The organism is Gemmiger formicilis (genome assembly GCF_900167555.1).
In the GTDB taxonomy this organism is placed as follows: Bacteria; Bacillota; Clostridia; order Oscillospirales; family Ruminococcaceae; genus Gemmiger; species Gemmiger formicilis.
The window spans coordinates 57,672-115,342 of the sequence record NZ_FUYF01000004.1; the positions used below are offsets into that span (position 1 = coordinate 57,672).

Annotated in this window: 47 protein-coding genes, 1 tRNA gene and 1 pseudogene (2 of these 49 cut by a window edge); 28 read left to right on the plus strand and 21 right to left on the minus strand. The window is 59.9% G+C overall.

Features of this window, described 5'->3' with window-relative positions:
* A protein-coding gene (locus tag B5D32_RS04875) for a peptidoglycan DD-metalloendopeptidase family protein (RefSeq protein WP_078783982.1) crosses the window boundary here: on the minus strand, positions 1-403 show its start. It extends 1,526 nt beyond the left edge of the window; 403 of the gene's 1,929 nt are visible here — the first part of the coding sequence; its start codon is at positions 401-403; its stop codon lies off the left edge, out of view.
* Positions 404-405: 2 nt separating this feature from the next.
* The gene (locus B5D32_RS04880) at positions 406-783 is read right to left on the minus strand and encodes a BlaI/MecI/CopY family transcriptional regulator (RefSeq protein ID WP_078783983.1); all 378 of its coding nucleotides are present in this window, start codon (positions 781-783) and stop codon (positions 406-408) included.
* A 251-nt stretch (positions 784-1,034) separates the two neighbouring features.
* Between B5D32_RS04880 and B5D32_RS04885 the strand changes: the two genes are divergently transcribed.
* Positions 1,035-3,647: a family 78 glycoside hydrolase catalytic domain gene (locus B5D32_RS04885; RefSeq protein WP_078783984.1), complete on the plus strand. Its 2,613-nt coding sequence runs from the start codon at positions 1,035-1,037 to the stop codon at positions 3,645-3,647.
* Positions 3,648-3,713: 66 nt separating this feature from the next.
* Here the strand turns inward: B5D32_RS04885 and B5D32_RS04890 are convergent, their stop codons facing one another.
* The 5 genes from B5D32_RS04890 to B5D32_RS04910 all read right to left on the minus strand — a co-directional run bounded on the left by B5D32_RS04890 (position 3,714) and on the right by B5D32_RS04910 (position 10,588).
* Positions 3,714-4,049, minus strand: coding sequence for a DUF3784 domain-containing protein (locus tag B5D32_RS04890; RefSeq protein WP_078783985.1), 336 nt, complete (start codon positions 4,047-4,049; stop codon positions 3,714-3,716).
* A gap of 115 nt (positions 4,050-4,164) precedes the next feature.
* Entirely contained in the window at positions 4,165-5,013 is an 849-nt protein-coding gene (locus tag B5D32_RS04895; protein WP_078783986.1) for a sugar phosphate isomerase/epimerase family protein, read from the minus strand.
* Positions 5,014-5,016: 3 nt separating this feature from the next.
* Positions 5,017-6,828 carry a family 43 glycosylhydrolase gene (locus tag B5D32_RS04900; RefSeq protein WP_078783987.1) on the minus strand — a complete coding sequence of 604 codons (1,812 nt, stop codon included), beginning with the start codon at positions 6,826-6,828 and terminating at the stop codon, positions 5,017-5,019.
* Between the two features lie 4 nt (positions 6,829-6,832).
* The gene (locus tag B5D32_RS04905) at positions 6,833-9,022 is read right to left on the minus strand and encodes a glycoside hydrolase family 2 protein (RefSeq protein ID WP_078783988.1); all 2,190 of its coding nucleotides are present in this window, start codon (positions 9,020-9,022) and stop codon (positions 6,833-6,835) included.
* Between the two features lie 78 nt (positions 9,023-9,100).
* Positions 9,101-10,588, minus strand: coding sequence for an MFS transporter (locus B5D32_RS04910; RefSeq protein WP_078783989.1), 1,488 nt, complete (start codon positions 10,586-10,588; stop codon positions 9,101-9,103).
* A gap of 413 nt (positions 10,589-11,001) precedes the next feature.
* Here B5D32_RS04910 and B5D32_RS04915 point away from each other — a divergent pair, with 413 nt between their 5' ends.
* Both B5D32_RS04915 and B5D32_RS04920 read left to right on the plus strand, forming a co-directional pair.
* Entirely contained in the window at positions 11,002-12,303 is a 1,302-nt protein-coding gene (locus tag B5D32_RS04915; protein ID WP_078783990.1) for a glycoside hydrolase family 1 protein, read from the plus strand.
* A 309-nt stretch (positions 12,304-12,612) separates the two neighbouring features.
* Entirely contained in the window at positions 12,613-13,812 is a 1,200-nt protein-coding gene (locus tag B5D32_RS04920; protein WP_078783991.1) for a helix-turn-helix domain-containing protein, read from the plus strand.
* A gap of 59 nt (positions 13,813-13,871) precedes the next feature.
* Here the strand turns inward: B5D32_RS04920 and B5D32_RS04925 are convergent, their stop codons facing one another.
* Together B5D32_RS04925 and B5D32_RS04930 are read right to left on the minus strand one after the other, a co-directional pair.
* Positions 13,872-16,313, minus strand: coding sequence for a glycoside hydrolase family 3 protein (locus tag B5D32_RS04925; RefSeq protein ID WP_242943403.1), 2,442 nt, complete (start codon positions 16,311-16,313; stop codon positions 13,872-13,874).
* Between the two features lie 240 nt (positions 16,314-16,553).
* Positions 16,554-16,645 (minus strand) — tRNA-Ser (locus tag B5D32_RS04930).
* 234 nt (positions 16,646-16,879) lie between these two features.
* Here B5D32_RS04930 and B5D32_RS04935 point away from each other — a divergent pair.
* The gene (locus B5D32_RS04935) at positions 16,880-18,076 is read left to right on the plus strand and encodes a cation:proton antiporter (protein WP_078783992.1); all 1,197 of its coding nucleotides are present in this window, start codon (positions 16,880-16,882) and stop codon (positions 18,074-18,076) included.
* 112 nt (positions 18,077-18,188) lie between these two features.
* Here the strand turns inward: B5D32_RS04935 and udk are convergent, their stop codons facing one another.
* The 5 genes from udk to B5D32_RS04960 all read right to left on the minus strand — a co-directional run bounded on the left by udk (position 18,189) and on the right by B5D32_RS04960 (position 22,609).
* Positions 18,189-18,818, minus strand: coding sequence for a uridine kinase (udk, locus tag B5D32_RS04940; protein WP_078783993.1), 630 nt, complete (start codon positions 18,816-18,818; stop codon positions 18,189-18,191).
* Between the two features lie 12 nt (positions 18,819-18,830).
* Complete coding sequence (locus B5D32_RS04945; protein ID WP_078783994.1) at positions 18,831-19,310, minus strand: deoxycytidylate deaminase; 480 nt, start codon at positions 19,308-19,310, stop codon at positions 18,831-18,833.
* A gap of 30 nt (positions 19,311-19,340) precedes the next feature.
* Entirely contained in the window at positions 19,341-19,616 is a 276-nt protein-coding gene (locus B5D32_RS04950; protein WP_078783995.1) for a sporulation transcriptional regulator SpoIIID, read from the minus strand.
* Positions 19,617-19,677: 61 nt separating this feature from the next.
* Positions 19,678-21,552 carry a hypothetical protein gene (locus tag B5D32_RS04955; protein ID WP_078783996.1) on the minus strand — a complete coding sequence of 625 codons (1,875 nt, stop codon included), beginning with the start codon at positions 21,550-21,552 and terminating at the stop codon, positions 19,678-19,680.
* A 142-nt stretch (positions 21,553-21,694) separates the two neighbouring features.
* On the minus strand, positions 21,695-22,609 hold the full coding sequence (locus tag B5D32_RS04960) for a radical SAM protein (protein WP_078783997.1): 915 nt from the start codon (positions 22,607-22,609) through the stop codon (positions 21,695-21,697).
* A 106-nt stretch (positions 22,610-22,715) separates the two neighbouring features.
* On the opposite strand from B5D32_RS04960, the gene deoD reads away from it, so the two are divergent.
* From deoD to B5D32_RS05000, 8 genes and pseudogenes are all read left to right on the plus strand, one after another.
* The gene (gene deoD / locus B5D32_RS04965) at positions 22,716-23,447 is read left to right on the plus strand and encodes a purine-nucleoside phosphorylase (protein WP_078783998.1); all 732 of its coding nucleotides are present in this window, start codon (positions 22,716-22,718) and stop codon (positions 23,445-23,447) included.
* A 2-nt stretch (positions 23,448-23,449) separates the two neighbouring features.
* Positions 23,450-23,869 carry a cytidine deaminase gene (locus B5D32_RS04970; protein ID WP_078783999.1) on the plus strand — a complete coding sequence of 140 codons (420 nt, stop codon included), beginning with the start codon at positions 23,450-23,452 and terminating at the stop codon, positions 23,867-23,869.
* A gap of 344 nt (positions 23,870-24,213) precedes the next feature.
* Positions 24,214-25,377, plus strand: coding sequence for a BMP family ABC transporter substrate-binding protein (locus B5D32_RS04975; RefSeq protein WP_078784000.1), 1,164 nt, complete (start codon positions 24,214-24,216; stop codon positions 25,375-25,377).
* Between the two features lie 212 nt (positions 25,378-25,589).
* Positions 25,590-26,720: a BMP family lipoprotein gene (locus B5D32_RS04980; protein WP_078784001.1), complete on the plus strand. Its 1,131-nt coding sequence runs from the start codon at positions 25,590-25,592 to the stop codon at positions 26,718-26,720.
* 207 nt (positions 26,721-26,927) lie between these two features.
* Positions 26,928-28,441 (plus strand): annotated as a pseudogene (locus tag B5D32_RS04985) (ABC transporter ATP-binding protein).
* Positions 28,438-29,553, plus strand: a complete 1,116-nt coding sequence (locus tag B5D32_RS04990; RefSeq protein WP_078784002.1) for an ABC transporter permease — start codon at positions 28,438-28,440, stop codon at positions 29,551-29,553. The pseudogene B5D32_RS04985 and the gene B5D32_RS04990 overlap by 4 nt, the downstream one beginning before the upstream one ends.
* Positions 29,550-30,542 (plus strand): ABC transporter permease, encoded by a 993-nt coding sequence (locus tag B5D32_RS04995; protein ID WP_078784003.1) that lies wholly within the window; start codon positions 29,550-29,552, stop codon positions 30,540-30,542. The genes B5D32_RS04990 and B5D32_RS04995 overlap by 4 nt, the downstream gene beginning before the upstream one ends.
* 66 nt (positions 30,543-30,608) lie before the next feature.
* Positions 30,609-31,931 (plus strand): pyrimidine-nucleoside phosphorylase, encoded by a 1,323-nt coding sequence (locus B5D32_RS05000; protein WP_078784004.1) that lies wholly within the window; start codon positions 30,609-30,611, stop codon positions 31,929-31,931.
* A 74-nt stretch (positions 31,932-32,005) separates the two neighbouring features.
* Here the strand turns inward: B5D32_RS05000 and B5D32_RS05005 are convergent, their stop codons facing one another.
* The 3 genes from B5D32_RS05005 to B5D32_RS05015 are packed head-to-tail and all read right to left on the minus strand — an operon-like array spanning position 32,006 to position 35,242.
* A complete protein-coding gene (locus B5D32_RS05005) occupies positions 32,006-32,635 on the minus strand; it encodes a response regulator transcription factor (RefSeq protein WP_078784005.1) in 630 nt (209 codons plus the stop codon).
* Complete coding sequence (locus B5D32_RS05010; protein ID WP_078784006.1) at positions 32,613-33,599, minus strand: sensor histidine kinase; 987 nt, start codon at positions 33,597-33,599, stop codon at positions 32,613-32,615. The genes B5D32_RS05005 and B5D32_RS05010 overlap by 23 nt, the downstream gene beginning before the upstream one ends.
* Positions 33,596-35,242, minus strand: coding sequence for a hypothetical protein (locus B5D32_RS05015; protein WP_078784007.1), 1,647 nt, complete (start codon positions 35,240-35,242; stop codon positions 33,596-33,598). The genes B5D32_RS05010 and B5D32_RS05015 overlap by 4 nt, the downstream gene beginning before the upstream one ends.
* 430 nt (positions 35,243-35,672) lie before the next feature.
* Between B5D32_RS05015 and B5D32_RS05020 the strand changes: the two genes are divergently transcribed.
* The 8 genes from B5D32_RS05020 (at position 35,673) to B5D32_RS05055 (ending at position 43,972) form a co-directional block, all read left to right on the plus strand.
* Complete coding sequence (locus B5D32_RS05020) at positions 35,673-36,005, plus strand: hypothetical protein (RefSeq protein ID WP_143402679.1); 333 nt, start codon at positions 35,673-35,675, stop codon at positions 36,003-36,005.
* 17 nt (positions 36,006-36,022) lie between these two features.
* Positions 36,023-36,748 (plus strand): hypothetical protein, encoded by a 726-nt coding sequence (locus B5D32_RS05025; RefSeq protein WP_078784009.1) that lies wholly within the window; start codon positions 36,023-36,025, stop codon positions 36,746-36,748.
* Positions 36,749-36,796: 48 nt separating this feature from the next.
* Entirely contained in the window at positions 36,797-38,416 is a 1,620-nt protein-coding gene (locus tag B5D32_RS05030) for a hypothetical protein (RefSeq protein ID WP_143402680.1), read from the plus strand.
* Positions 38,417-38,458: 42 nt separating this feature from the next.
* Positions 38,459-40,216: a zinc ribbon domain-containing protein gene (locus tag B5D32_RS05035; protein WP_078784011.1), complete on the plus strand. Its 1,758-nt coding sequence runs from the start codon at positions 38,459-38,461 to the stop codon at positions 40,214-40,216.
* 64 nt (positions 40,217-40,280) lie between these two features.
* Complete coding sequence (locus B5D32_RS05040; protein ID WP_078784012.1) at positions 40,281-41,600, plus strand: SPFH domain-containing protein; 1,320 nt, start codon at positions 40,281-40,283, stop codon at positions 41,598-41,600.
* Positions 41,597-42,088 carry a hypothetical protein gene (locus tag B5D32_RS05045; RefSeq protein WP_159446988.1) on the plus strand — a complete coding sequence of 164 codons (492 nt, stop codon included), beginning with the start codon at positions 41,597-41,599 and terminating at the stop codon, positions 42,086-42,088. The genes B5D32_RS05040 and B5D32_RS05045 overlap by 4 nt, the downstream gene beginning before the upstream one ends.
* Positions 42,088-43,164 (plus strand): Trm112 family protein, encoded by a 1,077-nt coding sequence (locus tag B5D32_RS05050; protein ID WP_078784014.1) that lies wholly within the window; start codon positions 42,088-42,090, stop codon positions 43,162-43,164. The genes B5D32_RS05045 and B5D32_RS05050 overlap by 1 nt, the downstream gene beginning before the upstream one ends.
* A 16-nt stretch (positions 43,165-43,180) precedes the next feature.
* Positions 43,181-43,972, plus strand: a complete 792-nt coding sequence (locus B5D32_RS05055) for a TPM domain-containing protein (RefSeq protein ID WP_078784015.1) — start codon at positions 43,181-43,183, stop codon at positions 43,970-43,972.
* Between the two features lie 162 nt (positions 43,973-44,134).
* Here the strand turns inward: B5D32_RS05055 and B5D32_RS05060 are convergent, their stop codons facing one another.
* From B5D32_RS05060 to B5D32_RS05075, 4 genes are all read right to left on the minus strand, one after another.
* Positions 44,135-44,524 (minus strand): hypothetical protein, encoded by a 390-nt coding sequence (locus B5D32_RS05060; RefSeq protein ID WP_078784016.1) that lies wholly within the window; start codon positions 44,522-44,524, stop codon positions 44,135-44,137.
* A 179-nt stretch (positions 44,525-44,703) separates the two neighbouring features.
* A complete protein-coding gene (locus B5D32_RS05065) occupies positions 44,704-45,438 on the minus strand; it encodes an ABC transporter permease (RefSeq protein WP_078784017.1) in 735 nt (244 codons plus the stop codon).
* 3 nt (positions 45,439-45,441) lie between these two features.
* Positions 45,442-46,194 (minus strand): ABC transporter permease, encoded by a 753-nt coding sequence (locus B5D32_RS05070; RefSeq protein WP_078784018.1) that lies wholly within the window; start codon positions 46,192-46,194, stop codon positions 45,442-45,444.
* Position 46,195: 1 nt separating this feature from the next.
* Positions 46,196-47,107: an ABC transporter ATP-binding protein gene (locus B5D32_RS05075; RefSeq protein ID WP_078784019.1), complete on the minus strand. Its 912-nt coding sequence runs from the start codon at positions 47,105-47,107 to the stop codon at positions 46,196-46,198.
* A gap of 184 nt (positions 47,108-47,291) precedes the next feature.
* Between B5D32_RS05075 and B5D32_RS05080 the strand changes: the two genes are divergently transcribed.
* The 8 genes from B5D32_RS05080 to recJ form a co-directional block, all read left to right on the plus strand.
* A complete protein-coding gene (locus B5D32_RS05080; RefSeq protein WP_078784020.1) occupies positions 47,292-47,999 on the plus strand; it encodes a response regulator transcription factor in 708 nt (235 codons plus the stop codon).
* Positions 48,000-48,001: 2 nt separating this feature from the next.
* Positions 48,002-49,381, plus strand: a complete 1,380-nt coding sequence (locus B5D32_RS05085; RefSeq protein WP_078784021.1) for a sensor histidine kinase — start codon at positions 48,002-48,004, stop codon at positions 49,379-49,381.
* A gap of 190 nt (positions 49,382-49,571) precedes the next feature.
* Complete coding sequence (gene ispF / locus B5D32_RS05090; RefSeq protein ID WP_078784022.1) at positions 49,572-50,708, plus strand: 2-C-methyl-D-erythritol 2,4-cyclodiphosphate synthase; 1,137 nt, start codon at positions 49,572-49,574, stop codon at positions 50,706-50,708.
* Between the two features lie 149 nt (positions 50,709-50,857).
* Positions 50,858-51,754, plus strand: a complete 897-nt coding sequence (gene cdaA / locus B5D32_RS05095) for a diadenylate cyclase CdaA (protein WP_078784023.1) — start codon at positions 50,858-50,860, stop codon at positions 51,752-51,754.
* Positions 51,738-53,051, plus strand: a complete 1,314-nt coding sequence (locus B5D32_RS05100; protein ID WP_078784024.1) for a CdaR family protein — start codon at positions 51,738-51,740, stop codon at positions 53,049-53,051. The genes cdaA and B5D32_RS05100 overlap by 17 nt, the downstream gene beginning before the upstream one ends.
* A 135-nt stretch (positions 53,052-53,186) precedes the next feature.
* Positions 53,187-54,788, plus strand: a complete 1,602-nt coding sequence (locus tag B5D32_RS05105; RefSeq protein ID WP_078784025.1) for an NAD(P)/FAD-dependent oxidoreductase — start codon at positions 53,187-53,189, stop codon at positions 54,786-54,788.
* A gap of 122 nt (positions 54,789-54,910) precedes the next feature.
* Positions 54,911-56,032, plus strand: coding sequence for a 5-bromo-4-chloroindolyl phosphate hydrolysis family protein (locus tag B5D32_RS05110; RefSeq protein WP_159446989.1), 1,122 nt, complete (start codon positions 54,911-54,913; stop codon positions 56,030-56,032).
* Positions 56,033-56,037: 5 nt separating this feature from the next.
* Positions 56,038-57,671: the 5' portion of a single-stranded-DNA-specific exonuclease RecJ gene (gene recJ / locus B5D32_RS05115; RefSeq protein WP_078784027.1), read on the plus strand. 400 nt of this gene lie beyond the right edge of the window; the window shows 1,634 of its 2,034 coding nt (coding positions 1-1,634); its start codon is at positions 56,038-56,040; its stop codon lies off the right edge, out of view.

The window sequence follows — 57,671 nt, forward strand, 5'->3', positions numbered from 1 at the left end:
CACAGCGCTTTAATTTCAGGTAGCCGACGGCCCCGCGCACAGCCAGCACCAGCACACCGACCAGCCAGACCGCCGCCAGCGCGTGCCACGGCGTCAGCCGGGCGTACCAAGGCAGCGGGGCCGCAGCTGCGGCTGCGGCGGGGGCAGGGGGCAGCAGCGGCAGCTCGCCCAGCTCCTGCACGGTGTCGGCGGCAGCGGCCAGCGGGGCGCTCTCCGGGCGGGGCAGCTTCAGCGGGATGCCCCACGGCAGCACGAACCGCAGCCCTACGGCCAGCCACAGCCAGCACAGGAGCCGACTGGGCGAATGGGCGCGGCGCAGGGCCCTGCAGACCAGCCACGCCGCCAGCGCGGCCACACCGCCGCGGGCGCTCAACAGCAAAAAGGCAAGAACGGTACTGCGCATGGCTATTCCTCCTTGTAGCGGGCGGCGTCGAGCAGTGCGCGGATCTCGGCGGCCTCGGCGTCGCTGATGGGCTTTGAGTTCAAAAACGCGGCCACGAACCGCGGCAGACTGCCGTCAAAGGTCTTGTCCACCACTGCGGCGCTCTCGGCCTGCTGGACGTCCTCCTTTTTAATAAGGCTCGTCACGCGGCCATCGGCGTTTTGCAGCACACCGCGCTCACAGAGCTTTTTTAAAACGGTGTAGGTCGTGCTTTTTTTCCAGCCCAGCCCTTCGGCGGCCAGCGCGACCAACTGCCCGCTGGGCAGCGGCTCGTTGTCCCACACAAGGCAGGCAAAGCGGTATTCGCCGTCAGCAAGGCGAAGCGGTTCATGGTTCAGCATAGGGAAAACTCCTTTTGGTTTATTGCAATAGACCTATCTCTGCCTATAGTCTACTACGATAGACCCAAAATGTCAATAAAAAATCCCCGCCGGTGGTGCACGGTGGGGGCATTAAATCCGAAAATGGAATAAAAATTTATGTATTATTCGATGCTTTTGAAATTTTTATCCCTTATCCGTAATTTCTGAGTTCGCCCGCTGGAAAATTTCCATTATAATATAGACAGTAAATTGAAAAGGAGTACCCAGCGATGCGAGCAATAAACCTGAAAACGAATCATCTTACCGCGCCACTTGGCATGGATGCCGGGCCGCTGTTCTTGTCTTGGCAGTGCGTTGACGGCGTGCGCCAGACTGCCTATGAAATTGAACTGACCGCGAATGGCGAGACTGTTTGGCACAGCGGCAAGGTGCAGAGCGCCGCCATGCACGCCGATGCCCCGACTGTGGGCGGCTCCCGCGTGCGTGGGTGCTGGCGCGTGCGCCTGTGGGACGAAAACGACACCCCCGGCGCGTGGAGTGCGGCGCACTTTGAAACGGGCTTGGCGCAAAGCGACTGGCAGGGTGAATGGGTAGACCCCGAAACGGAAGAAATCGACATCCCCGGGGATGATGCCATCAACGCCTTTGCCCGCCCCAACTGGGAGCGCAAGCAGGCGGAAAAAGAAGCCGCAGGCAAGGGCGCAGCCGAGCCGTACAAGCCCCACCGCCCGGCATCGTACCTGCGCAAAACCTTTACTGCAGCCAAGGGTGAAGCGCGGCTGTACATTACCGCCAAGGGGCTGTACGCGGTATGGCTGAATGGTGTGTGTGTCGGGAATATGGTTTTAGCCCCCGGCAGCTTTACCGGAAACAAGCACCTTGCGGCGCAAACCTACGATGTAACGCAATATTTGTACGACGGCAAAAACGAGCTGCTGGTTGCCCTTGGTGACGGCTGGCACCGCAGCACAGGCGGCGTGGACGGTGACCGCGACTTGTTCGGTGATACGCTGGGCGTGCTGTTTCAGCTGGAAGTGGACGGCCAAGCCGTCTGCGTTTCTGACGGCTCGATGCAGGCAACGCAGTGCGGGGCGATCCGCCAGAACGATATGCAGCAGGGCGAGGTCTATGACGCACGGTTCGAAGGCAGCTTGACCGGCTGGCACGGCGTGCGCACCTACCGCGACGACCTGCCCATCACCGGCATGAATACCGTGCCGATTCTGGAACACGAAGCCTTCCCCGGCAAGCTGCTGCAAACGCCCAACGGCGAGACCGTGCTGGACTTTGGGCAGAATATCGCCGGTTATGTGGAGATGGTGCTGACCGCCCACGCCGGGCAAAAGGTCAAGCTGACCTGCGGCGAAGCGCTGGACGAAAACGGCAACTTTACCCAAGAAAACTTCCAAGATCGCAACCGCCACAAGGAGGGCGGCACCGCCCAGATGCTGGAGCTTGTCTGCAAAGAGGGGAAAAACCACTTCAAGCCCCACTTTACGATCATGGGCTTCCGCTACGCAAAGGTCGAAACCGACGCCGACTTGACCGATGCCGTGTTTACCGCCCACGCCGTCTACTCCGATATGGCGGTGACAGGCAAATTTACCTGCGGAAATGACGCGGTGAATCAGCTTGTCAAGAACAGCATTTGGAGCCAGAAGGGCAACTTCTGCGATATCCCCACCGACTGCCCGACCCGCGAACGCGCCGGCTGGACAGGGGATATGGGCGTGTTTATTGAAACCGGCCTGACCCTGATGGACTGCTACCCCGTGGCGGAAAAATGGCTGGCGGAGTGCCGCCTGAACCAGTACCCGGACGGGCGTATGGCGAATATTGCCCCGCCGAACGCCCGCCCCGGCTATATGACCCCGATGCTCTGCATGTCGGCAGGGTGGGGCGATGCGGCGATTCTGGTGCCGTATGCCCTGTACAAACGCACGGGTGACCGCAAAATTCTGGCGGACAACTACGAGATGATGCAGCGCTGGTACGGCTTTTTGCTGGGGCGCGCGCAGCAGACAACCGATGAGCAGCAGGGCGGTGATTACGCCAAGTTCACCGTTTTAAACGGCATGGATTACGGCGAATGGTGCGAGCCGGGCATCACCCCCATGCAGGCGATGATGAACCCGCGCAAGAGCGTTGGCACGGCGTATCTGGCATACTCCGGGCGCTTGCTGGCAGAAGTAGCGGATGCACTGGGTAAAGCGGACGAGGCTGCCAACTACCGCGATACTGCCGCCAACGCTGTAAAAGCCTACCGCGCGGCGTTTACCGAGAACGGTGTAATCAAGTCTGACCGCCAGTGCGAGTATGTCCGCGCCATTGCCTTTGCCCTGCTGGGTGAGGACGAAAGCAAAGCGGCTGCCGCAACGCTGAACCAGATGGTCATCGAGAACGGCTGCCACCTGAACACAGGCTTTTTGTCCACGCCATTTTTGTGTGATGTGCTGGCAAAATACGGCTATGCGGACACCGCGTACAAGCTGCTTTTGCAGCCCGATGCCCCCGGCTGGCTGTATGAGGTCGGCAAGGGTGCGACTACCGTATGGGAGACATGGACGGGCATTGACGAAAACGGCAAGCCCCACGAATCCCTGAACCATTACAGCTACGGCGCGATCTGCGGCTGGCTGTTCGGCGGCGTGTGCGCCATCCGGTACACGGACGGCGCACTGACGATTGCACCTACGCCCGACAAATCGCTGGACTGGGCAAAAGCCACCTACGATTCCCCAGCCGGGCGCATTGTAAGCGGCTGGCGGTATGACGGCGATGTGGTAACCTATGAGTTTGAGATCCCCGCCAACCTGACCGCCGATGTCACCCTGCCCGATGGGCGTAAGTTTACCCTTGCCCCCGGAAAGCACACAGTATAAGAAGAAAGCGCCTGCCCTGCCGTAAAACTTACGGCAGGGCAGGCGCTGTTTTTGATAAACTGGAATTTATTTTAATAAATATTTTTCAAATACTTTGTGCGTGTCAAAGTGAACCTCTTTGAAAAATAAAACGAGCCAAATAATAAAAGCCGGAATAGCCATATATGGTGTTAAAAAATAAGACAACACTGCTCCTACTAACATTATGCCAGCCCATGTAAAACACTGATTTTTTATATCACGAGAAATATGAGCTTTATCATACAATGCCTGTTCTTCTTTCGGTAACGAATTAAATCCCGAAACAAATTTAGCCGCTTTTTCTTTAAATATTGCAAATAACACTCCTATAATCACAAATGGAATAACCAAAACTCCACATAGCCAAAACCCTATATTCATAGTATATTCCTCCTTCACAAATTCCGATTTATTGCATTAAGTATACCACGCAGAAAATGTAAAAGCAACGGATTATACAGCATACCCCCTGTCCGGTATGGGCAGGGGGTGCTTGTTACATATGCTTTTCCAAATATTCCGCGCTGACCTGCAAACTCTTTATGGGGGAGTTATCCACCCAGTTGCGGTGGCTTTCCAAAATCACGGCATCCACGCCGACGGAAAGCGCCTGCGCCATCAGGCTGTCGAGGTCCATATTGCCGGTACCCAGCTCCATGCTGTCGGTTTTCAGAATCGGCGTTACGGCGCTGCCCGAAATGCGGGTGCCGCGGTCATTGATGTGCCACAGCTTCATGCGGGTTCCCAGACGCTGCATCCACGCAAGCGCATTCGCGCCGCCCTCGGTGAACCAGTAGCTGTCAAACTCAAAGTTGACGAACTGCGGGTCGGTCTCCTCCAGCAAAATATCGTAGGCACGCTTTTCGGCGTTCACATGGCGCAGCTCGCAGTTGTGGTTGTGGTACAAAAGCTCCACGCCCTCGGCCTTCAGCGCCGCGCCCGCCTTGTTCAGCCGTGCGGCAAGGTCGTGCATCGTGGCTTCATCGCCGTAGTCAAAGCGATACATACCTGTGATGACAACATACTTCGTGCCAAAGCTCTTGGCTTCGTCGGCCACGGCCTTGGCGTCGCGTTCCAGACTGCCCAAATCGGTGTGTAGGCTGACGACTTGCAGCCCCGCTTCTTTGACCAAAGCGTGCCAGTCGAGGTTGCCGCCCTTGCCCACGGGCATGCCCGCCGCCTTGGTCAGCAGCCGCACCATAAAGCCGATGGGGTGGATCATAAACCCGCACAGCTCAATACCGTCATAGCCTGCGGCCTTCATGGCGGCCAGCGTCTGCCGTGCCTCGTTTTCGTTGCTTAAAACGGTTCCCAGCATAAATTGCTGGACAGCTTTTATGGGCATGGTTCAGCCCTCCATCTTGATAATTTTTCCCGTTGTGATGCCGTTTTCGTTGAAGCTGTCCACGCAGACGTAATAGGTCTGCCCGGACATCAGCGTGGAAAGCGTGACCTCATCGGCACCATAGACAAGCCAGCTCTGGTACAGCTTATCCGGTGCAATGCCGTAGCGCACATTGCACCCCTGCGCGTTCTCGATGTGCTGCCAGCTGATTTTGCCGTCCAGCGCATCCACGCGCACGGCTTTTGCGTCGGCCTGGGCGGGGCAAGCGCCCTCGCCGTTGCCGAACACACGCAGCCCGCTAATGCGCAAAGCCTGCCCGTAGGGCAACTCGCCGCCCGTCACGCGGATATACCGCGCACGGATGCCGTCGGCATACTCATAATAGCCGTTTGAGCATTCGCGGGCGACATCCTCGCGCAGTATCCACACCTTGCCGTCCAAGCTGGTTTCCACGGTGTAATGCGAAATCTGCGGGCGGGTTTCGATGTGGCGGGTCTTGCGGTCATCGCCATAGCTGTCAGCAGGGAAGTCCACCGCCAGCGCTTCGTCCGCCATATTGACCTGAAGCGCCCGCACATCGCAGCCGCGGCCTAAATCCACACACAGCCACTCGCCGGGCTGGTCGCTGCCCGCGCTCCACCAGCGGCGGCAATCCTCGTCCACGGCATTCACCGGGTCGCTGCCCTCGGCGGTGGAGGATGCCGTCACGGTCTTGCGGTAGCTGAGCAGCATCCACTTGGGCTGCTGGCTGGCGGCGTCAAATTTGCCTGTCGGGATTTCATGCGGGTAGTCGGCAAAATTCTGGTTGCAGTAGAGCAAGCTGTCCTTGTCAAACCTGGCAGGGAACAGCCCCACGCGGCGCTCAAAGTCGTGGTTGACCGAAATGCGCATCGTGGATGCGTGCCAGTAGTTGCCGTACTTGTCGGCGATGGTGCTGCCGTGTCCGGCACCCGTCATAAACCCGCCCGGCTTGGCGGAAAACGGGTTGGACGCCTGCAGCGTGAACGGTCCCAGCGGGGACTTGGATGTGTACACGCCGTCGGCGTAGGTATTGTACTGGGTGCCGGGGCAGGCGTATTGCAGATAATACGTACCGTTGTGCTTTGTCATAAACGCGCCCTCGATATAGGGCTTGCCGACGGCGTTGAACATGGCGGTCAGCACTTCGGCGTTCAGTCCCGGTATCTGCGCCATCTGGGGCGGCAGCTCCAGCTTGCCGGTTGCCTCGTTATAGAACGGCTTCATGGATTTGTACAGCACACTGCTCTCTTTATCCACGATCCCGTTGTTACCGGGGCGCTCATAGCCCAGTTCTTCTTCGCGACCAAAGATCAGTTCTTTTTTCTCGCCGATGGGTGTCATGGTTTCGGGGTCAAGCTCCACGCCCCAGATAGGGGACATGTTGGAGCAGCCCCAGTAGAAATAGACGCGGCCATCATCGTCCCAGAACATATCCGGGTCCCAAAAGTCGAACGGAGCGCTGACCTCGGTAAACGGCTCGGTCAGCGGGTCCGCCGTGCGCAGAATGGGGCAATTGCGCCCCTTGCGGCTGGCAGAAAAATAGAGATACTCGCCGACCTGACGCACATCGGGGGCGTAGTCGTAAATGAGCAAATCGGGGTCGGCGTGGAAATCCCAATGCAGCAGATCGTCCGAGTACCAGAACCCTGCCGACATCGAAACAAACAGGTAGTATTTACCTTTGAAGTACACCAGTGTCGGGTCAGCGCCCTCGCGGAAACCGGCGATGCGCTCACCCTCCTTCATATGCTGGTAGCGGTAGCCCAGATCCAAAGGGTTGCAGTAGGTTTTCATCGTATTACACATCCTTTTTGATGCCCTGCAAAACACGGTTCAGCTGTTTGATGCTCTCGGCATCTGCACCGGCCTGCTTGAGCATTCCCTCCACGGTCATGCGCTGCATGGCGCGCTCCATCATGGCAACCAGCGCGGGGTTGTCCTTGACGGCGGCGGCGACATCACCGCGGGCAGCAGCCGCCTTGTCGGTAATGGCCTTCAAAACAGGGCCCACCTTGGCATCTGCCATGGCAGCGGCCATATTGTCCTTGACGCTCCAGCAGGTTTCGTCCAGCTCACCGTCAAACCAGTTGTTCACGACCTGACGGTTGGACATAGCGTAAGCGAGGTTCGGCTCGGCAGCCTTGTTGACCAGAATCACGCTGGAATACGCCCCCGCGCGGGCCTCAATGCTGTGCTTGCCGGTGATGGGCACATTGAAAACAAACACTTTGTCGCCTTTTTTCGTTTCGACCAGGTGTCCGTCCTTGTACAGCGAAACCTCCGGCAGGTTGGAGTATACTCTGACCTCGGTCACATCCTCCGTGCGGTCCACATAGCGGCTGCCGCAGGTATGTACAAAGGGCTGCTTGCTCCAGTAGGCCTTGTACAGGTAGAAGGCGTCCTTCTTGATTTTGCGGTCAAAGGTGACAAGTCCCTTTTGGTTCTCGCCGTTTTTGCCGCCCTCGTCGCGCCCGTCGGCGGCAAAGTCGAACATATTCCAGACATGGGTCGCCCACAGCCACGGGCGGTCAGCAATCATTTTTGCCATGTGCTCGTGATAGACGCACTGGTAGGTTTCGGTATAGTCGCCCTTTTCGGGGTGGGCGCTCTGATAGGCGGGGTTGGCGTCCGCGCCGTACTCCGAAAAACCGATGCAGCGGTCTGGGTATTTGGCGTGGTAGGTATCAAAAAAGTCATCGTTCTGGTCGAGCTCGCCCAGGTACCAGCCAAAATACAGATTGTAGCTGTTCACATCGGGAATTTCCAGAATCGGGCTGGTGATTTCCAGCATAAAGACGTTCGCCATCGTGGTCGGACGGGTCGGGTCAAGGCGGTGCGCCAGTTCGTTCAAGGCGCGGTGGTTTTCCAGCAGCTCCTCATTGACAGCCGACGCAGCGGTAATTTCGTTGGACAGTCCCCAAACAGCAATGCAGGGGTGGTTGTAGTTCTGGACGATGAGTTCTTCCATCTGGGTCAGCGTGTTGGCGCGCCCGTTGTGCATGTGCATCGTGATGTAGGGGATTTCCGCCCAAATCACGACACCCTTTTCGTCGCATAGATCATAGAACGCCTGCGCGTGCTGGTAGTGGGCAAGGCGAATGGTGTTGGCGCCCATTTCAAGGATCAGCGCCATGTCCTCCTCCATCATCTCTTTGGTGATGGCCACACCCGCGCCCTTGCGGTCCTGATGGCGGGAGACACCACGCAGGGGATAGGAGCGCCCGTTCAGGATAAAGCCCTTCTGCGGGTCAATTTCAAACTTGCGGCAGCCGAAGCGGGCGGTCTCGGTCTCGCCATTGTCCAGCCGCGCAGTCACGGTGTAGAGATACGGGTCATCAAGACCGTCCCACAGGCGGGCATGCTCCAGCGTGAACACGGCTCTGGCGGTGCCGTCCTTGACGGCAACGCTCGTCTGCTGGCCATCCAGTGTGAAGGTGACACTTTCGGCACCCACCACAGCGGCCTCCACCGTCACTTCACAGCGGCGGGCGTTGAGGTCCGTGACAATCGGCGTGACCCTGACAGGCACCGCGCCGTTTTCAGCAAGGGCAAAATGAGCAGCGGGCACAACATGCAGCGTTACATCGCGGTAAATACCGCCGTAGAAGGTGAAATCGGCCTTCTGCGGGTAGACGGTGTCGTTGTCGCAGTTGTCCACATTCACGCGCAGCAGGTTGCTGCCGTTGCGCAGCGCATCGGTAATGTCCACGCAAAATGCAGAATAGCCGCCCTTATGCTCAGCGAGCTTTTGCTCGTTCAGATAGACCTCGGCGGTCATGGCAACGGCGTCAAACTGCAAAACGGCGCGTCCGTTTTCCGGCAGGACGATGTCAGGCAGCACGGTGGTGTAGCAGCAGGTGCCGCGGTAGTAGTCATTGCCACCGTCCTGCCCGTCGATGGCGTTCCAGGTGTGGGGCAGGGTGACGGGTTCGTCGTGTCCTTCTTTGGAAAAAATCCAGTTCTTGTTCAAAAGAATTGTCTTGCTCATAACATGACTCCTTATGTGTGGATTTAACTTCAAAGAGCCGAAAGGGCTGCAAACCCTTTCGGCTTTTGTGGGATGGGCTTACTGAAGCTGCTCTTTATAGAACTCGGACTGCGCAGCGGCCTTCTTCTCGGCAATGCGCTTTTGGACGTTGACCATTTCCTCCTTGGTCAGCGGGCATTCGCGCATGGCAATCAAGGTGATGACCCAGCCGATGAGCGGCAGACCGAACTTGAGTGCCATGGTCATCCAGAAGATGGCCGGGGTGGAAGGATCCGTGGGCTGGGGCATCGTGGTGGTGTAGCCCAGCAGCGCCACAGCGCCGGTAGCGATCACAGCGGCAAAAGAGGTGATGAGCTTATCGACCAGGCTGTAGGTGCCGGAGACAACGGCGGGAATATAACGCCCGCTGCGGTCCAGCTCAAAGTCGATGGCATCCGCCATGTACGAGGTGTTGGAGGTGGTGATGCACATATTGGAGCCGTTCTGCAGAAGGCTCAGCACCACATAGATGATCATGGCCGGGCTGCCCATGACGCCGATCTGCTTGGGGTCAATGACAATGAAGAACACGACCAGAACGGCGGTGATGACCATGCTGATGCAGGTGAAGCTGACAATGCCCTTTTTGCTGCCGTGCTTGCCGACATACTTGGCACCGAACGCTGCAAAGAAGATGGACGGGATCATGCTGATAACAGTCAAAATCGTGGCAAGACCCATATTGCCAATCAAAATACCATTGAGAAGCGTGCCGATGATGGCCTGACTGCCGACCTGCTGGGCCAGCTTATCAGAAGCATTGGAGGCAATGTAGCACTGCAGGGGCTTGTTGTGCTTGAGAACCTCGACAACATCCGCCATCTTCAGCGGCTCGGATTTCTTGGTGCCGACAAAGTTCTCAGGCTTGTCGAAAGAGGAAACACCGAGGCAGACCAGCAGGGTGCCGATGGCGGCAACGATCAGGGTGATATTGCAGGCGGCGGTCAGAAATGCCTGGTTGTAGGTGCCGCCGCACTTGGGCAGCAGCACAACATTCAGAACCATGGACATAGCCATGGGAACCATGTAGTTGAATACCGTGGTCCAGACGCCGATGGTCGGGCGCTGGCGCGGATCATTCGTCATGATGGCGGGAATGGTCTGCGCAGTCATATTGGTGATGGTGTAGCCGATGATGTAAACAATGTACAGCAGGGCAAACACCGGCAGGCCCAGCCCTTTGGACGAGAAGCCGGTGAACATTCCGTAAAGGGCGAGCGCCTCGATCAGGAAGCCGGCAACCATCAGGATGCGCAGCTTGCCGAACTTGGTGTTGACGCGGTCATAGACAAAGGCAAGCAGGGGATCGGTGATGCCGTCCAGAATACGGGAGCAGGTCAGAATAATGCCAACGGCAGCGGTCGTGATGCCGTAGCCGATGCTGGCGGAATAACTCGCCATGCCAATGAGGGAATAGACGCTCATACCGACAAGACCGTTGCAGGCATAGCAGATGATTTGCCAAAGCTTGGCGCGGCGGTATTGTACGCCGTCAACTTCTGAAGCAGTGGGTTTCTTTTTGAACATTTTGTTTTCCTCCTAAAAATTCCGCGGTGGTTTTTCTCACTGACACCACTATACCAGAAGCAAAACGGCAGCAGGGGATAAAAATCAGCAGATGAGGAACAAAAATTCGCGCATTATTTCAAGCAACACGAAATATTGTCCTGCTTTGATAAATAATACCCTCACGACTTGCGCTTGTTATGGTATGATACAGGTACAGAAGTCAGACTGTCGAAAAACGCTTGTAGGGGCGAGCATTGCTCGCCCGTGCCCGTTTGCCTTGCAAAAAAACTGTCCCGGAAAATGCGTTGCTGCGGTAAGTTGGCGGGCGACCAATGGTCGCCCCTACGCACGCAATAAGGCAAGAATGCAATTTATTGACGGTCTGAGAAGTTTCTTGATTTGCTTTAGACAGCACAGGTAAGGAGAAAATTATGCAGAAATTTGAAAAAGGTTTCTTTGTCGGCGCGGCCACTGCCGCCCATCAGGTCGAGGGCAACAACATTCATTCCGACTACTGGGCACAAGAGCAGCTGCCCCACACCAGCTTTGCTGAGCCAAGCGGCATTGCCTGCGACCATTATAATCGGTATGAGGAAGATATCCGACTGCTGGCGGATGCCGGGCTGAACGCCTATCGCTTTTCCATCGAATGGGCGCGTATCGAGCCGGAGGAGGGCAAGTTCGACCCTGCCGAAATCGAGCATTACCGCAAGGTCATTGCCTGCTGCAAGGCGCACGGCGTGGAACCTGTTGCGACGCTGCTGCACTTCACCAGTCCCAAATGGCTGATTGCCATGGGCGGCTGGGAGGCAGAATCCACGGTCGAATACTTCAAGCGCTATGTCAGCTATGTGATGGAGCAACTGGGCAGTGAGCTGCACTACATCTGCACCATCAATGAGGCCAACATGGGCCTGCAGCTGGCGGCGATCTCCAAGCGGTTCCGCCTGATGGCAGAGCAGGCCGCCAAGGCTGCTGCCAGTGCAGGCAAATCCGCCGAAGGCAGCGTACAGGTGGGCATGAACTTCCAGAAGATGATGGAGAACATGAAGTACGCCGCCGCTGAAAACGCCGCTGTGTTCGGTACGCCGCAGCCGAAAATTTTCGTCAGCGAGCGCACGCCGGAGGGCGATCTGCTGGTTCTGCGCGCTCACGCCGCCGCGCGGGAGGCCATCAAGGCAATCTGCCCCGAGGTCAAGGTCGGTCTGACCCTCTCGCTGCATGACCTGCAGGCCCAGCCGGGCGGTGCAGCCTTTGCCGCCGCTGCGTGGGAGGAAGAGTTCACCCACTATCTTCCTTATATTAAGGAGGATGACTTCCTCGGCGTGCAGAACTACACTCGCACGCTGTACGGTGCGCAGGGGCAGTTGCCCGCACCGCAGGGGGCCGAACTGACCCAGATGGACTACGAGTTTTATCCGCAGGCATTGGAAAATGTCATCCGCAAGGTGGCTGCCGACTTTAAGGGCGACTTGATAGTGACCGAAAACGGCATTGCTACCGCTGATGATACGCGCCGCGTGGCGTTTATCGAGGCAGCCTTGGCGGGCGTGCAGCACTGCATCGCCGATGGTATCCCGGTCAAGGGATACTTCCACTGGAGCCTGATGGATAACTTTGAGTGGCAGAAGGGCTATGCCATGAACTTTGGCCTGATCGCCGTGAACCGCGAAACGATGGAGCGCACCCCGAAGCCCAGCCTTGCGGTGCTGGGCGGATACGCCAACGCCTAAGGCAACACCGCATAATTCCCGCCTTACGGCTTAAGCACCGCTCCGGCGGATCTCCGCGCCAAGAGCCGCCGCAAGCGGCGGTTGCGCTCCGAAGCGCCTCGCTGCGGCTCGGTGTGCGGCACGGCATCTGCGTTGCCAAAATGCTCGATAATACACAAAGTATTATCTGCGCTTTTGGCTTAGCAGCTGCCGCACCTCGCTCGCCGTATCGGCACTTAGAATTATGCGGTATTGCCATAAGAATATCAGTGGTTGTCTGTACGGCAGCCACTTTTTTGTGGTATACTGGTATAAAAAGAGGGTGATTCGATGGATGTTTTTCAAAATATGGAGCTGTTTTCTGAGTTGATCCAGTGCGGCGGCAACATTTATACATGGTGCTATAATGCCGATGGCAGCCTGCTGCAGAGCAACTGCCCGGAAGCGGGGTTCCTCTCCGGCGCATTTGACTTATTCGGCTGCAAGAAAAAAATGCTGGACTACGGCAGCCGACACACAACGCCGGTCACGCTCGGCACGGCCATTGGCATGACATGGGCGGCGGCCTTTGAAAAGGATGGCAGTGCGCTGAAACGCGCCTGGGTCATCGGGCCGGTGTTTTATCAGGATGTTTCGCTGCGCGGGATCGAGCAGGGGCTGCAATACTATAACCGTCTGGAGACGAGCGTGGCATGGACCATGCAGCTGTACGAGGCGTTGAAAACCGTACCGGTGCTGCAATGCACAGTCTTGCACCGCTACGCTCTGATGATGCATTATTGTCTGACCGGTAACCATCTTACGATCAGTGACATTAACAGCGAGGATTTGACGCAGGTACGCAATGCAGTGCAGCAGCCTGCCCATGATCGCCACAAGGTCTGGATGGCAGAGCAGGGACTTCTGCAGATGGTGCGCACCGGAGACTTGAACTACAAGCAGGCGCTTTCCGCCAGTATGGGGATCAGCACGGGTGTGCCGGTGCGCAGCGATGACGCCCTGCGCCAGAGTAAGACAAGCATCATTGTGTTTACCTCGCTGGTATGCCGTGCCGCCATCGAGGGCGGGCTTTCGCCGGAGGAAGCCTACGCGCTGGGGGACAGCTATATCCAATCCGCCGAAAATGCAAAAACATTGGATGATCTTGAACCGCTCGGGCTTATGATGTATGATGACTTTGTCCGGCGTGTGCACAAATGCCGCACCAACCCGCATCTCAGCCAGCAGGTGCAAAAGTGTGTGGACTACATTGAGATGAACCTCGATAAAAAAATACGCGCGGCGGATATGGCAGCGCTGGTGGGCTATACGGAATATTATCTGACCCACAAATTCAAAGAGGAGACAGGGTTAAGCGTGACAGATTACATTAAATTTGTCAAGATCGAGCGCGCCAAGGTTTTGCTGAAAAGCACCGACCAGACCGTGCAGGACATTGCCACTGCACTTTCTTTCAGCACACGCAACTATTTCAGCCGGATTTTTCAGGAGGTCACAGGCCAAACCCCGATGGAGTACCGCGAAAAGTAAATGCTTATCCAAAAAACCTCTGCCAGGCAAACATCAAGTCTGGCAGAGGTTTTTGTGTTTTATTCCTGCGTCAGTGCCCGCGCCATTTTGACCACGCGGGAGGCATTGATTTTTACCTGCTCCAGCGTCACTGCGCCACTGTCGATGCCCTGCAGCAGATTGTCGTAATCACCCTTGCTGCCGGGCATGAACAGGTCGCCGCCTGCCGCAGCCACATACTGCGCCTGCGAATCCCGGTGGACAGAGCGTGCGTCCCCGGTCATCGGCGTGACCCAGTCGGTCATGACGATGCCCTGATACCCAAACTCGGCGCGCAGAATATCCATGACAAGCTCGCGGCTTTCGGCGGTGTGGGTGCCGTTCAGCAGGTTGTAGGAGGTCATGACGGCCTTGGGCTGGGACTCCCGCACGCAGATGCCGAAGCCCTTTAAGTAAATTTCACGCATGGCGCGCTCGGAAACCATGCTGTTGTTGCGGGTGCGGTTGTACTCTTTATTGTTGGCGGCATAATGCTTGATGGTCGTGCCGCAGCCCTTATGAGCCTGTACACCGCGCGTCATGGCGGCGGCCATCTTGCCGGAGACGAGCGGATCCTCAGAGTAGTACTCAAAGTTGCGCCCGCAGCGGATCGAACGATGGATGTTCAGCGCCGGGGCAAGCCACAGATGCACGCCGAAGTGCTCCATCTCCTCGCCGACGATGCCGCCGCACCGCTGCACAAAATCCGTGTCAAAGCTCTGCGCCAGCGCGGTGCCGATGGGAATGGCCGTGCAGTATTGGGTCTTGATCTCGCAGCCGGCCTTCGGCTTGCCGTTGCCGCCCATCAGGCTCATCACCAGTTTCATCGGGCCGGACAGCATTTCCATAATGGAATCCGGCATCGAGGCATTGCCGACAGCGTGCTTGCCCTTGCCGTCCTCATAATACTCCTTCGCAAGGCGCAGACCGGCAGGGCCGTCGGCCATGATCAGCCAGGGAATGCCCTTGACAGTGCTGCAGCTCTCACCCGCCGCACCGCAGACATGGCGGCCTGCTGTGCCGATCATCGAAGCAAGGCCCTTTGCGTTCGGATCAAAATCGCCGATCAGAAGCAGGGCGGCGTCCTCCTTGGTCAGGGCGTCCACCTCGGGCAAAATTTCCTCGGTGCGGGCATAGTCTATCGTTTCACAGACAATCGAGGCCGGGTCGATTTCGATGACCGGCACACCCTCCGGGCGCTCCATCGCGGCGGCAGGGGCGGTAAGGTCGGTGAAATCCGTGCTGCCCAGCACATTTTTTGCCTGCAGGGTCGTGACGGTCTTGCCCAGATGCAGGACGGCGGCGGGGACGGTTTCGGCGCTGCTGACACCGACACGGACAAGGTGATCACCGGCCTCGAGAATATAGGAGGCAGTTTCGGCATCATAAGCTGCCATCTCCGGCAAGGTAAAGGAGCAGGTGACAGTTTCTGCTTCTCCCGGGGCAAGTGTGCGGGTCTTGGCAAAGGCGCAAAGCTCCTGCCTGGGCGCATCGAGCTTACCGGCAGGCTTGCTCAGGTAGACCTGCACGACCTGCCGCCCCGCCATAGTGCCGGTGTTTTCCACGGTAGTACGCACAGTGACCTGCGCACCGTTCGCCTCCACCCCGGCAGTCCCAAGGCGGAACTCTGTGTAGGAAAGCCCGTATCCAAAGGGGAACAGAGCTTTTTTGCGGAAGGTATCAAAATAGCGGTAGCCCACATAGATGCCCTCGCGGTAGCGGGTTTCGTTCATGTCCTCAAAGTCGGGCATTTCAGGGTATTCCTCAAAGGCGGCCCAGGTGGTCGTCAGCTTGCCGGAGGGATTGGCCTTGCCCAGCAGAATATCCGCCAGCGCACCGCCGGTCTCGACACCGAGCTGGGACAGCAGCAGAATGTTGCGCACGCTCATAACGGGGGAGAGATCCACCACGCCGCCGACATTCAGCACCAGCATAAAGCGGGTGAACTTTTTGTCCAGCGCCAGAATATCCCGCACCTCGGAATCGGTCAGGCGGATGTCGCCCTTGAGCGGCGTGCGGTCGTTGCCCTCACCGGAAATGCGGGAAACAACGTAAATTGCTGCATCGCCCTCAGCGTTGAGCGGCAGGTCGTATTCAGGCTCAGGCATGACCTTACCCATGCCGTAGAGGATAAAGTTCTGCTTGGCGGCTTTAGCGTCCTTTTTCAGCTGCTTCAAAAAGGCTTTGTGGGCCTTTTCCCGCGCCTGCTCATAGCCGGTGAGCCACTCCATCCCGGTCAGGGTAAAGCCTGCCTGCTGCAGCCCTTCCTCAATGGTTACGATGTAGCGTGAATTTACCTCGCCAGAGCCAGTGCCGCCCCGGATCGTGCGGCGCACGCCGCTGCCATAGGCGGCAAGGGTGCAGGGCTTTTCCAGCGGGAAGCTGCCGTCCTTTTTCAGCAGCACGGTGCAGCCCGCCAAATCTTTGCGCAGCGCTTCGATGTGGCGCAGCTCATAATCGGCCATTGCAGTGGTATTTTTCATGGAAAACATCCTCCTTTTTCATTAGTATACAAGAAATATCCTCAGGCAGGGGAGAAAGCATTTCGTGTTTTGAGATAATAATTAGGGTAATACCGCATAATTCCCGCCTAACGGCTCCAGCACCGCACTGGCGGCTGCGGTATTGCTCTATAAAATGCGCTTCAAAAATGACTCGTCGATTTTGCCATTTTTGCGCTATACAACAAAAACAGCCCATGACATCTTTTTGTCATGGGCTTATGGCGGAAAGAAAGGGATTCGAACCCTTGAGGGCTTTAGGGGCCCTACACGATTTCCAGTCGTGCGCCTTAGACCAGCTCAGCCATCTTTCCACATATTCAGTTGCGCAGCGCCTGACTGCATGAGCTATTATAGCAATACAAACTTCAAATGTCAAGCTTTATTTTGCATTTTTTTGCAAAAAAATCTGCGATGGGCAAGGTGTATGCAAAACGTGCGTGCAAACTGCATATTTTGCACGTTTTGTCCTCTTGCAAACGGCGGCGCAAGGTGCTAAAACTATAGAGGTATGAAACATCTAACAAGAGGTAAGGAGAGGATATTTCATGTATTCCGTGTTCCGTGACCTGGCGATCATCATTTTGAGCGCAAAGTTCTTTGCGCTGGTCGCCCGCAAATGCAAGGCCCCGCAGGTCGTGGGCGAAATCATTGCCGGCCTGATCATCGGACCGTGCCTGTTGAACCTGGTGCAGACCAGCGACGCCATCTCGATTTTTGCGGAAATCGGTGTGGTGCTGCTGATGTTCTCCACCGGTCTTGGCACGAACCTGAAGGAGCTGATGCGCGCAGGCCCCATTGCGACGCTGATCGCCTGCGTCGGCGTCTTTGTGCCGCTGGTAGGCGGTACACTGCTGTATAGCGCATTCTACGGCTTTGCGGCGGTGGGCAGCCCGGAGTTCTACCGTGCGCTGTTCATCGGCACCATCATGACGGCGACGAGTGTCTCCATCACGGTGGCGACGCTGCAGGAGCTGGGCCATCTGAAAAGCTTCCTTGGTACGACCATCGTCAGTGCGGCAGTCATTGATGACGTCATCGGCATCATCGTGCTGACCTGCGTGCTGGGCGCCAGCTCGGGTGAGGGTACCGGCATCGGCGGCGTGCTCATCCAGACCGTGCTGTTTTTCCTCGTCGCCATCGGCGTCGGCGTCGTCATCCACTTTGCCATGAAATGGCTTGACAAGCGCAACCCCCACACCCAGCGCATCACCATCGTCAGCATGGCGTTCTGCTTTGCCATGGCCTACATTGCCGAGCAGTACTTCGGCATTGCCGACATCACCGGCGCGTACATTGCAGGCATCGTGCTCTGTGCGATGGACGACGCCCCCTATGTGGAGCGCCGCGTTGACATCAGCAACTATGTCATCTTTGCACCGGTGTTCTTCGCCTCCATCGGCTTAAAGACCGACATCAGCGGCCTGACGCCGGAGATTTTGCTGTTCTGCATCTGCTTCGTCATCGTTGCGCTGCTGACCAAGATCATCGGCTGCGGTCTGGCCGCGAAAATCTGCCGCTTCAACTGGGGCGATTCCCTCAAGGTCGGCGTCGGCATGATGACCCGCGGCGAGGTCGCGCTGATCGTTGCCCAGAAGGGCCTGGAGGTCGGCGTTGTGGACCCCGTGTATTTCACGGCGGTCATCCTGCTCATCGTGGTCTCGTCCGTTGCGACGCCGCTGGCGCTGAAGGCTCTGTTCACGAAAATGCCGCCCGTGCCGCATCCGAGCCAAACGAAAGCGTAAAATCACGTGTAAAATGCTTTGTAGGGGTCGATGCTCGCATCCGCCCCTACAACCAACCCGCTATAACAAAAAATCCGGCAGACGTTTTTAAAGGCGTCCGCCGGATTTGTTTTTATTCCGCCTCTACTGCGTGAAGGTGATTATCCACCCATTTGATCAGCAGCTCCAGCGCCACCAGGTTATGCCCGCCCTCGGGGACGATCAGGTCGGCCTTGCGCTTGCTCGGCTCGACGAACTGCTCGTGCATCGGTTTGACAGTGGTCAGGTACTGGTTGACAACGCTGTCCAGCGTGCGCCCGCGCTCCTTGACGTCGCGGACGATGCGGCGCAGGATGCGCACATCGGCGTCGGTGTCCACAAAGACCTTCATGTCCATTAAGTCGCACAGCTCGGGGGAGTCAAAAATCAGGATTCCCTCCACGATAATGACCGGCGCGGGCTGCACGGTCACAGTCTTGTCGCTGCGGTTGTGGATGGTGTAGTCGTAGACCGGCACCTGTACGGGGTGGCCTGCGCGCAGCTCCCGCAGGTGGGCGACCATCAGCGGCGTGTCAAAGCTGTCCGGGTGGTCGTAGTTGAGCTTGCAGCGCTCCTCGTAGGGCAGCTCGTCGTGGCGCTTGTAGTAGCTGTCGTGGTTGAGAACGCTGACCTCGTTCGCACCAAAATGGTCCCGCAGCTTTTCGGTCAGGGTGGTCTTGCCGCTGCCGGTGCCGCCCGCAATGCCGATAATGATGGTTTTCATGTTCATAGCTCCTTATACATCCAATTTGATCTCGCGCCCCGTCGGCTGATACGCGCGGTATTTGACGCCGGTCATGTTGAACATGCGGCGGCTGGCGATGCTGGCATGGGTGTCGTGGTATTTGTCCGATAGATAGATCAGTTCTTTGATACCGCTCTGGATGATGGCCTTGGCACATTCATTGCAGGGAAAAAGCGTCACATACATCCGGGAGCCGCGCAGATCATGGTTCGGGCTGTTCAGGATAGCGTTCAGCTCCGAGTGGCAGACATACATATATTTTGTGTCAAGGTCGCTGCCTTCGCGCTCCCAAGGCATATCGTCGTCATTGCAGCCGATGGGCATGCCGTTGTAGCCCAGGGACAAAATTTTGTTTTCCGGGCTGACGATGCAGGCGCCGACCTGGCTGTTGTTGTCTTTGGACCGCATGGCCGAGAGCAGGGCAATGCCCATAAAGTATTCATCCCAGCTGATGTAATCCTGACGTTTCATAGGTACACCGTCCTTTATTTTTTTACTCTATTATACTGTGCCGCCGTGCGCCGCGCAAGATGCTGTATGCAAATATTTGCGCCGTGTGGCCTCGCCGCCGCGCAGATGACGCTCGGCCTTGTTCCTCTGTACGACGGCCTGCACCTCGGCCCAAAGGCCCGGGTTCTGGCGGCGCAGGCGGTGCTGGTCCTTCCAGATCGTGGATTTGCTCACGCCGAATACGGCAGCCGCCGCGCGCACGGTAGCACCGCTTTCCACAATATACCGTCCCACCGCCGCGGCGCGCTCCTCAGGGTCGCCCTTCATAGCCTGACCTCCTCGCATAGAATTTCCTGTCAAATCCTATGTGAAGGAGGGCGGGAGTATGCTACTTTATCTTATACACGCGGCACGCCGCATTTTCATACCATACGTCATACCTTGCCGCATACCAGCTCTCATCCGCCGCAAATTTCGCGTACACACTGCTGTCAAACACGGCGTACCCGATGTCCCACGCGGCCAGCGTGTCCTCGTCCGGCGTCTCATACAGCGCCCGCATGGCGTTGTACTCGGCAGAATAGTCCATACCGTGATAGTAGACATAGCTGCCCGACCCGCAGAGTATCCGCCGCCCGGCCAGCGCAAACACCGGTGTTACATGGCTGTCACTCGTCAAAAACAGCGCGTCGCTCCCGGCGTTTTCGTCGATGTGATCCGCCAGCGCCATATCGTCCGCGCTCCACTGCCGGTAGTCGCTGAGCGCCTCGCGGCCTACGGTCAGCACACTGCCGAACATGCCCGCAAAGCAGCATGCCGCCAGCCCCAGCGCCCGCCAGGGCAGGGCGCGTACCTCTGCAAAAATATCCACAAGCAGCTGTGCAGCCAAAATACAGCCCAGAATATGCCAGACATAGAGCAGCTTGTTGTTGTCGTAATTGTTCGGCTGGAACACGACGAACTCCGCCAGCGCCAGGATCGCCAGCCCGCCGCCGTACAGCCACCGCTGCTTTGGCCTGGCGCGGAGAAACGCAGGGATCAGCAAAAGATACACAAGGCCGATGTTTTTGATGTAGAACCAGAAATAATTGTCCCGCAGCGTGCCGTCGTCCTGACCGTTGATCCAGTTGAAGTGCAGCCGCAGCATGTGCTGGCCGTCGAGGCTCTGCGCCAGCACCGTCGGCAGCATCTGGCACAGCCACGCCGCGCCGCAGACCGCCGCCAGCCCCAGCCAGGGCAGCAGCGTCTTTCGCCGCGGGCCCTGCGCCAGTGTGTAGACGCCGCCGACGAGGCAGAGCAGCACGAGCGCCAGCGCACTGTGGGTGTGCAGCAGCGGCAGGGGCAGCACCAGCGCGGCCAGCCACGGCCAGAGGCGGCGCTCGCCCTCATAGCAGAACCGCCACAGAAGATAGACGGCGGGCAGCAGCACGCACCAGCCGAACAGCGTCGCCCGCTGGGGGATAAGCAGATCCACAATCGGATTGACCCACTCGATGTTTTTCTCCACAAAATTCGTCGGCGTTGTGTAAAACCCCGTGAAAATGCCCGCAAAGCTGTCGGCAGAGCCGAGAAAGTACGCAAACCCAAGCCCGCTGCCCATAAAAAACAGGTAAAACGCCAGGCACGCCTTGCCGACGCTGTCGGTCACGCGCCGCGCCAGTTGCCAGAACATGCCGTACACCGACAAAAACGCGGGCAGCATCGGCAGCAGATACGCCGTGCGCAGGTCGGCCCCCAGCACCACAAAAACGCTGGAGACCGTCTCGCACAAAAACGGATAGCCGAACCGGTGTGTGCCGCCCAGCAGGGGATAGCGGGGCAGAAATTCACCGCTCTGTGCGATATATTTGATGAACCCGAGGTGCATCGGCATATCGCCGTAGCAGCTCTGGCCTGTGTGGTACGCGCCGTCCACCAGATGCAGAACGTGGGTGTGCAGCAGATACAGCGTGATGAGCACTACCGGCAGCAGGCACGCCCACAGGGCCCCGCTGTCGGGGTCCTTCGCCATGCCGCGCAGCCGCGTGCCGCGGTACAAAAGCGCTGCCCCGATGCCCGTCGCGGCCGCTGCCGCCAGCGCGACGGCGGGCAGTGTAAAGCCCAGTACCACCGCAAACAGTGCAGGCAGCACGGCCAGCAGCGACACGCCGAACCCGCAGCCCAGCGGCACGATCACCGCCGCCGATCCGTCCGGCACCGCCCGCCGGGCCGACAGCAGACCGACGGAGAGAAACAGGGAAAGATAGAAAACGGAAAATAACATGAAGAACCTCACAATTCCTAAGGCCCCTTCGCTTGCGAGGGGGCTCCGCCCGCAGGCGGTGGGGGAGCGGCAGCCTGCGGCCACCCTCCCTCCGGCCCTTCGGGCCACCTCCCCCGCAAGCGGAGGAGGCTTTTGGGTGAGCTTACACCCCCTCCAAATCAAACGGCGGTGTATACTCCTCCCGGGCACTGCTCTTTTCCTGCATATACCCGTCGGTCAGCCCCAGCTGCACGGCCTCGTCGATGACCTGCCGGTACTCATAGGTCGTGATCCGCCGCCCGAGGCCGTGCTCTGCCGCCTTATAAAAGGGTGTAAACTGGCTCATTAAGCTGGGGATAAATTCTATGCCCGTTTCCTCCCGCAGCGCTGCCAGCCGCCGCAGCACGGCCTTGCTGTCTGCCACGTGGCCGGGCAGGGCCAGATGCCGCACAATGACGCCCTTCTGCAAATACCCGTCCGCGTCGTACACCGGTGCGCCGGTCTGCAAAAGCATCTGCCGCAGCGCTGCGTCCGCCACGGCAGGGTAGTCCCGCGCGGCGGAAAGCTCCGCTGCCAGCGCACCGTCCGCGTACTTGTAATCCGCCAGCCAGATGTCCACATACCCGGCCAGCGCCCTGACGGCGTCCACCGTCTCATACCCGCCCGTGTTGTAGACGACGGGCAGGGAAAAGCCCTGCGCCCGCGCGGCATCCAGCGCGGCAGTGACCCACGGCAGATACTGCGATGCCGTGACGAGGTTTACGTTTTTCGCCCCGCCGTTCTGCAAATTCATAAAAATCTCGGTCAGCCGCTCCACAGAAATCGCCTTGCCGACCTCGCCCTGACTGATCGGGTAATTCTGGCAATAGCAGCATTTCAGCGTGCAGCCGCTGAAAAATACCGTGCCGCTCCCGGTTTCGGCGTTCGGGTCGCCGCTCAGGCACGGCTCCTCCCAGTGGTGCAGGGCGGCGCGGGCCACACGCAGGGTGTTGTCTGCCCCGCAAAAGCCGCGCTGTCCTGCGGCGCGGTCCGCCCCGCAGGCCCGGGGGCAAAGGGTGCAGTGATGGGGTATCTGCATGATAAAATGCCTCTTTCACAAAATTTCTTGCTTTTAGTTTACCACAAACGGCGAAAGTGTGGTATACTGTATCTACCAATATTACAAAATAAAGGAGAGTGCTTTTATGTCTACCCCTCATAACCGCGCTGAAAACGGCGATTTCGCCAAGACAGTCCTGATGCCCGGCGACCCGCTGCGCGCTAAATTCATTGCCGAGACCTTCCTCGAGGACCCGCGCCTTGTCACCGACGTCCGCGGTATGTACGGCTACACGGGCACCTATCAGGGCCGCCCCATCAGCGTGATGGGCAGCGGCATGGGCATGCCGTCCATCGGCATTTATTCCTACGAGCTGTACACCCAGTACGGCGTCGAGAACATCATCCGCATCGGCTCCGCCGGCTCCTACACCGACAAGGCAAAACTGTTTGACGTGGTGCTGGCCACGGGTGCCTACTCCGAGAGCAACTACGCCGTGACCCAGAGCGGCGACACCGACGACATCCAGACGCCGAGCGCCGCGCTGAACGATGCCCTGCGTGCCAGCGCCAAGGCTGCTGGTATTCCGCTGATCGAGGGCAATATCCATTCCTCCGACGTGTTCTACCGCCAGCCCAGCGACGCGAAGCCGACCTACTGGGAAAAACTGCGCGACGAAAAGGGCTGCCTGGCCGTCGAGATGGAGAGCTTTGCGCTGTTCCACAACGCCAGGGTCCTGGGCAAGCGCGCCGCCTGCCTGTTGACGATCTCCGACAGCTTTGTTTCACCGGAGATCACGACTGCCGAGCAGCGCCAGACCAGCTTCACTGCCATGATGAAGGTCGCGCTGGGCGTTGACGCATTTCTGGAGAAGTGAGCATGGAAAAGGCTGAGATTCAGGCGCTCATCCGCGAGGCGTTCGCCGCGCAGAAGTTCGCCTATGTACCGTACTCCCACTTCCACGTGGGCGCGGCGCTGCGCGGCAAAAACGGACAGGTGTTCCGGGGCTGCAATATTGAGAACGCGAGCTACACCCCCACGAACTGCGCCGAGCGCACGGCTCTGTTCAAGGCCGTCAGCGAGGGCGTGCGCGAGTTTGACGCCATCGCCATCGTCGGCAGCAAGGTGGGGGAGACGAATACCCTCGTCACCGGCCCGTGCGGCGTCTGCCGTCAGGCGCTCTATGAGTTCGGCGGCCCCGAATTGACCGTCATCATGGCCAGGAGTGAGGACGATTACATCGTCACGACCCTCGGCGACCTGCTGCCCTACGGCTTCGGCCCGGCAAATCTGGAGTAAAGGCAACACCGCATAATTCCCGCCTTACGGCTTAAGCACCGCTCCGGCGGCTGCGGCACGGCATCTGCGTTGCCAAAATGCTCGATAATACACAAAGTATTATCTGCGCTTTTGGCTTAGCAGCTGCCGCACCTCGCTCGCCGTATCGGCACTTAGAATTATGCGGTATTGCCTAAAATTACTTTCTTTGGCTCCCCTTGAGGGGAGCTCCCGCCGCAGCGGGTGAGGGGTGGCTTGGTGCCGCACGATTTACGCGGAGTCTCCCGCCCACCCCTCCGGCCCTGCGGGGCCACCTCCCCTCAAGGGGAGGCTTTTTCAGAAAACCAAAGGAGTTCCCTTACCACATGAAGAAATTCTTAGCACTGCTTCTGACGCTGGCGCTGCTGGCCGGGCTGACCGCCTGCAAGGATACGGAGGCTGCCAGCACCGCGCAGGAGCAGCACACTGTAACCGCCCCGACGAACGACGCGACCTTTGTCTACCAGCCCGATGACCCGGCGGCCACGCTGCCCGGCGGAGAGTCCGTCGTGCTGGTGACCGGCCCCGGCGGCACGGAATCCGGCGAGGATGCCATGCTGTGGCAGGGCATACAGACGTTCGCCAACACGTACGGCTATACCGCTGACGCCCAGACTGCCGCGGGCAACACCGCAGACGAGGCCGAGGCCGCCCTGCGCGCTGCCGCCGAGAGCGGCGCAAAGCTCGTGGTCTGCCGCGGCGACACCATGGGCGCGGCGCTCTACCGCATGCAGGAAAACTACCCTGACGTCCACTACCTGCTGTTTGACAGCGAGCCCCACAGTGACGATTATAGCGCTTACAATACGGCCAGCCTTGTCCATTGCGTCCTTTTTCAGGAGGAACAGGCCGGGTATCTGGCCGGGTACGCCGCTGTGACCGATGGCTACACCACGCTCGGCTTCATCGGCGCGCGGGAGATACCGGGCATTGTGCGGTACTGCACCGGCTTTCTGCAGGGCGCGGAGGCCGCTGCCGAGCTGCAGGGCGAGTATGTCACCCTGCAGACCTGGTTCACCGATACCTATGAGAATAACGACGCCATTACCCAGCGGATGATCGACTGGTATAATAACGGTACGTCGCTTATTATGGTCAGCGGCGGCAACCTGTACGAGGGTGTGTCCGACGCCGTCAACCAGACCGGCGGCAAGGCGATCACGACGGATTACGACAACACAGAGCTGGGGGACCGCGTGCTGGGCAGCGCCATCAAGTGCTACAACGCTGCCGTGCAGCGTCAGCTGTATACCTTCTTTGCGGCGGGCACCTGGAATGGCCAGACCGGCGGCCAGACCGAGAAGGCCGGCTTCACGAACGGTGAAGTCGCGCTGGTGGCCGGGGCGCCCTGGCGGTTTGACAGCTTCACGCAGGACGACTACCGTACGCTGTATGAGGATCTGCGCACCAGCGTCCTGAAGATGGATGCCTACTCGGATCTGGATACGCTGCCGGAAACCCCGAACGTCACGGTGAACCGCCTGCTGTAACCCCCCGCTTGGCCCCCTCTGTGAGAGGGTTCCGCCCCTGCGGGGCACCTCCCTCGCCGAGAGAGGCAGGAGGCTGCGCTTTGTTATGCTTTTGTAATGTTTTTTACGCTGTTTTGTCATTGAATTAACAGCGCAAATGCGGTATACTGAAAGCAAAGCGGCAGGGAACCGCCCTGCTGCGCAATTGAAAACAACCTAAGGAGATCAAAACCATGAAAAAGTTTCTCGCTTTTGTAATGGCTGCCAGCATGGCGCTCTCTCTGGCTGCCTGCGGCGGTTCTTCCGCCAGCACCGCCACGAGCACCACGACGGAGGCTACCTCTGAGGCTGCCGCTTCCACCTCCGGCAGCAAGACCGATGTCGCCTTTGTTACCGACGTCGGCAACATCGATGACCAGTCCTTCAACCAGTACACCTGGCAGGGCGTGCAGGATTTCTGCTCTGCAAACAGCCTGAACGCCAACTACTACCGTCCCACCGAGGACTCCGACGCCGCCCGTCTGGAGCAGATGGACAACGCTGTCAACGACGGTGCTAAGTCCATCGTCGTCGCCGGCTACCTGTTCGGCAATGCCATCGCCGAGGCTCAGGAGAAGTACCCCGATGTCCAGTTCCTGGCTCTGGACGTTTCCGCCAGCGACCTGGGCGACAAGGCTCCCACCGCCAACACCGCTCTGATCACCTATAAAGAGGAGCAGGCCGGCTACCTGGCCGGTTATGCCGCTGTCTATGACGGCTACAAGGAGCTGGGCTTCCTGGGCGGCATGGCTGTCCCCGCAGTTATCCGCTACGGCTACGGCTTCGTGCAGGGCGCTGACGCCGCTGCCAAGGAGATCGGCGCTACGGATGTCAACATCAAGTACTGGTACTCTGGCGGCTTCGCAGCTACCGATGAGGTCAAGAACAAGATGGACGGCTGGTACTCCGAGGGTACCGAGGTCGTCTTTGCCTGCGGCGGTCCCGTCTGCCAGAGCTGCGACGCTGCTGCGCAGGCCAACGGCGGCAAGATGATCGGCGTTGACGTTGACCAGTCCGGTCAGTTCGACACCGTCGTCACCTCCGCTATGAAGGGCCTGGCCGAGTCCGTGAACGAGGCTCTGACCGATGCCCTGAACAACGGCTGGAAGTTCAGCGAGACCTACTCCGGCAAGGAGACCAAGCTCGGCGCTGCCGAGAACTGCGTCGGCCTGCCGATGAGCACCTCCAAGTTCACCAAGTTCACCCAGGAGCAGTACGATTCCATGTACGCCTCCATCGTGGACGGCACCCTGGCCATCGACGACAGCTATGACGCCGATGTCAAGCCCGCGGTCACCACCATCACGGTTGACTACCAGAGCTGATAAGGCTTTAAAAGTATGATTTTTAACCACCCTGCGCACCTCGCGCAGGGTGGTTTTTGTTCTGTTTTGCCAAATTTCGGCTACTTTTTGTGCAGATTCTATTGTACATGGCGTGATTTTTCTGTATAATATAGTGTAAGAATTTGTGTACAAGCCCGTACACATTGAAAGGGAGTGCAACGATTGGCAGATAATTATGTCATCGAAATGCTGCACATTACCAAGGAGTTCCCCGGCATCAAAGCCAACGACGACATCACCCTGCAGCTGCGTAAGGGTGAGATCCACGCCCTGCTGGGCGAAAACGGCGCCGGTAAATCCACCTTGATGAGTGTGCTGTTCGGCCTGTATCAGCCGGAGCAGGGTACGATACGGAAAAACGGACAGGAGGTCAAGATCAACAACCCGAACGATGCCAACGCACTGGGCATCGGCATGGTGCACCAGCATTTCAAGCTGGTGGAGTGCTTCACGGTGCTCGACAACATCATCCTGGGTGTTGAGGACACAAAGCACGGCTTTTTGCAGAAGGACGAGGCCCGCAAAAAGGTCATGGCCCTGAGCGAAAAGTACGGTCTGAAGGTCGACCCGGACGCGCTGGTCAGCGACATCTCCGTCGGCATGCAGCAGCGTGTCGAGATCCTGAAAATGCTCTACCGCGACAATGAAATTTTGATTTTCGACGAACCCACGGCGGTTCTGACCCCGCAGGAAATCGACGAGCTCATGGACATCATGCGCGGCTTCAAGGCCGAGGGCAAGAGCATCCTGTTCATCACCCACAAGCTCAACGAGATCATGGCGGTCTCTGACCGCTGCTCTGTCCTGCGCAAGGGCAGGTATATCGGCACCGTTGACTCAAGGACACCACGAAAGAGGAACTGTCCAAGATGATGGTTGGCCGCGACGTGCAGTTTGCCGTCGATAAGAAGCCCTGCGAGGTCGGCAAGCCGATCCTGGAGGTCGAGGACCTCGTCGTGCCGAGCAAGGTCCACAAGAACAATGCCGTCCGCGGCGTCAGCTTCAACGTCCGCGCAGGCGAGATCGTCTGCGTTGCCGGTATCGACGGCAACGGCCAGAGCGAGCTGATCTACGGTATTACGGGCCTCGAAAAGCCCACGTCCGGTACCATCAGACTCGAGGGCAGGGACATCACGAATGCCCCCATCCGCGAGCGCAGCAAGGCCGGTATGAGCCACATCCCGGAGGACCGCCACAAGCACGGTCTGGTGCTGGATTACACGCTGGCCGACAACATGGTTTTGCAGCGTTACTGGCAGCCGGAGTTCCAGAATCACGGCTTTATTAAAAAGAACGCCGTATTGCAGTACGCCGAGCGCCTGATAAAGCAATACGATGTCCGCAGCGGCCAGGGCCCTGCGACGATTGCCCGTAGCATGTCCGGCGGCAACCAGCAGAAGGCTATCATCGCCCGCGAGGTCGATAAGGACCCGCAGCTGCTCGTTGCCGTGCAGCCCACCCGCGGCCTTGACGTCGGCGCGATCGAGTATATCCATAAGCAGATCGTGGCCGAGCGCGACAAGGGCCGTGCGGTCCTGCTCGTCAGCCTGGAGCTGGACGAGGTCATGAACCTGTCTGACCGCATCCTCGTGATTTACGAGGGCGAGATCGTCGGCGAATTCGACCCGAAAAAGACCACTGTCGAGGAACTGGGCCTGTATATGGCCGGTGCCAAAAAGCAAGGGGAGGCGAAAGCATGAGCAAACAGAATAAACAGCCGCTTCTGCAGCGTCCCGCCGTTGTAGGGGTCCTGGCCAGCCTTTTGTCCATCGTCGTCGGTCTGGTGCTGGGCTTTGTACTGCTGGTCCTGCTGAATCCCGGCGCCGCCGTGGGCGGCATGAGAGCTATGCTGGCCACCGGCTTTTCCAACATGGACAAGCTCGGTAAGGTGCTGTACCAGGCGGCACCCCTGATGATGTGCGGCCTGTCCGTCGGCTTTGCGTTCAAGACGGGCCTGTTCAACATTGGTGCGTCCGGCCAGTACACGATGGGCGCTTTCTTCTCGCTGCTGTGCGCCATTCAATTCCAGATGCCGTGGTACGTCTGCCTGCTGGCGGGCGCTGTCGGCGGTGCGATCTGGGGCATTTTCCCGGGCCTGTTCAAGGCGTATTTCAACGTCAATGAGGTCATCACCGCCATCATGTTCAACTGGATCGGCATGTATCTCGTCAATCTGCTGCTGGCCAACATGCCCAATATGCTGGCCTCCGGCTGGGGCGCGTCTAACTCGGACCGCACTGCCGCGCTGAACGTTGCAAACCCCGGTGCGATCCTGCCCAGGGGGCCGTTTGCGGCACTGTTCGGCAACTCGAGCTGGATCAATATTTCCATCGTCATCACGATTATTTTTGCCATCCTCGTCTGGGTCATCCTGCAAAAGACGACCTTTGGCTATGAGCTGAAGGCCTGCGGCCTGAGCCGCGACGCTGCCCAGTACGCGGGCATCAACTCCAAGCGCAACATCGTGCTGTCCATGGTCATCTCCGGCGCGCTGTCCGGCATCGGCGGCGGCATCTACTACCTGGCCGGTACGGGCCAATACGTGCTGGAAAAATCCATCCTCGGCATGGGCTTCAACGGCATCCCTGTCGCCCTGCTGGCCAGCTCCAACCCCATCGGCACGATTTTTGCGTCGCTCTTTATCAGCTATATCCAGGTCGGCGGTGCCGCCATGCAGCCCGCCTACTCGTCCGAGACCATTGACATCGTCATTGCCGTCATCATCTATCTGGCGGCCTTTGCCCTGCTGATGCGCGGCATCATTACCAAGGCGGTCTCCGGCCATAAGGGAAAGGAAGGTGCTGCAAAATGATGATCGCTGCCAACATTATCAGTATGACCATTTTGTTCGCAGTGCCGCTGCTGCTCGTCGCCATGGGCGGCATGTTCAGTGAGCATTCCGGCGTCATCAACATCGCACTTGAGGGCATGATGATCATTGGCGCGCTGTTCGCCTGCTTTACGCTGCAGGGCCTGGACCAGAGCGGCTTCGGTCCCGCACATCCGCAGCTGTCGATGTTCATTGCCATTCTGGTGGCGGGCGTCACCGGCATGATTTTTTCGCTGTTGCTGGGCTTTGCGGCCATCAACCTGAAGGCCGACCAGACCATCGGCGGCACGGCGCTGAACCAGTTTGCGCCCGCCTTCGCCGTCGTCATGACCTGGGCCATCCAGGGCCAGGGCCTGACCACGATCTTCATTCCCAACTGGGTGCGCATCACCCGCGATACCTTCGGCCTCGCCCCGGTGGACGGCCCCAGCTTCTGGAACAACCTGATCTTCAAGTACTTCTACCTGACGACCCCCGTTGCCATCGTCCTGTTCATCGCGGCCTACATCGTCATGTACAAGACCCGCTTCGGTCTGCGGCTGCGCGCCTGCGGTGAGCATCCCCAGGCGGCGGACTCCGTCGGCATCAACGTCTACAAGATGCGCTACGCCGGTGTGTTGATCTCCGGCTTCCTGGGCGGCGTCGGCGGCCTGGCCTACACGCTGGCAGCCGGCTCCGGCTTCAACTCCGACGTCGGTGGCTACGGCTTCCTGGCGCTGGCCGTTATGATCTTCGGCAACTGGAAACCGCTGCCGATCCTCGGCGCGTCGCTGTTCTTCGCGCTGTTCAAGGTCATTGCTGCGCTGAACGCCACGCTGACCTTCCTGCCGAAGTTTGAGGGCGTCAAGGAAATTTCGAACTTCTACCAGATGCTGCCGTATATCGTCACGATGATCGTGCTGATCTTCACCTCCAAGAACTCCCAGGCCCCGAAGGCCGAGGGCATTCCCTACGACAAGGGCAGCCGTTAATCACAAATCACAGCAGGCCGCCCGGTATCCCAGCCGGGCGGCCTGCCTTTTACAAGGAGAAAAACTATGCGAATGTACGATATTATCGCCAAGAAGCGCGACGGCGGTACGCTGAACCATGAAGAACTGTCCTTCGCCGTCAACGGCTATGTGGCAGGCGATGTGCCCGACTACCAAATGTCGGCGCTTCTCATGGCCATCTACCTGCGCGGCATGACTGACGAGGAGACCGCCATGCTGACCGACGTCATGGCCCACTCCGGGGACATGGTCGATCTGTCTGCCATCGCGGGCATCAAGGCCGACAAGCACTCCACCGGCGGCGTCGGTGACAAGACGACGCTGGTCATTGCGCCCATCGTGGCGGCCTGCGGTGTCAAGATCGCCAAGATGAGCGGGCGCGGCCTCGGCCACACGGGCGGCACGATTGACAAGATGGAGGCTGTCCCCGGCACCCGCACGAGCCTGACGCAGGAAGAATTTTTCAGGCAGGTCAACGAGATCGGCATTTCGGTCATCGGCCAAAGCGGCAAGATCGCCGTCGCCGACAAGAAGATGTACGCCCTGCGCGATGTGACCGCCACCGTCGGCTGCATCCCGCTGATCGCGTCCTCCATCATGTCCAAGAAGCTGGCTGCCGGTTCGGACGCGATCCTGCTCGATGTCACGATGGGAGACGGCGCGTTCATGAAGGACCTGGACGGTGCGCTGGAGCTGGCCCGCCAGATGGTCGCCATCGGCACGGCGCATGGCCGCAAGGTCGCGGCGCTCATCACCGATATGGACAAGCCTCTCGGCCACAACATCGGCAATGCACTGGAGGTAGCCGAGAGCATGGCCGTCCTGCAGGGCAAGGGCCCCGCGGACCTGACCGAGGTCTGCCTGCAGCTGGCCGGCAACATGCTGGTGCTGGCGGGCAAGGGCGATATGCCTACCTGCCGTAAGCTGGCCGAGAACGTCATTGCCGACGGCTCCGCGTTTGAAAAGTGCTGCCAGATGTTTGCCGCGCAGGGCGGCGACATCAGCGTACTGCGCGACGCTGACAAGTTCCAAAAGGCAAAGTACAGCTATGAGCTGACCGCCCCCGCCGACGGCTATATTTACAAAAACGACGTCGAGAAGATCGGCAACGCCAGCGTGCTGCTGGGCGCGGGCCGCATCAAGAAGGAGGACAGCATCGACTTTGCCGCGGGCATTACGATGCACAAAAAGCTGGGCGACTACGTCAAGGCAGGGGAGAGCATCTGCACGTTCTATGCCGACGACGAGAGCCTGTTTGCCGCAGCCGAGGAAATGTACCGCGGCGGCCTTGTCATCCGCGATGAGCCGCCGACGCTTCCGCCCCTCGTCTACGCGCGCGTAACGAGTGATGGCGTGGAGCGGTTCTAAATTGAAACACCCGGGAGGGATGAATCCCTCCCGGGTGCTTTATTTTTACGCACCGTTTGCTATGGAATAACGGTTCAGGTATCTGCCAACTCTACCACCAATTTGGCTTCGGTGGCGGCAATGGCAAGCTGGAGCTTATTCTCTAAGTTCGTCTTTTGCAGCATATTGATGACGTGGAACTTCACGGTGGATGGCTCGATGCCGAGTTCTTTTGCAATCTCGTTATAGGACAGCCCGCGCACAAGACAGCGCAGGACCTTCATCTCGCCTTTGGTGAACTCGGCGCTCATGGCCGTGCCGATCTCCACGCTGGGCGGTGCATCGGGGAAGATATGCTCCCCCGCCATCGTGCGGCGCACGACCTCCATCAGGGTCCCTTCATCGCCGTCCTTATACCACAGGCTGTCCGCGCCCACGGCCTTGGCGCGGGCTAAAACCTGCGTATCGATAAGCGAGGTCGCCACCACGATCTTAATTGCGGGGTGCGCTTCTCGTATCTTTTTGGCGGCGGCCAAACCGTTTTCGCGGTGTTCGGTCTGCACATCCATCAGCACAAGGTCGATGTCCTCGGTATCGCACAGGATTGGTGCCTCTGCAGCGCCGGGGATAGACATAGCCAGTTGATACCCGTCCTCGCTCTGAATATAGCTTTCAAGCAGGCTCCGGACCAGCTTTTGGTCCTCAACGATCATAACGCGTATCATAAATGCTCTCCTTATCGGGCAGGGTGACTTCCAGAACAAACACAGGCAGGGAGTGTACGGTTACCGTACCCCCTGCTTTTTCAATACGGCGGCGGAGCGAGGAAAGCCCGCCGCCTTCCTTTATCTCCGCCCTGGGTGGTGTGCCGTTGTTCGTGATGCAAAGGTGCCATGCCTGTGGCCGATGCTCGGAATCGGCGTACAATTTCGTGGCGCCCGCATGGCGCACACCGTTGGAGGTACATTCCCGCAGGATCAGTGCGTAGAGCTCGCGGGTGGCGCGTGCCGCAGGGTACGCACCGCGCAGCTGTACGGCTGCGCCCAGAACAGCCGCCCGCCTTTGCATACAGGTCAGCGGGTCCTCGGCAGCATCCTCCTGCCGGGCGCGGCACAGCAGGGAGATGGGGCTTTCCCACTCCGCAGCCTCGCGCTTGATCCGGGCAAGGTCATGCTCATGCCGCAGTGCGCGCCGTGCGGCAAGCAGGGTATGGCCGATGTCGTCATGCACCTGCATCTTCATTTTCAGGATTTCTTCCTCCCGCACAATGTCGGGCATATTGTCATATAAGCGCTTTGCGCGGCGGTTCGCATCGGCAAGGCGCTCGTTTTCCTGCTGCAGCGCAGCGTGCAATGCAGCCAGACGGCTGACATCGGTAGCCATCACCTCGGTGTACGGTATGCCGTATTTGTCCTGAACAGGGCGCACCGCAAAATGGTACACCGTCCCGTCCGGGAATGCGTAGATGCGGGCGGCCTCATCGCGCAGCTGCACACCGCCGCCGGGACTGTGCAGCGCCTGCTCCAGATCCGTAAGGGTCTGCAGATCGCAGCCGCAGAGGACTGCGGCGATCTCCTGCATCCTGTGATTGATCAGACGCAGCAGACCGTTGCGGTCAAAGTAGCAGATGGCCGCCGGCAGCGTGTCAAAGCCTTCCTTGACAGCGTTGCGGGAGATCCGGGAAATCATAGGCTGCCTCCTTCTGCCGGAAACATTGTGAAATACAAAAGTCCGTCCTCATCCCGTTCAAGCTGCATCTGCGGCAGGCCGGGCAGCGCAGCGGGCGCGTCGGTGCATTGAACGCTGCAGCGCAGCCCCCAGCCCTGCGCCGTATGCTCGGCGCAGAAAAGGATCTCCTGCAATCCCGGCAGGGTCGCTTCTATGATGGCTTCAAAGGCGTCATAGATCGCCACGGCGGACGCAGAGGGGATCTTTGCTGTGTCGGTGATCTGTACGGCGCAGCGTATATCACTCAGGCGCAGGCTCTCTGCCGATTCAAACAGGCTCAGCCGCAGCTCCGTGGTGTCAATATCCTCCGCCTTGTCGCAAACAAAAACAAGGTTGCTGCGCCGCTTGATATAGGTTCCCAAAATGACGATGTGCTTCAGCAGCCGACGGGCGGTATCGACATCGTCCGTGGCCCTGAGCGCGATCAGATATTCCTGTATCCGTGCCAGCTGGCGGGCTGTGACGGTCTCGATTTTGTCATACAGCCGGTTCTGCTCGCTCAGCTTCAGCCATTGTGCCTTCTGGGCTGTTTCCGCCTGTATGATGTCCCCGATGTCATGCAATTCCTCCTGCGTGAGGCGCAGCTCCTCCAGCAGTGCCACCAATTCGGTGATGTCCTCCTGCCAGAAAACATACCCTTTCCGGATCGGGTGGCCGTGAAGCTGGGTCGTGGCGTCCAGCTGGACACTGCCGGTGAGCGCCTGACGCAGCTGCTCCTCGCGGAGCGGCGCTGCCTGCATGGAGCATTGCACAGGCACAAACGCCCGGTCCGTGATCAGACCCTTGGCCATAGATACCTCAAACAGCGTGCCATACCCCATGTTGGATTGGATAAGCCCGCACTGGATGCACGCCTCAAAGGTCGCTGTAAAGGTCAGGCATTGCACCACGGTCATATCACCGGCAATCGCATGCATCCACGGCACATTCAAAATATGCTTGTACAGTAAAGCATAGAGGGTGGCAAAAAAAATCGGCACAAGCGGCAGCCAGAGGATGCGCTTTGTATGCGGAATACGGCAGCGCCGTACCAGGTACACCACCGTGAACACGGCACAGGAAAATATCCACAGCAGGCAGAGGTAATATACGAACCGATAGGTGTAATCGGGGCTGCCCAGTACCTCCTGCCCGGGTGGGAACGCAAACGCAAGCTGATGGCAGTCGTTTGTCAGCACGAGGCAGAACAGCGCCACAGGGAATACAAAAATCATGTATCGGTACTTGTACAGCGGGGCGGACTGCCCACGATCTAAAAAGAAAAGTGTATAAAGTGCAAGGGTCGGGATCAGCAGCATCGGGATATAGTACGCATACCACAATCGCCGCAGCATCTCCGGTGTCTGGGCAAAGTCATAGCGGATCAGGCGTATATCCAGCCAGAACAGCATCAGGGCGGCAGCGCCCAGCAGGCAGTGGCGGGTCTGTGCGTGCAGGATACGCCACCAGACCGATACCGCCCAGGAAAAGATCAGGATATTATACAGCACCGTGCGCAAAAAGCCGGAATACGGCATATAAAACGCCCGCATCAGGACAGCGCAGAGAATCACCCCTGCAACCGCAGCGGCTAACCACAGATTGCCAAGCCGTACCTTTGTCATAGCGCCTGTCCTTTCCAAAAAGGGTCAGCGTGTCGAAAAACATCGGCTTTGCCATATAGAGAATGTAGGGGCGACCATTGGTCGCCCGCCAGCTTGGCGCAGCAACGTGCTTTCCGAGATGGCTTTCTTACAAGGCATACGGGCACGGGCGAGCAATGCTCGCCCCTACAGGAGTTTTTCGACAGTCTGCCCAAAAGGGTATCGTGCTGCCTTTTCACACCATTATTATGACGCAATCCGCCTTATTTTGCAATAGTATTGAAAAAAGCAGTAAAAAGTTCAAAAAAACTATCCAAATGGTGGGGGCAGAAATCGTCCGATTCCTGTATGATGAAGTTGACAAATCGTATTCTTTGCAGGGAAGGAGGGCTGCGCCGTGCGGAGGATCGTTTTGGACGCGCAATACTCTGTGATGACGAGCGCATTGACAATGGCACTGAAACACGGCAGACCGGATTTCCAGGTGCAAAACGCCGGCCCTAAGACAAAGGATATTGTAAAGCTATGCCGTTCCTGCAGGGCAGATGTCCTGCTGCTGGAGGTCTGCCCGCATCCGCCGCGCACCCTGCAGGACAGACTGCTGCTGGCAAACGACCTGCGGGATGTCTGCCCGCACTGCAAAACGGTACTGCTTGTGGATGAGGCCGAATATCCCGAACTGGCCACCGCCGTGTGCCTGGCAAAAAAGGATCACATTGTCGATGATTTCGTCTACGCTTCCGTCTCGCCTGCCTATCTGAGCGCTATGATGGACACTTTATGACCAAAAGGAGGACAGCTATGAAAAAAGTACAACGAACGCTCGCTGCCGCATTGGCAGCCATGATGCTTATGGCTTTGGCCGGTTGCTCCAAGGGGGATGTGACCAAAGAGGTCAATTCCGGTTTATCCGACCTGAAAGCGCAGGCCGCCGAACCGGCTGTTGAACCCCAGACGGAGACCCCGGCAGAGCCCAAGACCGGCGCGGCATCTGAGCCTGCATCCGAACCTGCATCGGAGCCCGCTGCAGAGCCGGAGCCGGAAGCCACCGCCGAACCGGCCCCTGCTTCCGCGCCTGCGGACAATCCTGATTATCCATCGGCCGCCGGCCTGAACACCCCGACCCTGGAGGCATTCGGCACGGACTTTACGCTGGTGCTCAACGTGACCTGCCCCGACAAGGGCTGGTACAAGTCCGCGACCAGTTTCGGGGATTTCAAGCTGTTCCCGACCGATGACCCCAGCCATATCTTCTCCGGCGACCCGCGCATAACCTTTGAACTGAAAAGCGGTCTGGATAAGATCAACTACTATTACGACGACTTTGAAAACGTGGAGGAACTTACCCCGCGCACCATCGGCGGCGTGGAGATGGCCGGACGCACCTACAAAAACGTGGGTATGTGGTGGACCGAATACTACGGTGAGATGCCCACCGGCGGCTGGCTGGCCATCAAGATCTCCGGTGTAGACATTGACCCCGGCACCGAGGGCGACACCGTGCTGAACAGCGTCACCTTTGGCTAAGCACAGGCAGTTTGCCGCACTCTCAACCGAAAGGCGGGTGAACCAACCATGAAAAGAAGCTGTGCCGTACTATTGGCGGCGGCAATGCTGCTGTCGGCGGCAGGCTGCGCACAGGACAGCAAGCGGTCCGAGCCGAGCAAACCGGCTGCAAGCGCAGTGAGCGAGACCTCCGCTGAAAATGTGGAAGCTGCGGAGGAGGCCCCGCAAAAGCCGCAGCCCTCCCGCAGGTTTGATGATTCCCGCATCTCTACGCTGTATGATGTGGAATTCAGCTACACCGACCCCAACGGCAACAAGGACACCTATTTTTACGAGGTCCCGCAGATCGATGATGACACCGAGGGCGCAAGGAACATCAACGAGATGATCGGCTACCGCTTCGGCTATCTGGTGGAGCGCGCGCTGGACGCTCGTTCCCGCAATGACTTTATCGACACAAGCTACATCATCTGGGTCAGCAACTGGGACGGTCCCCTGCTGAGCCTGCAGATCACCAGCTCTGACGCGATGTACAACCACGATGTGGGTTCGTACCATTACAATTTTGCCACCGGGCAGGAGCTTTCCAACCCGGAGATGCTGGCGCATCTGGGCTACACCGACGACGCCAAGGTGATGCACGCGCTGGAACGCGCAGTAGCGCAGCATTTTGACACCTACTACGGCTACATCGACCCCGACCAGACCGCCATGCTGTACATGATGCGCGCGCAGAGCCTGAGCAATCTGGACGGACTGTACAGCTACTATTCCCTGTATCCGAAATACAGCCACGGTTTTGTTGCCACGGTTCCGATGTACACCCCCGCCGGGTCGGGAATGTACTGGACGGATGTTCAGGTCGACCCCGACAAGCGCCAAGGCAGCGGCCAGATCCTGCACGGGCAGGATGAATGGTTCACCTGCGATGTAAGCGCCGACGGCGCTGTGACGGTGCGTGCCTTGACCGACTATGTTACCCCTGACGGCGCTATGACCTATCAGACCATGAAGGAATGGTACGAGTTGGGCGACAAGACCGAGTTTGCGGTCAGCGGCTGCTACAGCGACTATATAAAGATGCTGATGACCAGCATCGGGCAGGACTACGCCCCCTATGTTTTCCTTCTGACCGAGAACGGCAACGTCGAATACATTGATGTCATCAGCGGCGCACAGTGCGGCACGATGGTCAACGGCGGTCCGCTCTTCGGCATCAACGGCATTGTCCGGTTTGAGACCGGCACGGCCTACGATGCGGAGTACGGAGCCGAGTACGCGACTGTGTACGGCGTTTCCCGCGATAATGAAAAATTCAATCTGATGGAGGCTGTCTGGAACACCGCCCCGCTGAGCATTCCGAACATGGTCGGCTCCTTTGTGAGTGACGAGACCGGCACCTGGTTTGAAATCTGCGAGGATCAGCCAAACTTCTACACCGGCGCATACACCAACGGCCAGATGGTTCCGGCCACATGGGACAGCAGCATCTCCTACCTTGGTATGGATGACCGCGGCTGGATCTGCTCCGTTTCGCTGTTCCGTATGGATTCAGGGCGTACACAGCGCGAAACGCTGGCTATGATGCCCGCTGATTACGGCGGCGTCAATGTAATGCACATCGGTGGGGAATCCCTTCTGAACCTGCCGCAGCAGGAAGCTGTATGGTTTGAAATGACACAGGAATAAGCAAGGTTCTAAAATATTACTTTATAAAAGGAGGCAGACACTATGGCAACATGTACGCAATGTGGTGCCGAGTTAAAGCCCGGTACTAAATTCTGCGAGAATTGCGGTGCAAAAGTATCCGTACCGCAGCCCGCCGCACAGCCCGCAGCTGTGCCCCAGCCCCCGGTTCAGCCTACCCAGGCTGCACCGCCGCCCCCGCAGCCTGCACAGACGCCCCCGCAGCCGCAGGCAGGCGGCGGCAATCCCTATGCAGGCAGCGCACCTGCCGCCCCGCAGCCCCAGACGAACGCAGCGAATCCTTACGCGGGCAATGCGCCCGGCACACCGCCGCAGACCGGCGCAGGCGCACCGCTTTACGCCAGAAACACACCCCCGCCTGCGTCCACACCGCCGGATGCTCCCCATGCTGTCACGCCGCCGCCACCCGGCGGCACGGGCGGCAACCCTTACGGCAATATGGCCCCCGGCGGCAAGCCCAAGCGCCCCCGCGCACCAATGTCCCCCAAGCGGATGATCCTGATCGCCATCCCGGTGATATTCCTGCTTATGATCATCGTAACAATGATCAGCGGCTCCATCCGCACCGGCAAGCCGAACGCCAGTGACCCGAACCAGGGCACCTGGGAAGCAGCCTACGCCGAGGTCGGCGGCTCCGTGACGCAGGTCGAGGATGCCTTCGGCAGCGGGTTCCTGATGGACCTGAATGATAAGGGCAAGTGCGTTGTAACGGTGGACGGCACCAAGTCCTATGGCAAGTGGACGCTGAACGGCGGGGCCTTCCAGCTGGATTGCGGCGGCCTGAACTGCACCGGCACCCTGCAAGACGAGATCCTGACCCTGAACGATGTGCAGGGACAGGGCGTAACGCTCTACTTCGTCAAGTCCGGCAGCACCATGCAGCAGCCTCTGGACGGTGACAACATGACCCAGGGCACCACCGCAGGCAGTGATACCGATGTGGGCATCTATGTGCTGGAATCCGCCTCCGACAGCGAGTACACCCTCTCCAAGGAGGAACTTGCCCTTGTCGATATGGAGGACTTCTACATTGAGCTGCGTGCGGACGGCACCGGCGAAACCTACATGGAGGATTTTGTCACCTTCCAATGGAAGGACGGCAACTTCTATGCGCTGACCGATCCCGATACCCCGGCCATGACCTACACCCGCGAGGGTGACCTGCTGACCATTGAGTTTGACGGTATGACCATGGTCTTTAAGCGCAGCGACACCAAGCCTGAAATCGACCCCGCCTTGCTGGACGGCGGCGATGACGAATATGACATCGACGGCACGGATGAGCCTGACCCGCCCTACACCTACGATGACGGCAACACCTACGCTGATTTGGGCAACACCAACTGGTACGGCTGGTTCCGGATGGAAAACTACAAGAATGTACCCAACCGCGACTACTTTGACACCGACACCTACGATTGCTGGGGCTACATCGGTGAGAGCGAGGACGGCAGCCACTACTTTGAGGTTTACCGCGACGGTATGCCCGATGACCCGGTCATCACGATGTGGGTCAATGTCTATGATGACCATATCGAGCCTATCCTGGACGGCAGCGATTGGGTGCTGGATCAGCATATTGACGACAGCGAAGCATACAACTTCAATATCTACCCGTACAACGACTGCATCTCGCTGTTCATGTATGACTACGAGGGCGACGACGGCACGGCCTGTGCGGTCAGCTTCTACATGAGACTGGACGGCACCGAGTGGAACGAGGAACTCGAGGAGCTGCCGCCCCGCTATGAGGAGTACAAGGCCGCCCTGGCCAACAAATGACGACCTGATTTATCTGTAACAAAACGGGGCGGGTCCTGCCCGCCCCTGACATAGGAGGATCACTATGGGACTTATCAGAGCTGCAATGGGCGCTGCTGGCGGCGTTATGGCCGACCAGTGGAAGGAATACTTTTATTGTGAAGCCATGCCGGCTGACCTGTTGGCCACACGCGGCTGGAAACGCCAGAGCGGACGCAGCGCCAACACAAAGGGCAGCGACAACATCATTACAAACGGCTCCATTGTGGCCGTTGCCGACGGCCAGTGTGCCATGATCGTGGAGCAGGGCAAGGTCGTGGATATGTGCGCCGAGCCGGGTGAGTACACCTACGATACCGGCAGCGCTCCCTCGCTCTTCAGCGGCGACCTGTCCGACTCTATCGGCGCAGTGTTCCAGAACATCGGCAAGCGCTTTACCTTCGGCGGCGAGGCCCCGATGGATCAGCGCATCTATTACTTCAACACCAAGGAGCTGGTGGGCAACAAATACGGCACGCCCAGCCCGGTGCCCTTCCGCGTGGTGGATCAGCGCGCCGGCATCGACATCGACATTGCCATCCGCTGCTTCGGTGAGTACAGCTACCGCATCACCAACCCCATTTTGTTCTACACCAATGTCTGCGGCAATGTGGAGGAAGGCTACACCCGCGATGAAATCGACGGGCAGCTGAAATCCGAGCTGATGACCGCCCTGCAGCCCGCTTTTGCCAAGATCAGCGATATGGGCATCCGCTATTCCGCACTGCCCGGCCATACGATGGAGCTTGCCGAGGCCCTCAACGATGTGCTCTCCGCCAAGTGGGGTAAGCTGCGCGGCATTGAGATCGTATCCTTCGGTGTTTCCAGCGTGAAGGCCAGCGAGGAAGACGAGCAGATGCTCAAGGAAATGCAGCGCAACGCAGCCTTTATGGACCCGACCCGCGCCGCTGCGCATCTTGTCGGCGCACAGGCCAGCGCTATGCAGACCGCAGCCGGCAATCAGGGCGCAGGCCCCGCCATGGCCTTTATGGGCATGAATATGGCCGGTGCAGCCGGCGGTATGAACGCCCAGAACCTGTACCAGATGGGCGCGCAGCAGGCCGCCGCACAGCCCGCCCCGGCCCCGGCACCTGCCCCCGCCGGGTGGACCTGCAGCTGCGGCCAGACCGGCAACACCGGCAAATTCTGCGCAAACTGCGGCAGCCCCAAGCCGGCCCCGGCCCCCGCAGCCGGCAGCTGGGTATGCAGCTGCGGCACCTCCAACACCGGTAAGTTCTGCAGCAACTGCGGCAGCCCCAAGCCCGCACCGGCCCCCGCCAAGTGCAGCCAGTGTGGTTGGACCCCGGATGACCCGGCCCATCCGCCCAAGTTCTGCCCGGAGTGCGGTAAGCCGTTTGGCCAGTGATGCGCAAAAAAATCGCTGCGGTGCTTTGCGCCGCAGCCGCTTTTCTGACAATGTCCGGCTGTAAAAAAGCGCCGCCCGGCACACTGACCGGTATCAGCATCAGTTATTCCGGTATGTGCTATGACGACACCTATGGGTTTAGCATAAGAAACGACCCGGCTGACGGCTGCCTTTTCAGCTGTAATTACAAGGAGGATGAATGGGTGGAGCTGGAAAACATCCCGGTTGAGGACACCCATTGGCAAGAAGCCCTGGCTCTTGCAGAAAAGCTGGGGCTGGAAAGCCTGCCGGACGAAAAGGAAAGCCCTCCCGGCTTATTTATCACCGATGAAACGTTAGATAGCGTTTGCCTGATTTACAAGGCCCCGGATGACGAGATCGTCTACCGTTATCTGGATGCCGATGGCAATACGCGCAGCGCCCTGCGCGATTTTTTTGAGGATCTGGCAGGGCAGCTGCAAACCGAAGGAAAGAGAGGTGACGCATAATGGCAACGCAGCTTACCAACTACCAATGCCCTGCCTGTACCGGTCCGCTTCACTTTGACGGTGCCAGCGGAAAGCTGGTGTGTGACTTCTGCGGCAGCAGCTACGACACCGCCGAGATCGAAGCCCTGTATGCCCAAAAAGAAGCCGCTGCCGAAACCGCCGCGCAAAACAAAGAAGCGCCCCCGCCCGACTCCGTCTGGAGTGAAAACGAGGCCGCCGGGCTGCGCAGCTATTCCTGCCCGTCCTGCGGCGCAGAGCTGATCTGTGACGAGACGACCGCCGCGACAAGCTGCCCGTACTGCGGCAACCCAACGGTCATTGCGGGGCAGTTCAGCGGTATGCAGCGGCCCGAGCTTGTCCTGCCGTTTGTGCTGGATAAGAACGCCGCCAAGGCCGCGCTGAAAAAATACTATCGCGGCAAGAGGTTCCTGCCCAATGCCTTCTCCTCGCAGAACCATATCGAGGAGATCAAGGGTGTGTATGTCCCGTTCTGGCTGTTTGATGCCAACGCCTCCGGCTCGGGCCTATATGAAGCCACGACCAGCTCCAGCCACCGCAACGGCGATTACGTCATCACCACGACCAAGCACTATGATGTCCGCCGCGCGGGTACTACGCAGTTTATGGGTGTGCCGATGGACGGCTCGACCAAGATGCCCAACGGCCACATGGACGCCATCGAGCCGTATGACTACCGTGCCTTCCAGCCCTTCTCGACAGCATTCCTGCCGGGCTACATGGCCGACAAATACGACGAGGACGCCGACACCTGCCAGGCCCGCGCCCACAGCCGTATGCAGAATTCGGTCAGCAGCGAGCTTTCGGCCAGCATTACCGGCTACAACAGCGTAAGCACCCTGAGCGAGAATATCAGCATTGATTACACCGCCAAGCACTACGCGCTGCTGCCGGTCTGGATGCTGCACACCAAATGGCAGGGCAAGGACTACCTGTTCGCCATGAACGGGCAGACCGGCAAGCTGGTCGGCGACCTGCCGGTTGATAAGCGAAAGGTGGTCGCCTGGTTTGCGGGCATCAGTGTTCCGCTGATGATCCTGCTTGCATTCCTGCTTTGAAAGGGGGAAACAGAGTATGAAAAAGAAACTGTTTTCTCTGCTTACGGCACTGGTGCTGTGCCTGTTCTGCGCCCTGCCGGCGTTTGCCGAAATGCCGCTGGTGATGGACACCTACGAGCTGTTCAAACCCGAAGCGACCGCTGAATTGGAACAAAAGGCGCAGGATGCCAGTGCCGGACACGGTGTCAATGTCTACCTGCTGACGGTGGCTGACATCGGCGGCCAGAACGTGCGCGAGTTCGCCAAGGATTGGTACCGCGACTATGACCTTGGCTACGGCGAGGGCAAAAGCGGTATCCTGTTCCTGATTGCGCTGGATTCCCGCGATTATGTTACCATCACCTACGGCGGCGGTGTCACGGCCTTTACCGATTACCGCATTGCACAGATCGAGGATAAGATCGTGCCGATGCTCTCGGACGGAACGTATTACAAGGCCTCCGACACCTACATAGAAATGTGCGCTGACACGCTTGATTTCTATGCCGACAAGGGCGCGCCGCTGGACAGCGGCAACGACCCCGCCAAGGGTTGGATCAAGTGGGTGTTTGTGTTTGTCATTCCGCTGGCTGTGGCGAGCATCGTCTGCGGCATCTTCTACGCGCAGATGAAAACCGCCAACGAGCAGACCCACGCCAACGCCTACATGCCCGCCGAGGGTCTGGCGCTGTCCGTGGTGGAGGACACCTACACCCATACCACCGAAACCGAGCGCTACGACCCCGTCAAGGACGACAACTCGAGCAGCTCGAGCGGCTCGAGTACCGACAGCGACGGTTTTGGCGGCAGCTCGGGCGGAAAATTTTAAGAGTATCCATTTTGACAACAGCGGCGGCTTTCTTTGCGAAAGCCGCCGCTGGCCTTTTATCGGAATTTTTCGTTATAACTATGAGAAATGTTCTGCTGTTTAGGGGTACTGCAAGCACAAAAAAGCTCCTGCAGCGTTTAATTCACGCTGCAGGAGTCTTTTTTACTTTTTCCTTTTCAGCCAGAACACCTTAAACTTCCCGTATCCGTTGGGCTTGTCCTCGTCGAATTCCTCGGTCTTGACGTAGCGCTTGAAGGCACCGTCAAACTGCAGGGCGTTCCCGTCCTCCTGAATGTCGGTCAGCACGCGGGGAATGGCGGTTTTCTGGCTCTCAAACTCCGGTTCGCGGTCCCATAAAATGTTCCCGTCAGCGTCAAAGCCGTGGGCCCAGACGCTGAACACCAGACAGGCGGCCTCGCCGTAGCAGTAGCGCTCAAAGCGGATGCGGCCATCCAGATAAAACAGCAGACAATCGCGAAAATGGGTCTCCAGCTCTTTCTCATAACGGCGCCCGCACCCGGACCCGGCAAAATCGGCAGCATTGGCAGTCATGGCGTGCCCTCCTGTTTGTTAGTGCTTTTATTATACAGCAGGGCAGGGCGTTTCGCAAGCAGAAATATAGGGCGCGGCGGTAGGAGCCGGGCATGCCCGGCCCGGTGCTCTCCTGCAAATGCCCACCCGCCATATACCGCCGGGCCGCCTATATGCGGCCCCTGCTGCGCGGTAAAACATTACGCTTTCACATCCGTTTTTTCCAGCAGCACTTTTGCGGTCAAAAGCACCACCGCCAGCCAGCCCGCACACGCCAGCAAAAACGGCAGCACATTCCCGGCCAGCACGTCGGTGCTGTGGTTGGCGTTCATGCCCTGCTGCATCAGGCAGTAGGGCCACAGCAGGGCATAGCCCTTGCTGCCGATCAGCATTCCCGCAATGCCGCCGACCAGCCCTAAGAAAATCGGCACCGCAAAGCTGCGGATCAGCATGGCCAGCAAAAGCTGCACCGCCGCCACAGCCAGACCGCCGAAAATGCCGCGCACCAGATAGAAAACGATGCTCATCGGCGGCCAATCGCTGAACCCGGCAAACAGCCGCCCGCACGCCACGTACAGCACAAAGACAAAGCATTGTGTAAAGCACATCAGCTTTACAACAACAAGGAGCTTTGCCGCAAACAGCGCAAAGGGCCGCACGGGTGCTGCCATGATCAGGTTCCAGTTGTGGCCAAGGTGCTCAAGCCGCCAAAGGTAGGCCGCATACGCCGACACCATCGCGGGAAAGAACAGCATCGAGTAAAACAGCGTGTGCTGTGTCCACAGGCTGTACCACCGCTCGGTCAGGATTTCCAGATTTTGCAGATAGTTGAATGTCCCATACCCGGCGGAAATCAACGGCAGCACAAAGAAGATCACCCAGATGGGCGACGCATGCAGCTTGCGGTTTTCGGCAATTATACAACGCTTCAGCATTCGTTATACCTCCTTATCGCGCATCATGCGCCAGGCAGCGGCAAACAAAACCGCTGCCAGTACCACGGTAAACGCCAGCAGTCCCCAGTTGTAGGGCCGCAGACCGTAGGTCACGGTGTGGGTGGCCTGGTCCCAGTAGGAAACCTCATAGCAGGACAGCGGGACAAAGTAGCCCCACGGCACAAAATAACTGACAAGGGGCGGCATGAACGCCGAAAACAGCCCGATCAGTGCCCCCACAATGCCGACACAAAGCGCAGGCAGCGGGTTGTCAAAAATCAACATCAGCAGAAGCTCCGAGAAAAACAACATGACATCGACAGCCAGCGTGCAAATGCCCGTGTACACAAACGGCCCGGCGGGGAACGCCTCGGTGTAGCCCTGCACCCGCCCCAGCAGGATGGATACGGCCATTTCCAGCGTGACCATCAGCAGGACCTCGCCCGTGCCCAGCAGCGCCTTGCCCGCAAACAAACTGCGGCGGCTTTGCAGCGTGTACAGCAGTTTTGTGGTGCTGCCCTTGACCTCCATGTCCCACAGGCGGCTGGCGATCAGTGCCATCACAATGGGCAATAAAATGGCGTTCAGAACGGGCAGCGCGAACAAAAGGGCGCTGTAGGCGTTGGCCAGCTCGTCCGCGCCGGTGGGGACCGCCGCCCCGGCCCAGAGATACACGACCACCGGCACGGCCAGGCAGATTAGCAAATCGTGGCGGCGGCGGGCCTTTTGCAGCTCCGCATGCAGTGCTTTGCCCATCTCAGTCCGCCTCCTCGCTCGTCAGGCTCAGGAAAATCTCCTCCAGCGTCTTGGTGTGGGGCGTCAGCTCCACAACGCCCGCGCCGCAGGCAGCCAGTTTTTGCACGAGGTCGGCCAGCAGGGCATCCTGCAGGGGCGGCAGCGTCACAACGCAGCTGTCGCTGTGCGCGGTCAGACCGTTGGCGCGCAGGATCGGTGCGGCCTTGGCCGGGTCCAGCAGTCGCAGCGTGACATTGCCGCGGCTGTGGCGCTGCAATTCGGTCAGCGGTCCCTCAAACAGTATATGGCCGTGGTCGATGATGCCGACCTGCTCGACCATCTGCTCCATCTCGCCCAAAAGATGGCTCGAGATCAGCACCGTCGCGCCTGTGGCGGCGGGCATGTTCCGGATGAGCGCGCGCATCTCCTGAATGCCCGCGGGGTCCAGACCGTTCGTCGGCTCATCCAGGATCAGCAGCTTCGGGCTGCCCAGCAGCGCCATGGCAATGCCGAGTCGCTGCTTCATGCCGAGCGAATACTGCCCGACCCTGCGGTTGCGGTCCTGCGTCAGATGCACAATGTCCAGCACGCGGCCGATGTCCTTATGGGGCACACCCTTTAAGTCGGCCACGATCTCCAGATTCTCCTGTGCGGTCAGATGCAGATACCCGGCGGGGGACTCAATCAGGCTGCCGGTCTGGCGCAGCAGCGGCAGGCGGCTTTTCTCGGTCAGCTCCTGCCCGAGCAGGCGCACCCGGCCCGCCGTGGGGTGGATGAGCCCCAGCAGCATCTTCATGGTGGTGGATTTGCCCGCGCCGTTCGGCCCGATGAACCCGTACACGCACCCCTGCGGTACGTGCAGCTCCACATGGTCTACGGCTGTATGCGGCCCGTACTGCTTGCACAGGGCCTTTGTCTCGATTACGGTTTGCATAATGCACACTCCTTTGCTTTCGGTATGGCCCTATGCTACACCCTGCGCCTTAAACGAACTGTAAGAGCAGCTTAATTTTGCCTTAATTTTGGGGTCGTGCCATGGTGGGCGGGGGTGAATCGTAGTATGATAGGCAGGGACCGTATATGGGCGGCCCCTATAAGCTCAAAAAAGGGGAAAACCTATGACCACCATCTACGACGCCGCCATCCTCCTGGTCGATGACAACCCAGACCTGCTTACCCTAGTCACGGACAACCTGCGCACGGCAGGCTACAAAAGCGTATGCACTGCCGCAGACTGCGCCGCGGCACGGGCGGCCTTCGCCGCGCACCGCCCGGACCTGATGATTCTGGACATCAACCTGCCGGACGGCGACGGCTTCGGGTTGTTCCGCACCCTGCGGACAGAATCGGACGCCCCGGCACTGTTTCTCTCGGCGCGGGACGCCGACGCGGACAGGCTGTTCGGGCTGGGACTTGGCGCGGACGACTATCTGACCAAGCCGTTCCTGATGCAGGAGCTGCTTTTGCGCGTGCAGCACCTTTTGCAGCGCGCCTACCGCACCGAGCTGCGCCGCAGCCGGGTGCTGACGCTGGGGGACTGCACGGTCAATTTGCAGGACGCCGCCGTCCGCCGCGCTGACGGCACAACGCTGGCCCTGACCGCCACCGAGCGCGCCCTGCTGCAAAGGCTGGCCGATGACCGCGGGCACATCGTAACCTATGATGCCGTTTGCGAGGCCGTCTGGGGCGCGGACTATTACGGGTACGAGAACAGCCTGAACGTGCATATCCGCCATCTGCGGGAGAAAATCGAGCCTGACCCCGGGCATCCGCAGTGGCTTCTCACGGTGCGGGGCATCGGCTACCGGCTGACTGGGGAGGTGTGAAGTTGAAAACCTTTACACGAATGATCGGGCGCTATGTGCTGGCCACGGCGGCGGTGGTGCTGCTGGTGGTGGGTCTGCTGCTGGGGGCGGTGGTCTATCTGGGGCTGCACTACGGCGCGGCCACGGACAGCCGCGTCCGCATCGGTACGCTGGCAGAGGCCCTGACCCCTACCGCCGACGGCCTGCAGCTGGACCCCGCCCGCACGCCCGCGGACTGGCTGCAGGGCTACGCCTGGGCGATGGCGCTGGACGACGACGGCAGTGTGATCTGGCAGCATGACCTGCCGCAGAACTTGAATAAACACTACACAGCGTCGGAAATCGCCTCGTTCTCGCGGTGGTATCTTGACGACTGGCCGGTGTTCTGCTGGACGGCAGACTACGGCCTGTTTGTGGCCGCCGTGCCGCGCGGTTCGGTCTGGAAGTACAATATTTACAACAATGAGCAGCTTATGAACGCCATGGCAGCGGGTATGCTGCCCGCGCTGGCGCTGCTGCTGGGTGTGGCAGCTGCATGCTGTCTGCTGTTCAGCTGGCGCGGTGCGCGGCGCTTGCAGACGATTGCTGCAGGGCTGGAAACCGTGGCCGATGGCGGTACGATCCGGCTGTCGACAGACGGCTTTGCGGGGGAACTGGCCGACACGGTCAACCGCACGAGTGAGCAGCTGCGCCGCCGCAATGAGATCATCGCCCGGCGGGACGATGCCCGCACAAGCTGGATCGCGGGGGTCAGTCATGATGTGCGCACACCGCTGGCGCTGATTCTGGGCTGGGCCGAGCAGCTCGAGCAGGACACCGCCCTGCCCGCCGCGGCGCGGCAAAAGGCGTGCGGCATCCGCACCCAGAGCGAGAAGCTGCGCGCTTTGATCGAGGATCTGAACCTGACCAGCAAGCTGCAATACGGCGCGCAGCCGCTGCGCTGCCAGCCGACCCAGGCCGGACCGCTGCTGCGCAGGCTGGCCGCCGAGTTCTGTGACAGCCCGCTGGCGGCCCGCTGCACGGTGGCGTTGGAAATTGCACCCGACGCCGACAAGGCGATTCTGGACGCGGACGCCGCGCTGCTGGCCCGCGCAGTGGAAAACCTGCTGCACAATGCGGCCTGCCACAACCCCGGCCCCGTGCAGGTGCAGCTTTCCGCGGTGCGCACAGGAAAAACACTGAGGATCACGATAGCCGACGACGGCGCGGGCTACCCGCCCGCCGTGCTGCACGCCCTGCAGACCGGTGAAGCGGGGGAGAATACGCCCCACATTCTGGGTCTGCACGTCGTCGAGCAGATCATCCGCGCCCACGGCGGCACGGTAGCCTTTGCCCGGAACGCACCGCGCGGGGCAAAGGCGGTGCTGGTGCTGCCGGTGACGGAAGATCCTGCCGCACGGTAGGGGTGGGAGATGTCACGCCTGCGGCCTTTCCGCAAAATCGCGTTTTCCGCAGGGGCCGGGTGTGCCCGGCCCCTGCGGAGAATGCGATATTTTTTTATTCTCACAAAAAAATCATCCTGATTTTAGTGGATTTTCTTGGCATAACCCTGTATAATGTTTATTATAAATAGGTAAAGGGGGCAGTGTGCCCATGGCACAACCGAATCTTCCCGCCGTGACTGCCATTGTGGTGGCGGCAGGGGCATCCCGTCGTATGGGCTTTGACAAATTGAGCTACCGTCTGCCGGATGGCCGCACCGTGCTGGAGACAAGCTGTGCCGCACTGGCTGCGCACCCGGCAATTACCCAGCTTGTGCTGGTCTGCGGCGGCAACCGCGCCGCCTGCGAGGCCATCGCCGCCGCCTGTCCCAAGCCCTGCGCCGTCGTACAGGGCGGTGCGACCCGCGCCGACAGCGTGCGCAACGGTCTGGCCGCGGCGACAGGCGAGCTTGTTGCCATCCACGACGCCGCCCGCCCCTTTGTCAGCGAGAGCGTCATCACCGCCGCACTGACCGCTGCCGCCGAGACCGGCGCAGCCGCGCCCGCAGTGCCCGTCAAGGATACGGTGAAGGTCGCAGACCCGTCTGGCCGCGTGCTAGACACGCCGGACCGCGCCACGCTCTACGCCGTGCAGACGCCGCAGTGCTTCCGCCGCGCACTCTACACCCAGGCGCTTGCCGCCGTCACGGGGGAAAAAGCCCGCCTTGTCACCGATGATTGCAGCCTGTTTGAGCTGGCCGGTCTGCCCGTCAGGCTGACCGAGGGCGATTACGCCAACTATAAAATCACTACAAAAGAAGATCTGCAAAAGGAGAAAACCATGCGCATTGGTCACGGATACGACGTTCACCGCTTAGTGGAGGATCGCAAGCTCATTATGGGCGGCGTGGAGATCCCGTATGAGAAGGGCCTGCTCGGCCACTCCGACGCGGATGTGCTGCTGCACGCCGTAATGGACGCTGTGCTGGGCGCGGCGGCGCTGGGCGACATCGGCCAGCACTTCCCGGATAACGACCCCGCCTACAAGGGCGCGGACTCGCTGGCCCTGACCCGCGAGGTCGCCCGCATCATCGCCGAGCACGGCTATAAGGTCGGCAACATCGACGCCACGATCCTCTGCCAGCGCCCGAAGCTGGCCCCGCATATCCCGGCCATGCGCCGGAACATTGCCGACGCCTTCGGTCTGCCCGTGGACGCCGTCAGCGTCAAGGCCACGACGGAGGAGCACCTCGGCTTCACCGGCGAGGGCCTCGGCATTGCCGCCCATGCGGTGGCGCTGATCGAGTGATTTTGTCAGTCTCCCGGCAGGGGCGGGACATCTCCCGCCCGCGGCTTTGCCATGTGCGTCCGTTTGCGGGAAACCTGCGGGCCGGGCATGCCCGGCCTCTACGCCTGTTCTAATGCCTATTTTGACCCAGAAAGGGGGCTGCGGTGCCCATGCTGCCCAACCAGATGTTCAATGCCGTTTTAAGCAGCCTGCGTACATTTGACCCGCTGTCCGATACGCTGGACATCCTTATTATCTCCTTTGTCTTTTACCAGCTGCTGCAATTCGCGCGCAAATCCCGCGCGGGCCAGCTGGTCAAGGGCATCATCCTGATTCTGGTTTTCTACGGTCTGGCCGTCATGCTCAACCTGAAAACCGTCACCTGGGTGCTCAACAACGTCATCACCATCGGCTTTATGGCCGCCGTCGTCATCTTCCAGCCGGAGCTGCGCCGCACGCTCGAGCGCATGGGTCAGTCCACAATGTGGGCCAACCTTCTGGTCGGGAACCGCCGCAGTGACCCGTCGCTGCGCGGCGCGTGGCAGAGCGCCGTTGTGGCCATCTGCGACGCGGCGGAGCAGCTGTCCGACACGCGCACCGGCGCGCTGATGGTGCTGGAACGCAACAATAATCTGGATGAGATCATCCGCACCGGTACGCCGATGCACGCCGATGTCATCCCCGAAATGCTCGGCACGATCTTCTATGAAGGCACGCCCCTGCACGACGGCGCTGTCGTCATCCGCGACGGCGTCATTGTGGCGGCGGGCTGCGTGCTGCCGCTGTCCAACAACCTCGAGATGGGCAAGGACATGGGCACCCGCCACCGCGCGGGCCTCGGCATGAGTGAGAACTCCGACGCCATCGTCGTCATCGTCAGCGAGGAGACCGGCATCATCTCGATGGCGAAGAACGGCGTGCTCATCCGCCGCCTGGACCGCCAGAACCTCTTCAACCTTCTGCAGGAGGAGATCGTTCCCCCCGCCGAGGACGAGGAGGCCAATATCTCGCCGCTGCAAAAGCTGATGCGCAAGGGAGGCGCACTGAACCATGGCAAACCCGAATAACCCTCTCGCGCCGGGGCTGAACGGCGCCGCGCCCAAGGGCCCGCGCACGATCTGGAATAACCCGGTGTTTTCCGCCGTTCTGGCAATCATCATGGGCTTTGCCATGTGGATCATCGTTACGGTCTACATCGACCCCCAGGGCTCCACGACGGTGACCGGCGTGCCGATCAACTACACGAGCGGCGCGTCTACCTACACGGCCCAAGGTCTGGACATTGTGGAAAAACCCGACATTGAGGGCGTGACCGTAAAAGTCGAGGGCAACAGCACGATCATCGGCAACATCCGCAGCGCCGACATCATGGTCTACCCAAGCTACGCCGGTGTCAGCGGCGCGGGCAAGGTCACGCTGCGCCTGCAGGCCCGTGTGACGAACACAACAGACTTCCCCGGCGACATTGAGTGTACGGTGGAAAGCCCGAGCACCATCGACGTCGTCTTTGACGAGGTCAGCGAAAAGACCGTTCCCGTCACGGTGGACGCCTCCGCAGTGACGATCTCCAGCGGCTATATGCTGAACAAGACCACCGCCGTGCCCGCCGAGATCACGCTGCGCGGCCCGACGAGCGAGCTGGATCAGGTGTCCAGCATCGTCGCCCCGGTCCAGATGGACGGCGAGCTGGCCGACACCACGACGGTGCCTGCTACGCTGGAGCTTCGCGACGAGGAGGGCAACGCCTTCACGCCGCAGTATATCTCGATGGAGAGCGACTCCGCCAACGTCACGCTGACGGTCTATCAGGTGCGGGAGCTGCCGTTGAAGGTGGACTTCATCGGCGCGCCGAACGGCTTCGACGTCGAGAGCCTGCACTATTCGCTGAGCCAGCAGACCTTGTGCGTGGCCGGTCCTGCCCGCACGATCAGCGCCTTGGAGGCCCTGACCGTGACGGACTTTGACCTGGCCCGTGAGTTTGAGCCGGGCCGCGACTACCAGCGCCTTATCGAGCTGCCCGCGGGCATCGTCTCGCTGGACGGCGTCACGAACGTCACGCTGGACTTTGACACGTCGGAGATGGCCTCGACAAAGCTGAACGTCTCGAACATCCGCGCCATCAACGTGCCCAGCAACTATGAGCTGCAGATCTTGTCCAGCATCGTCAGCGGTGTGACGCTTTACGGCCCGGCGGATGAAATCGAGAAGCTGTCCGCCGACAGCATCGTCGCGCAGATCGACTGCCAGAGCCTGAACCTGACCGTCGGCCAGCAGACGATTGCCGTCAGCATCCAGATCCCGTCGTCCAGCCGTATTTTTGCCACCGGCAGCTATACGGTCCAGTGCGAGGTCACGTCGAAGTAACGCGACGCAGTAGGGGCCGGGCATGCCCGGCCCGCATCCTACGGGAAACCGCCCTATAACGGGAAAGCCGAGGGCCGGACATGTCCGGCCCCTACATGGCGCATACAAAATACCATCGTTTAAGGAACCTTATCTATGCTTTTAGTCCGCAACATCCGCCTGCCGCTGACCTGCCCCGACCCGGACGCCGAGGCAGCGGCGAAGGCACTGGCCATTCTCCGCGTGCCCGCCCGCCGGGCGGCGCACTGCGGTGTGGCAAAACTCAGCGTGGACGCCAGGCACGGTACGCCGGTGCTTGTCTACACCATCGCAGTCACACTCAAGGACGAGGGTGAGGAATCGGCATTGGCCGGGGCCTCGCCCTGTGTCTGTTATACACAGCCGCCAAAATTCGACTTTACAACGGGGAAAACGCCGCTGACCCATCGCCCGGTGGTCGTCGGTCTTGGCCCGGCGGGCCTGTTTGCGGCGCTGCTGCTGGCCCGCAGAGGCTACCGCCCGCTGGTGCTCGAGCGCGGCCCCGCGCTGGACGAACGGATTCGGGCCGTCGAGCATTTTGAGAAAACCGGCACACTGGACCCCAACGCCAACATTCAGTTTGGCGAGGGCGGCGCGGGCACCTTCTCGGACGGCAAGCTGACGACCCGCGTCGGTGACCCGCTGTGCGCGTTCGTGACCGGGGCGTTCCTTGACCACGGCGCGCCTGCCGACATTGCGTGGCGGCAGAAGCCCCACGTCGGCACCGACCTGCTGCGCGGCGTCATCCGCAGCATCCGCGGCGAGATTGAGGCTCTGGGCGGCGAGGTGCGGTTCAACACGGCGCTGACCGGCCTGCACACCCGGAACGGTGCGCTGACCGGCATCGAAACGACGGCGGGCCCCGTGCCCTGCGAGCAGATGATCTTAGCTGTCGGCCACAGCGCACGGGATACGTTTGCCATGCTGCACGGCCTGGGTCTGCCGCTGGAATGCAAGCCGTTCTCCGTCGGCTTCCGCGCCGAGCACCTGCAGACCGAGATCGACAAAAGCCTCTACCACGGCGCGGCAGGTCACCCGGCGCTGCCGAAGGGGGAGTACCAGCTGAGCCAGCACGTCTCCGGCGGGCGGTGCGTTTACACCTTCTGCATGTGCCCGGGCGGCACGGTCTGCGCCGCCGCCAGCGAGGCGGGCGGCGTTGTCACCAACGGCATGAGCCTGCACGCCCGCGATGGCCGCAACGCCAACGCGGCGGTGGTCGTCAGTGTGGACGGCAGCGACTTCGACAACGACCCGGCGAAGGCCGTCGCGTTCCAGCGTCGGTTGGAGCAGGCCGCTTACCGCGCAGGCGGCGGGAATTATCTTGCCCCGGCGGAGACCATCGGCAGCTTTCTGGCCGGGCGCGGTGCGCTCGAGCTGGGGGCAGTGCAGCCGACCTACCCGCGCGGTGTGACGCCCTGCGACCTTGGCAGCCTGCTGCCCGATGATTTGAGCGGTGCCCTGCGCGAGGGATTGACCGCCTTTGGCCGCAAGCTGGCGGCCTATCGCACCCCCGACGCCGTGCTGACGGGTCTGGAGACCCGCACCAGCAGCCCCGTGCGCCTGCTGCGCGATAAAGAAGACCTGCAATGCACCGGCCTGGCCGGGCTTTACCCCTGCGGCGAGGGTGCGGGCTACGCGGGCGGCATCATGACCGCCGCCGTTGATGGTGTGCGCTGCGCCGCCGAGCTGATGAAGAATTGGGGACCGATGGCGGACTGATGCGTCCGCAGGGGCCGGGCATGCCCGGCCCGCAGCCTACAGGAAACCGCCCTATAACCGGAAAGCCGAGAGCCGGATATGTCCGGCCTCTACAATGCAGTGACAACAGATTGGACAACCAAATGCCTGACAACAAAACTCCCAAATATCAATACGATCACTACGACTTCGGCGATATGCTGGACAGCGCCGTTGAGGCGGGCAGCAAAATCGGCTCGTCGGTGCTGGGCAGCATTGCAGACGCCCTTGCACAGGCGGGCGATGCCATGAGCAGGCCGCAGCCCGACAGCTTCGCCGCATGGAAGCGCCGTCTGGAGCGCAAGTGGAAAAACGGCGGCCAGTCTGTCGGCGTTGCGCTGACGGCGGTTGGCTGGACCTTTACAGGCTGCTTCGGCATCGCGGCGCTTGTGCTGGGCATCCTGACGGCAGTCGGCGCAGGGCCGCTGGGGCTTTCCCAACAGGATTTTATAGCCCTGCCGATTTTGACGGCCGTGTTTTCCCCCCCAACGCTCGTCTTCCTCTTTATGGCCATCGTGGGCATGAAAAAGCTGACCTATTTCAGCCGCCTGCGCAGGCTGCTGCGCGCCGCCAATGACTGGACCTGCGACCTGCCCGCGCTGGCCCGCAAGGCACAGATCAAGCAGGAAAAGGCCTATGAAACCGTTGCAAAGGCTGTGGCGAACGGGGATCTTCCCAACGCCGCCATTTCCGACGATTACAGCACGCTTTACCTGGACGATTCGCTCATGCCGACGGCGGCAAAGCCTGCCGCAGCGCCGCAGGCCGAGCCTGCCGAACCCCTGACCGATGCCGAACAGTTCCGCCGTGAGGGCATGGACTTTTTGAACTACTTGAAAGTCTGCCGCGGCAAGCTGGGCACCGATGCGGACGAAGAACTTGCCGCAATGCAGAAAACCTGCGCGTCGATCATGGGCTTTGTCCACAACCACCCGGAGCAGCTGAACCGCGTGCGCCGCTTCCGGGAGTATTACCTGCCAACGACCCGCAAGCTGCTGGACACGGCGCAGGGTCTGGGTGATACGGACAGCGCGAACGCGGCGGAGATCCGCCGCGACATCACCGGTATCCTGCACACGCTGAACCAAGCGTATGAAAAGCTGTACGACACCCTTCTGCAGGACGTCAGCATGGACGTTTCCACCGAGATCGACACGCTGGAGGCTATGCTGCGGCAGGATGGCCTGACCCACGATTTTGAAGCTGATTTTAACACAAGGAGCTAAACTGTATGAATTACCCTGCGTGGCAACTGAAAAAGGCGGACCCCGCGGCGGAAACCTCGCTGGCCGGGGCCGGGTGCGGCGTACTGCTGCGCCGGGTGCTGGCCGCCCGCGGCTGCACGGACCCCGCCGCTGCGCAGGCCCTGCTGGGCCAGGGCGAACCGCTGAGCGACCCGTTCCTGCTCACCGATATGGACAAGGCTGTCGTCCGTATCCAGGAAGCCATCGAAAATGAGGAGCTCATGGTCATCTACGGTGACTATGACGTCGATGGCATCTCGGCCACGGCCATTTTGTACGAATGTCTCACCAGCCAGGGCGCACACGTCCGCTGCAAGCTGCCTACCCGCGGCTCCGGCTACGGTCTGACACGCGCGGCGCTGGAATCACTGGCGTCCAAGGGCTTCAAGCTCGTCGTGACGGTAGACAACGGCATTTCCGCCGTCGAGGAGGCCGCCTGCGCAAAGGAGCTGGGCCTTGACCTCATCATCACGGATCACCACCTGCCGGGCGACACGCTGCCAGACGCCATCGCCGTTGTCGACCCCAAGCGCCCCGACGACGAAAGCCCGTTCAAGGACCTGTGCGGCGCGGGCGTGGCGTTCAAACTCTGTGCCGCGCTCGAGGGCTGCGACCCCGCCGAGCTGTTGGAAATGTACGGCGAGCTGGCGGCGCTGGGTACGGTGGCCGATGTCATGCCGCTGGTGGGGGAGAACCGCACGATTGTCCGCGAGGGTCTGTCCCTTTTGCAGGACACGATGCGCCCCGGCCTGCACGCGCTTTTGGAGAGCGCCGGCTGCGGCGGCAAGCCCGTCACGGCGGACACGGTCAGCTACAGTTTGGCCCCGCGCCTGAACGCTGCGGGCCGCATGGACAACGCCGCGGTAGCGCTCAAGCTGCTGCTCTGCGGCGACGAGGATCAGGCCACCGGCATAGCTGAACGCCTGGCCGAGATCAACACCGAGCGCCAGCAGACCGAACAGCAGGTCTTTGCCGCTGCTTTGCAGGCGTTGGAGGCAGACCCCGCCCGCACCCGGGACCGCGTGCTCGTCGTCAGCGGCGAGGATTGGCACCCCGGCGTCATCGGCATCGTGGCGGCGCGGCTCATGGAGCGGTTCAGCCGCCCGGTCATCGTCATCTCGATGCACGAGGGCGAGGGCCGCGGCAGCGGGCGCGCACCGGACCCGTTCGATCTGCACAGTGCGCTCGCCGACTGCGCACAATATCTGACGCGGTTCGGCGGCCACGCCGCCGCGGCGGGCGTTGAGATAGAGGAAGAAAATCTTGCCGCGTTCCGGCAGACCATCAATGCCTGGGCCGCGGCCCACGCCGCCCCGCCCGAGGCCGTCAGCCTGCGGCTGGACGCCGCCGCCACGCTGGGTGAGCTGAATCTGGAAAACGTCGGCGAGCTGGCCCGGCTGGCACCCTTTGGCCGCGAGAACCCCACGCCCGTGCTGCTGGTGCAGCATGCCTTTGTGGACGGCATCTGGCCGATGGGCGCGGAGGGTCGCCACACCCGCATCCGGCTGCGGCAGGGCAGCGACACGCTGTTTGCGTCGAGCTTCGGCATTGCGCCGCAGGCGTTTGCCTATCCCGTCGGCAGTGAGGTGGAGGCCGCGCTCGAGGTCTCGATCTTCAACGG

What these genes read in the sequence shown, in the direction of transcription:
- B5D32_RS04880 (WP_078783983.1), bottom strand. Translation starts at nt 783, where the DNA reads ATGCTGAACCATGAACCGCTTCGCCTTGCTGACGGCGAATACCGCTTT.
- B5D32_RS04885 (WP_078783984.1), top strand. Translation starts at nt 1,035, where the DNA reads ATGCGAGCAATAAACCTGAAAACGAATCATCTTACCGCGCCACTTGGC.
- B5D32_RS04890 (WP_078783985.1), bottom strand. Translation starts at nt 4,049, where the DNA reads ATGAATATAGGGTTTTGGCTATGTGGAGTTTTGGTTATTCCATTTGTG.
- B5D32_RS04895 (WP_078783986.1), bottom strand. Translation starts at nt 5,013, where the DNA reads ATGCCCATAAAAGCTGTCCAGCAATTTATGCTGGGAACCGTTTTAAGC.
- B5D32_RS04900 (WP_078783987.1), bottom strand. Translation starts at nt 6,828, where the DNA reads ATGAAAACCTACTGCAACCCTTTGGATCTGGGCTACCGCTACCAGCAT.
- B5D32_RS04905 (WP_078783988.1), bottom strand. Translation starts at nt 9,022, where the DNA reads ATGAGCAAGACAATTCTTTTGAACAAGAACTGGATTTTTTCCAAAGAA.
- B5D32_RS04910 (WP_078783989.1), bottom strand. Translation starts at nt 10,588, where the DNA reads ATGTTCAAAAAGAAACCCACTGCTTCAGAAGTTGACGGCGTACAATAC.
- B5D32_RS04915 (WP_078783990.1), top strand. Translation starts at nt 11,002, where the DNA reads ATGCAGAAATTTGAAAAAGGTTTCTTTGTCGGCGCGGCCACTGCCGCC.
- B5D32_RS04920 (WP_078783991.1), top strand. Translation starts at nt 12,613, where the DNA reads ATGGATGTTTTTCAAAATATGGAGCTGTTTTCTGAGTTGATCCAGTGC.
- B5D32_RS04925 (WP_242943403.1), bottom strand. Translation starts at nt 16,313, where the DNA reads ATGAAAAATACCACTGCAATGGCCGATTATGAGCTGCGCCACATCGAA.
- B5D32_RS04935 (WP_078783992.1), top strand. Translation starts at nt 16,880, where the DNA reads ATGTATTCCGTGTTCCGTGACCTGGCGATCATCATTTTGAGCGCAAAG.
- udk (WP_078783993.1), bottom strand. Translation starts at nt 18,818, where the DNA reads ATGAAAACCATCATTATCGGCATTGCGGGCGGCACCGGCAGCGGCAAG.
- B5D32_RS04945 (WP_078783994.1), bottom strand. Translation starts at nt 19,310, where the DNA reads ATGAAACGTCAGGATTACATCAGCTGGGATGAATACTTTATGGGCATT.
- B5D32_RS04950 (WP_078783995.1), bottom strand. Translation starts at nt 19,616, where the DNA reads ATGAAGGGCGACCCTGAGGAGCGCGCCGCGGCGGTGGGACGGTATATT.
- B5D32_RS04955 (WP_078783996.1), bottom strand. Translation starts at nt 21,552, where the DNA reads ATGTTATTTTCCGTTTTCTATCTTTCCCTGTTTCTCTCCGTCGGTCTG.
- B5D32_RS04960 (WP_078783997.1), bottom strand. Translation starts at nt 22,609, where the DNA reads ATGCAGATACCCCATCACTGCACCCTTTGCCCCCGGGCCTGCGGGGCG.
- deoD (WP_078783998.1), top strand. Translation starts at nt 22,716, where the DNA reads ATGTCTACCCCTCATAACCGCGCTGAAAACGGCGATTTCGCCAAGACA.
- B5D32_RS04970 (WP_078783999.1), top strand. Translation starts at nt 23,450, where the DNA reads ATGGAAAAGGCTGAGATTCAGGCGCTCATCCGCGAGGCGTTCGCCGCG.
- B5D32_RS04975 (WP_078784000.1), top strand. Translation starts at nt 24,214, where the DNA reads ATGAAGAAATTCTTAGCACTGCTTCTGACGCTGGCGCTGCTGGCCGGG.
- B5D32_RS04980 (WP_078784001.1), top strand. Translation starts at nt 25,590, where the DNA reads ATGAAAAAGTTTCTCGCTTTTGTAATGGCTGCCAGCATGGCGCTCTCT.
- B5D32_RS04990 (WP_078784002.1), top strand. Translation starts at nt 28,438, where the DNA reads ATGAGCAAACAGAATAAACAGCCGCTTCTGCAGCGTCCCGCCGTTGTA.
- B5D32_RS04995 (WP_078784003.1), top strand. Translation starts at nt 29,550, where the DNA reads ATGATGATCGCTGCCAACATTATCAGTATGACCATTTTGTTCGCAGTG.
- B5D32_RS05000 (WP_078784004.1), top strand. Translation starts at nt 30,609, where the DNA reads ATGCGAATGTACGATATTATCGCCAAGAAGCGCGACGGCGGTACGCTG.
- B5D32_RS05005 (WP_078784005.1), bottom strand. Translation starts at nt 32,635, where the DNA reads ATGATACGCGTTATGATCGTTGAGGACCAAAAGCTGGTCCGGAGCCTG.
- B5D32_RS05010 (WP_078784006.1), bottom strand. Translation starts at nt 33,599, where the DNA reads ATGATTTCCCGGATCTCCCGCAACGCTGTCAAGGAAGGCTTTGACACG.
- B5D32_RS05015 (WP_078784007.1), bottom strand. Translation starts at nt 35,242, where the DNA reads ATGACAAAGGTACGGCTTGGCAATCTGTGGTTAGCCGCTGCGGTTGCA.
- B5D32_RS05020 (WP_143402679.1), top strand. Translation starts at nt 35,673, where the DNA reads ATGGCACTGAAACACGGCAGACCGGATTTCCAGGTGCAAAACGCCGGC.
- B5D32_RS05025 (WP_078784009.1), top strand. Translation starts at nt 36,023, where the DNA reads ATGAAAAAAGTACAACGAACGCTCGCTGCCGCATTGGCAGCCATGATG.
- B5D32_RS05030 (WP_143402680.1), top strand. Translation starts at nt 36,797, where the DNA reads ATGAAAAGAAGCTGTGCCGTACTATTGGCGGCGGCAATGCTGCTGTCG.
- B5D32_RS05035 (WP_078784011.1), top strand. Translation starts at nt 38,459, where the DNA reads ATGGCAACATGTACGCAATGTGGTGCCGAGTTAAAGCCCGGTACTAAA.
- B5D32_RS05040 (WP_078784012.1), top strand. Translation starts at nt 40,281, where the DNA reads ATGGGACTTATCAGAGCTGCAATGGGCGCTGCTGGCGGCGTTATGGCC.
- B5D32_RS05050 (WP_078784014.1), top strand. Translation starts at nt 42,088, where the DNA reads ATGGCAACGCAGCTTACCAACTACCAATGCCCTGCCTGTACCGGTCCG.
- B5D32_RS05055 (WP_078784015.1), top strand. Translation starts at nt 43,181, where the DNA reads ATGAAAAAGAAACTGTTTTCTCTGCTTACGGCACTGGTGCTGTGCCTG.
- B5D32_RS05060 (WP_078784016.1), bottom strand. Translation starts at nt 44,524, where the DNA reads ATGACTGCCAATGCTGCCGATTTTGCCGGGTCCGGGTGCGGGCGCCGT.
- B5D32_RS05065 (WP_078784017.1), bottom strand. Translation starts at nt 45,438, where the DNA reads ATGCTGAAGCGTTGTATAATTGCCGAAAACCGCAAGCTGCATGCGTCG.
- B5D32_RS05070 (WP_078784018.1), bottom strand. Translation starts at nt 46,194, where the DNA reads ATGGGCAAAGCACTGCATGCGGAGCTGCAAAAGGCCCGCCGCCGCCAC.
- B5D32_RS05075 (WP_078784019.1), bottom strand. Translation starts at nt 47,107, where the DNA reads ATGCAAACCGTAATCGAGACAAAGGCCCTGTGCAAGCAGTACGGGCCG.
- B5D32_RS05080 (WP_078784020.1), top strand. Translation starts at nt 47,292, where the DNA reads ATGACCACCATCTACGACGCCGCCATCCTCCTGGTCGATGACAACCCA.
- ispF (WP_078784022.1), top strand. Translation starts at nt 49,572, where the DNA reads ATGGCACAACCGAATCTTCCCGCCGTGACTGCCATTGTGGTGGCGGCA.
- cdaA (WP_078784023.1), top strand. Translation starts at nt 50,858, where the DNA reads ATGCTGCCCAACCAGATGTTCAATGCCGTTTTAAGCAGCCTGCGTACA.
- B5D32_RS05100 (WP_078784024.1), top strand. Translation starts at nt 51,738, where the DNA reads ATGGCAAACCCGAATAACCCTCTCGCGCCGGGGCTGAACGGCGCCGCG.
- B5D32_RS05105 (WP_078784025.1), top strand. Translation starts at nt 53,187, where the DNA reads ATGCTTTTAGTCCGCAACATCCGCCTGCCGCTGACCTGCCCCGACCCG.
- B5D32_RS05110 (WP_159446989.1), top strand. Translation starts at nt 54,911, where the DNA reads ATGCCTGACAACAAAACTCCCAAATATCAATACGATCACTACGACTTC.